The sequence below is a fragment of the Rothia sp. HMSC071B01 genome (assembly GCF_001808945.1).
Taxonomy (GTDB): Bacteria; Actinomycetota; Actinomycetes; order Actinomycetales; family Micrococcaceae; genus Rothia.
Genome location: NZ_KV795073.1, coordinates 563,811 through 620,777 on the forward strand (window position 1 = coordinate 563,811; position 56,967 = coordinate 620,777).

At 57.9% G+C, this 56,967-nt stretch carries 50 protein-coding genes, 3 tRNA genes, 2 rRNA genes and 1 pseudogene (1 of these 56 cut by a window edge); 18 read left to right on the forward strand and 38 right to left on the reverse strand.

Annotation, left to right across the window (positions count from 1 at the left end):
• Together HMPREF2527_RS07280 and HMPREF2527_RS07285 are read left to right on the forward strand one after the other, a co-directional pair.
• On the forward strand, positions 1-566 hold the 3' portion of the coding sequence (locus HMPREF2527_RS07280) for a glycosyltransferase family 2 protein (protein ID WP_070507445.1). 427 nt of this gene lie to the left of the window's left edge; only the last 566 of its 993 coding nucleotides appear in the window; its start codon lies beyond the left edge, outside the window; it ends in the stop codon at positions 564-566.
• 138 nt (positions 567-704) lie between these two features.
• Positions 705-1,847 (forward strand): acyltransferase family protein, encoded by a 1,143-nt coding sequence (locus tag HMPREF2527_RS07285; RefSeq protein ID WP_070507448.1) that lies wholly within the window; start codon positions 705-707, stop codon positions 1,845-1,847.
• 60 nt (positions 1,848-1,907) lie between these two features.
• Here the strand turns inward: HMPREF2527_RS07285 and HMPREF2527_RS07290 are convergent, their stop codons facing one another.
• The 5 genes from HMPREF2527_RS07290 to HMPREF2527_RS07310 all read right to left on the reverse strand — a co-directional run bounded on the left by HMPREF2527_RS07290 (position 1,908) and on the right by HMPREF2527_RS07310 (position 7,627).
• Positions 1,908-3,293, reverse strand: a complete 1,386-nt coding sequence (locus HMPREF2527_RS07290) for a hypothetical protein (protein ID WP_070507450.1) — start codon at positions 3,291-3,293, stop codon at positions 1,908-1,910.
• A gap of 116 nt (positions 3,294-3,409) precedes the next feature.
• Entirely contained in the window at positions 3,410-4,285 is an 876-nt protein-coding gene (locus tag HMPREF2527_RS07295; RefSeq protein WP_070507453.1) for a glycosyltransferase family 2 protein, read from the reverse strand.
• A gap of 51 nt (positions 4,286-4,336) precedes the next feature.
• On the reverse strand, positions 4,337-4,714 hold the full coding sequence (locus tag HMPREF2527_RS07300; RefSeq protein ID WP_005507976.1) for a DUF2304 domain-containing protein: 378 nt from the start codon (positions 4,712-4,714) through the stop codon (positions 4,337-4,339).
• The gene (locus HMPREF2527_RS07305) at positions 4,715-5,452 is read right to left on the reverse strand and encodes a glycosyltransferase family 2 protein (protein WP_012902671.1); all 738 of its coding nucleotides are present in this window, start codon (positions 5,450-5,452) and stop codon (positions 4,715-4,717) included.
• A 171-nt stretch (positions 5,453-5,623) separates the two neighbouring features.
• The gene (locus HMPREF2527_RS07310; protein ID WP_070507455.1) at positions 5,624-7,627 is read right to left on the reverse strand and encodes a DUF6541 family protein; all 2,004 of its coding nucleotides are present in this window, start codon (positions 7,625-7,627) and stop codon (positions 5,624-5,626) included.
• A gap of 396 nt (positions 7,628-8,023) precedes the next feature.
• Between HMPREF2527_RS07310 and HMPREF2527_RS07315 the strand changes: the two genes are divergently transcribed.
• From HMPREF2527_RS07315 to HMPREF2527_RS07325, 3 genes are all read left to right on the forward strand, one after another.
• Entirely contained in the window at positions 8,024-8,566 is a 543-nt protein-coding gene (locus HMPREF2527_RS07315; protein WP_070507457.1) for a flavin reductase family protein, read from the forward strand.
• A gap of 145 nt (positions 8,567-8,711) precedes the next feature.
• On the forward strand, positions 8,712-9,941 hold the full coding sequence (gene argE / locus HMPREF2527_RS07320) for an acetylornithine deacetylase (RefSeq protein WP_070507459.1): 1,230 nt from the start codon (positions 8,712-8,714) through the stop codon (positions 9,939-9,941).
• 495 nt (positions 9,942-10,436) lie between these two features.
• Complete coding sequence (locus tag HMPREF2527_RS07325) at positions 10,437-11,444, forward strand: MIP/aquaporin family protein (protein WP_070507461.1); 1,008 nt, start codon at positions 10,437-10,439, stop codon at positions 11,442-11,444.
• Between the two features lie 162 nt (positions 11,445-11,606).
• On the opposite strand, the gene HMPREF2527_RS07330 is transcribed toward HMPREF2527_RS07325, so the two are convergent.
• The 10 genes and pseudogenes from HMPREF2527_RS07330 to HMPREF2527_RS07370 form a co-directional block, all read right to left on the reverse strand.
• Positions 11,607-12,101: a HEPN domain-containing protein gene (locus HMPREF2527_RS07330; RefSeq protein ID WP_070507532.1), complete on the reverse strand. Its 495-nt coding sequence runs from the start codon at positions 12,099-12,101 to the stop codon at positions 11,607-11,609.
• Positions 12,082-12,477 (reverse strand): nucleotidyltransferase family protein, encoded by a 396-nt coding sequence (locus tag HMPREF2527_RS09910; protein ID WP_049340077.1) that lies wholly within the window; start codon positions 12,475-12,477, stop codon positions 12,082-12,084. The genes HMPREF2527_RS07330 and HMPREF2527_RS09910 overlap by 20 nt, the downstream gene beginning before the upstream one ends.
• Before the next feature lie 24 nt (positions 12,478-12,501).
• Positions 12,502-12,708: pseudogene (locus HMPREF2527_RS09985) on the reverse strand (MarR family transcriptional regulator); the annotation flags it as partial.
• Positions 12,709-12,740: 32 nt separating this feature from the next.
• A complete protein-coding gene (locus tag HMPREF2527_RS07340; RefSeq protein ID WP_070507464.1) occupies positions 12,741-13,379 on the reverse strand; it encodes a VanZ family protein in 639 nt (212 codons plus the stop codon).
• Positions 13,380-13,604: 225 nt separating this feature from the next.
• A complete protein-coding gene (locus HMPREF2527_RS07345; RefSeq protein ID WP_070507466.1) occupies positions 13,605-14,057 on the reverse strand; it encodes a fluoride efflux transporter FluC in 453 nt (150 codons plus the stop codon).
• Positions 14,057-14,461: a fluoride efflux transporter FluC gene (locus HMPREF2527_RS07350; RefSeq protein ID WP_231840273.1), complete on the reverse strand. Its 405-nt coding sequence runs from the start codon at positions 14,459-14,461 to the stop codon at positions 14,057-14,059. The genes HMPREF2527_RS07345 and HMPREF2527_RS07350 overlap by 1 nt, the downstream gene beginning before the upstream one ends.
• A gap of 117 nt (positions 14,462-14,578) precedes the next feature.
• Positions 14,579-17,392 carry an MMPL family transporter gene (locus tag HMPREF2527_RS07355; RefSeq protein ID WP_070507472.1) on the reverse strand — a complete coding sequence of 938 codons (2,814 nt, stop codon included), beginning with the start codon at positions 17,390-17,392 and terminating at the stop codon, positions 14,579-14,581.
• 197 nt (positions 17,393-17,589) lie between these two features.
• Positions 17,590-18,291, reverse strand: coding sequence for a TetR/AcrR family transcriptional regulator (locus HMPREF2527_RS07360; protein ID WP_012902663.1), 702 nt, complete (start codon positions 18,289-18,291; stop codon positions 17,590-17,592).
• A gap of 264 nt (positions 18,292-18,555) precedes the next feature.
• The gene (locus tag HMPREF2527_RS07365) at positions 18,556-20,211 is read right to left on the reverse strand and encodes a sensor histidine kinase (protein WP_246824788.1); all 1,656 of its coding nucleotides are present in this window, start codon (positions 20,209-20,211) and stop codon (positions 18,556-18,558) included.
• A gap of 93 nt (positions 20,212-20,304) precedes the next feature.
• Complete coding sequence (locus tag HMPREF2527_RS07370; protein ID WP_012902660.1) at positions 20,305-21,048, reverse strand: response regulator transcription factor; 744 nt, start codon at positions 21,046-21,048, stop codon at positions 20,305-20,307.
• Positions 21,049-21,297: 249 nt separating this feature from the next.
• On the opposite strand from HMPREF2527_RS07370, the gene HMPREF2527_RS07375 reads away from it, so the two are divergent.
• The 6 genes from HMPREF2527_RS07375 (at position 21,298) to HMPREF2527_RS07400 (ending at position 27,205) form a co-directional block, all read left to right on the forward strand.
• Positions 21,298-22,167, forward strand: a complete 870-nt coding sequence (locus HMPREF2527_RS07375) for a PRD domain-containing protein (RefSeq protein WP_070507474.1) — start codon at positions 21,298-21,300, stop codon at positions 22,165-22,167.
• A gap of 733 nt (positions 22,168-22,900) precedes the next feature.
• On the forward strand, positions 22,901-23,881 hold the full coding sequence (locus tag HMPREF2527_RS07380; RefSeq protein WP_012902658.1) for a mannose/fructose/sorbose PTS transporter subunit IIA: 981 nt from the start codon (positions 22,901-22,903) through the stop codon (positions 23,879-23,881).
• A complete protein-coding gene (locus HMPREF2527_RS07385; RefSeq protein ID WP_012902657.1) occupies positions 23,878-24,744 on the forward strand; it encodes a PTS mannose/fructose/sorbose transporter subunit IIC in 867 nt (288 codons plus the stop codon). Before HMPREF2527_RS07380 ends, HMPREF2527_RS07385 begins: the two co-directional genes overlap by 4 nt.
• Before the next feature lie 11 nt (positions 24,745-24,755).
• On the forward strand, positions 24,756-25,610 hold the full coding sequence (locus HMPREF2527_RS07390; RefSeq protein ID WP_012902656.1) for a PTS system mannose/fructose/sorbose family transporter subunit IID: 855 nt from the start codon (positions 24,756-24,758) through the stop codon (positions 25,608-25,610).
• 172 nt (positions 25,611-25,782) lie between these two features.
• On the forward strand, positions 25,783-26,556 hold the full coding sequence (locus tag HMPREF2527_RS07395; RefSeq protein WP_070507476.1) for an HAD-IIB family hydrolase: 774 nt from the start codon (positions 25,783-25,785) through the stop codon (positions 26,554-26,556).
• A gap of 124 nt (positions 26,557-26,680) precedes the next feature.
• On the forward strand, positions 26,681-27,205 hold the full coding sequence (locus HMPREF2527_RS07400; protein ID WP_210390377.1) for a hypothetical protein: 525 nt from the start codon (positions 26,681-26,683) through the stop codon (positions 27,203-27,205).
• Positions 27,206-27,387: 182 nt separating this feature from the next.
• Here HMPREF2527_RS07400 and HMPREF2527_RS07405 read toward each other — a convergent pair whose 3' ends face one another.
• The 4 genes from HMPREF2527_RS07405 to HMPREF2527_RS07420 all read right to left on the reverse strand — a co-directional run bounded on the left by HMPREF2527_RS07405 (position 27,388) and on the right by HMPREF2527_RS07420 (position 31,403).
• Positions 27,388-27,735 carry a hypothetical protein gene (locus HMPREF2527_RS07405; protein WP_005507997.1) on the reverse strand — a complete coding sequence of 116 codons (348 nt, stop codon included), beginning with the start codon at positions 27,733-27,735 and terminating at the stop codon, positions 27,388-27,390.
• 11 nt (positions 27,736-27,746) lie between these two features.
• On the reverse strand, positions 27,747-28,259 hold the full coding sequence (locus HMPREF2527_RS07410) for a hypothetical protein (protein ID WP_049352259.1): 513 nt from the start codon (positions 28,257-28,259) through the stop codon (positions 27,747-27,749).
• A 198-nt stretch (positions 28,260-28,457) separates the two neighbouring features.
• The gene (locus HMPREF2527_RS07415) at positions 28,458-30,200 is read right to left on the reverse strand and encodes a cation:proton antiporter (RefSeq protein WP_070507478.1); all 1,743 of its coding nucleotides are present in this window, start codon (positions 30,198-30,200) and stop codon (positions 28,458-28,460) included.
• A 249-nt stretch (positions 30,201-30,449) separates the two neighbouring features.
• The gene (locus tag HMPREF2527_RS07420; RefSeq protein ID WP_070507481.1) at positions 30,450-31,403 is read right to left on the reverse strand and encodes a biotin synthase; all 954 of its coding nucleotides are present in this window, start codon (positions 31,401-31,403) and stop codon (positions 30,450-30,452) included.
• Between the two features lie 292 nt (positions 31,404-31,695).
• Here HMPREF2527_RS07420 and HMPREF2527_RS07425 point away from each other — a divergent pair, with 292 nt between their 5' ends.
• The 5 genes from HMPREF2527_RS07425 (at position 31,696) to HMPREF2527_RS07445 (ending at position 36,247) form a co-directional block, all read left to right on the forward strand.
• Positions 31,696-32,298 carry a TetR/AcrR family transcriptional regulator gene (locus tag HMPREF2527_RS07425; RefSeq protein WP_049338650.1) on the forward strand — a complete coding sequence of 201 codons (603 nt, stop codon included), beginning with the start codon at positions 31,696-31,698 and terminating at the stop codon, positions 32,296-32,298.
• Between the two features lie 259 nt (positions 32,299-32,557).
• Positions 32,558-33,955 (forward strand): galactokinase, encoded by a 1,398-nt coding sequence (locus tag HMPREF2527_RS07430; protein ID WP_070507483.1) that lies wholly within the window; start codon positions 32,558-32,560, stop codon positions 33,953-33,955.
• Positions 33,956-34,389: 434 nt separating this feature from the next.
• Positions 34,390-34,554: a hypothetical protein gene (locus tag HMPREF2527_RS07435; protein ID WP_005504128.1), complete on the forward strand. Its 165-nt coding sequence runs from the start codon at positions 34,390-34,392 to the stop codon at positions 34,552-34,554.
• Positions 34,555-35,106: 552 nt separating this feature from the next.
• Positions 35,107-35,427, forward strand: coding sequence for a glutaredoxin domain-containing protein (locus HMPREF2527_RS07440; RefSeq protein WP_005504125.1), 321 nt, complete (start codon positions 35,107-35,109; stop codon positions 35,425-35,427).
• A gap of 1 nt (position 35,428) precedes the next feature.
• Positions 35,429-36,247 (forward strand): shikimate 5-dehydrogenase, encoded by an 819-nt coding sequence (locus HMPREF2527_RS07445; RefSeq protein ID WP_005504124.1) that lies wholly within the window; start codon positions 35,429-35,431, stop codon positions 36,245-36,247.
• Positions 36,248-36,590: 343 nt separating this feature from the next.
• Here HMPREF2527_RS07445 and HMPREF2527_RS07450 read toward each other — a convergent pair whose 3' ends face one another.
• The 3 genes from HMPREF2527_RS07450 to HMPREF2527_RS07460 form a co-directional block, all read right to left on the reverse strand.
• Entirely contained in the window at positions 36,591-37,403 is an 813-nt protein-coding gene (locus HMPREF2527_RS07450; RefSeq protein WP_083294472.1) for a rhomboid family intramembrane serine protease, read from the reverse strand.
• Positions 37,404-37,459: 56 nt separating this feature from the next.
• On the reverse strand, positions 37,460-38,287 hold the full coding sequence (locus HMPREF2527_RS07455) for a rhomboid family intramembrane serine protease (protein WP_070507485.1): 828 nt from the start codon (positions 38,285-38,287) through the stop codon (positions 37,460-37,462).
• A 171-nt stretch (positions 38,288-38,458) separates the two neighbouring features.
• Positions 38,459-38,986 carry a peptidylprolyl isomerase gene (locus HMPREF2527_RS07460; protein WP_005508008.1) on the reverse strand — a complete coding sequence of 176 codons (528 nt, stop codon included), beginning with the start codon at positions 38,984-38,986 and terminating at the stop codon, positions 38,459-38,461.
• Positions 38,987-39,159: 173 nt separating this feature from the next.
• Here HMPREF2527_RS07460 and HMPREF2527_RS07465 point away from each other — a divergent pair, with 173 nt between their 5' ends.
• Positions 39,160-39,495 (forward strand): hypothetical protein, encoded by a 336-nt coding sequence (locus tag HMPREF2527_RS07465; protein ID WP_005504118.1) that lies wholly within the window; start codon positions 39,160-39,162, stop codon positions 39,493-39,495.
• A gap of 287 nt (positions 39,496-39,782) precedes the next feature.
• Here HMPREF2527_RS07465 and rrf (HMPREF2527_RS07470) read toward each other — a convergent pair.
• The 16 genes from rrf (HMPREF2527_RS07470) to dnaA all read right to left on the reverse strand — a co-directional run bounded on the left by rrf (HMPREF2527_RS07470) (position 39,783) and on the right by dnaA (position 56,216).
• Positions 39,783-39,899, reverse strand: a 5S ribosomal RNA gene (rrf, locus tag HMPREF2527_RS07470).
• A gap of 3 nt (positions 39,900-39,902) precedes the next feature.
• Positions 39,903-39,975: transfer RNA gene (locus HMPREF2527_RS07475), tRNA-Ala, on the reverse strand.
• A gap of 91 nt (positions 39,976-40,066) precedes the next feature.
• Positions 40,067-41,260 carry an acetamidase gene (locus tag HMPREF2527_RS07480; protein WP_070507487.1) on the reverse strand — a complete coding sequence of 398 codons (1,194 nt, stop codon included), beginning with the start codon at positions 41,258-41,260 and terminating at the stop codon, positions 40,067-40,069.
• Positions 41,261-41,464: 204 nt separating this feature from the next.
• Positions 41,465-41,917 (reverse strand): DUF3349 domain-containing protein, encoded by a 453-nt coding sequence (locus HMPREF2527_RS07485; RefSeq protein ID WP_012902638.1) that lies wholly within the window; start codon positions 41,915-41,917, stop codon positions 41,465-41,467.
• Positions 41,918-41,967: 50 nt separating this feature from the next.
• Positions 41,968-42,273, reverse strand: a complete 306-nt coding sequence (locus tag HMPREF2527_RS07490) for a hypothetical protein (protein ID WP_005504112.1) — start codon at positions 42,271-42,273, stop codon at positions 41,968-41,970.
• Positions 42,274-42,275: 2 nt separating this feature from the next.
• A complete protein-coding gene (locus HMPREF2527_RS07495) occupies positions 42,276-43,505 on the reverse strand; it encodes an inorganic phosphate transporter (RefSeq protein WP_070507489.1) in 1,230 nt (409 codons plus the stop codon).
• Positions 43,506-44,098: 593 nt separating this feature from the next.
• A 5S ribosomal RNA gene (gene rrf / locus HMPREF2527_RS07500) occupies positions 44,099-44,215 on the reverse strand.
• A gap of 3 nt (positions 44,216-44,218) precedes the next feature.
• Positions 44,219-44,291 (reverse strand) — tRNA-Ala (locus HMPREF2527_RS07505).
• 144 nt (positions 44,292-44,435) lie between these two features.
• Positions 44,436-44,509: transfer RNA gene (locus HMPREF2527_RS07510), tRNA-Ile, on the reverse strand.
• A gap of 184 nt (positions 44,510-44,693) precedes the next feature.
• Positions 44,694-45,290, reverse strand: coding sequence for a DUF3566 domain-containing protein (locus HMPREF2527_RS07515; protein WP_012902635.1), 597 nt, complete (start codon positions 45,288-45,290; stop codon positions 44,694-44,696).
• Positions 45,290-47,920: a DNA gyrase subunit A gene (gene gyrA, locus HMPREF2527_RS07520; RefSeq protein WP_070507491.1), complete on the reverse strand. Its 2,631-nt coding sequence runs from the start codon at positions 47,918-47,920 to the stop codon at positions 45,290-45,292. Before gyrA ends, HMPREF2527_RS07515 begins: the two co-directional genes overlap by 1 nt.
• Positions 47,921-47,999: 79 nt before the next feature.
• Positions 48,000-50,030, reverse strand: a complete 2,031-nt coding sequence (gene gyrB, locus HMPREF2527_RS07525) for a DNA topoisomerase (ATP-hydrolyzing) subunit B (protein ID WP_070507493.1) — start codon at positions 50,028-50,030, stop codon at positions 48,000-48,002.
• Positions 50,031-50,445: 415 nt separating this feature from the next.
• Positions 50,446-51,036, reverse strand: a complete 591-nt coding sequence (locus HMPREF2527_RS07530) for a DciA family protein (protein WP_371440208.1) — start codon at positions 51,034-51,036, stop codon at positions 50,446-50,448.
• A gap of 97 nt (positions 51,037-51,133) precedes the next feature.
• Positions 51,134-52,387 carry a DNA replication/repair protein RecF gene (gene recF, locus HMPREF2527_RS07535; RefSeq protein WP_070507497.1) on the reverse strand — a complete coding sequence of 418 codons (1,254 nt, stop codon included), beginning with the start codon at positions 52,385-52,387 and terminating at the stop codon, positions 51,134-51,136.
• A gap of 207 nt (positions 52,388-52,594) precedes the next feature.
• Positions 52,595-53,719 (reverse strand): DNA polymerase III subunit beta, encoded by a 1,125-nt coding sequence (gene dnaN / locus HMPREF2527_RS07540; RefSeq protein ID WP_070507499.1) that lies wholly within the window; start codon positions 53,717-53,719, stop codon positions 52,595-52,597.
• A 799-nt stretch (positions 53,720-54,518) separates the two neighbouring features.
• Positions 54,519-56,216: a chromosomal replication initiator protein DnaA gene (gene dnaA, locus HMPREF2527_RS07545; RefSeq protein ID WP_070507501.1), complete on the reverse strand. Its 1,698-nt coding sequence runs from the start codon at positions 56,214-56,216 to the stop codon at positions 54,519-54,521.
• 569 nt (positions 56,217-56,785) lie between these two features.
• On the opposite strand from dnaA, the gene rpmH reads away from it, so the two are divergent.
• On the forward strand, positions 56,786-56,923 hold the full coding sequence (rpmH, locus tag HMPREF2527_RS07550; protein WP_005504094.1) for a 50S ribosomal protein L34: 138 nt from the start codon (positions 56,786-56,788) through the stop codon (positions 56,921-56,923).
• The last annotated feature ends 44 nt before the right edge of the window (positions 56,924-56,967 follow it).

Below are 56,967 nucleotides of genomic sequence, written 5' to 3' on the forward strand. Positions count from 1 at the left end.
CGCTGACCGGTCAGGAGGCGGCGTTCGCCCTGCTTAAGGATGAGCTGTCTCCTTACGCTTGGGATAAGATTATTCGCCGTGAACTATTTGAAGGTGTTCGATACCCGCAGATTGAACGCGCTGAAGATGAGTGCGCGCTGTTGGACTGCTACCTGCGAGCGCAGAGCGTGACCGTCATTGACGAGCCGCTGTACGCGTACGCGGTGAGCGCGGGAAGCCTGACCTGGAGCCGTATTACTCCCCTGTCTGAAACTCGTCGTCTGCTTGAGTATTTTGAGAAGTCTCTGCAGCGTACGAGTACGTATCATCTGCCTGCCGGTCAGGAGGCACTGACGATTGCCCGGGTTATTGCGTACCTGAATAACGCGCAGCAGGCGCTGATTGTGGGCGGTGAGAGCGCACCGGCTGTGCTGGCGGGTTGCCGCACCGGTTTTACGGTGAGCGATGCGCTGCTTGCGTTGCGTATCCGCCCGGTGTTTGGTGCCGCCGGTCTGCTGTTGAAGACCAGTACGCCGCTGTACCGTCTACTGTACGGTGCGTACGTTAAGCGGGTCTATAACCTCTAATCCCAGACACTTTGACGTTAGGCGTTAGTCATATATCTGCTGGAACAAAGCACGGGGATTCTACTCTCGGTTTCATCTCTGCGCTAACCCAACGCTACACTCACACTGCATATTCATCCACATATCCCCTAGAAACTTATGGCACATACAGCACCGGAGTATCCGTCTCTCTATTCCGCCGTTTTTGAGCGGCCAAATTCTCTCAACTTCATTCGCCTAGTCCTCGCGACCTTTGTGATTTTCTCCCACACGCCCTACATTGTGGCGGGTGTAAAGGTTGATGAAAACCCCCTGTGGAAAGAGTTCTATGTCTTTGGCGATTTTGCAGTCAATGCTTTCTTCGCCATCTCGGGATTTTTAATTGCGCACAGCGCCTACCGGAGTTCCGCGGGATCATATCTGGTGAAGCGTATCTTGCGTATTTTCCCCGGTTACTGGGTCTCCATCCTTTTTGTAATTTTCATTGGTGGAACGCTCTCCGTCCTCACAGGCCACGCCCCCATGGGTTGGGACATCCCCAACGCCATCTTATATTTCCGCAACAACTGGGATCTCTCCCAATTGCAGTACGGACTCTTTAACGGACCGGCCGACGTGCCGTTTACCTCCCCTTCATGGAACGGTTCAGCATGGACGCTAGAATACGAGTTCTTCTGCTACCTTTTACTTCTCCCCATCTTCTATCTTCCGTTCATTCGCCGGCACCTAAAGGTTTTTATTCCTCTCGCTTACCTTGTGAGCCTCAGCTACTACGTACTCATTCAGGTACTTGGCTACGATTGGATGACCTGGGCGCTGGGCCTCGACCCTAGAAACCTCAAGGCTTCAGCACGCCTCTACCCCTTCTTTTTTGCCGGGTCTCTACTCTACCTCGTGAGCCACCGTATCACGCTCCGTCCGGTAATCACTCCGCTCCTGGCTACAATCTGTACTCTCGCCGGGTTCTACTTCACCTGGCTCGTTCCTCACGCCAACATTATGCAGTGGACTCAGATTGTTCTGGCCTTCGGAATTATTGCCCTGGGCACCTGTCTTAACGTTCCTCTGGGGCAAACCAACGATATCTCTTACGGCGTGTATATCTACGCCTGGCCGGTACAACAGATTCTTGTACTCCTGGGAAGCGTTTCCCTCGGAATCTCGGTTAATATCATCCTCGACGCCATCATCACCTTCGGCCTAGCATGGCTTTCTTGGACCTTTGTTGAGAAGCGGGCCATGGCTCTCGCCCGTAACCCTTTGGTTTCGGGTAAGAAGCCTACAGTCCAGTCTGCAGCCTAGCCGCTACGCAGAGAATGCCCCTCCGCTGAATGTCAGCCGAGGGGCATTCTTAATGCAGGATTATCCTTTGGGGGCGGTGACAGATACACCCACCATATGCACCACAAAGCCGCAGACCGGGCCGACCGCCAGCGCCACGATAGCGCGCGGCACCAGCGGCGCGGGGACCAGGAACGCCAAGCTCAAGGTCACCGCCGCGGCAACCACCCAACCGGCGAGGTAGATGCGGTGCTGGTTCACCGCGAGCGCCATATTGCCCGAGAGGGTCATGAGCGCCAGCAGTGCCGAGGCGAAGACCAGCGCACCCAGGGTGATGCCGGAGGCTGCCGCCTCGTACGCGGACTCTGCACCTGCGGCAGGCGGGTAAATCAGGCGGAACAGCAGCGGACCCACCAGGTACGCCGCCAACGCGCCCGCAGCGCCCACAGCCACCACTGCGGCGGCAGGCTTAATGAACGCCGCTACGGGGCGGTGGCGCTGCTTCAAGAAGGCGGAAACCGCCACACCCTGGAACGCCTGCAGGGGAATCATAATCGGCGAACGGGTAATGGAAATCGCCAGGATCAGGGTACCCAGCACGACCGGTTCGCTCTCCGCGGCGCCGCTCGCTTTCAGCACGTTCGGGAAGCCCATCATCAGCACCGCCGCGGCGGCAGAGGACAGGAACGACCAGAGGATATTTAAGCTCAGGCGGCGCGCGGGCACATCGGCGCGGGCAACCCACAGACGGCGACCCGAAACGGTCACGAACGCCAGGATGAGCCACAGACCCATCGGCACGACGGTTGCCACCTCAAGGCCGGCAAGGAAAGGAATCATGAGCGCAGCCGCAAGCATGAGGATGAGGCGCCCGGCAGATTCCAGACCGCCCACCGCCGCGAAAAGGTACCAGCGGTCCTCACCGGCGGTCACACCGCTCATAGTCGCCTGCAGGGCGTAGAGGAACACGCCCACCGCCATAACGGTCACGCCCACCGCCGCCGAATGCGGAATCTGCTGGCCCGCCCACAGAGGGGAGCTCACCAACACCAACGCACCAGCGATAGCACCCAGAGCCGCGGTCACCGTAACCACGCGAGCGCCCTGCGGCGCGGAACCCTCAGTAGATGCAGCCCCGCCGGATGCAGCCCTGTTAGCTAAAGCCCTGTCAGCTACAGCACGGGTGCGTGCCGTACCCACCGCGCGCGTAATCTCCGGCTGAATACCCGTGATAATACCCGTCACAGTGAAAAGCGCCGCCCAGAACAGCAGGAACTCCGTCAGCTCCGAACCGTTCAGGGCACGCTGAGCAATCATGGTCACCACCAGCGTGGAGACCGCCGCCAACAGGGACGAACCCAAAAGCGCCAGGGACTGGTAGCGGGTGACCGTGCCCGAAGACTGGGCCTCCTGAGAGGGGTGTTCCTCCACCCCGCTCTTATCGGGGTGCTGTACCGACTCGCTCACCGCGTCCTCCTCATTCCTAGCCGCCAATATAGCCGCCAACACAAACCATCATTACATACGCAGATGCGCCGCACATCCACCGCAGGATGTACGACGCACCGCACACAAATATAGGTTTACTTCACCACATGCTCGGCAAGGTTCTTAACACCCTGCCACTTCTTCGCCAGGGCCGCCTTCGGCAGCAGAGTCAGCGCGTGAGCGCGCGAAGAGAAGCGAATACGAGCCACGCGGGCAGCCTTCGTCCAACCCAGGGCAGTCATCTCATCAGCAATGGTGTTCATGTAGCGGCGCTCCTCATCAAAGCGGGTACCCTCCAGGGCACGCCAGGACGAGTCAGAACCACCGTGACGACGGTACATGAACGCAACCTGCGGATCGTAGTACAGGGAGCCGCCACGCATCGTAATGTCCAGAATCAGCGCCATATCCTGCACAACGTTCAGGCCCTCACGGAAGCCGGTGCCCACGATAGCGTCTTTACGCCAACCCAGGGACGGGAAGTAGAACCACGCGCCGCGCAGCAGGGAGGTAGCCAGCTCCTCACCCTGCAGAACAGCCTCACCCTTGGGACGGTAGAACGCCTTAGTCTGCTCCACCAGAGTGTTCGACAGGCCGTTGTTCTCATCAATCACGACCACGCCGGGCTGGAAAATGGATGCCTCAGGGTGCTTCGCCGCCGAATCCACCAGCCACTGCACATAGTTGGGGAGCATGACGTCATCAGCACCCATGACGGTGACCAGGTCATTCTCTACGAAGGTCAAGCACTTGCGGTAATTACCGTTCGCGCCCAAGTTCTTCTCGTTACGCATGTAGGTGATGCGCTCATCCTTCAACGACTCGAACCAGCCGGGAATCGAATCATCCGGGTAGCCGTCATCAACAACAATCATGCGCCAGTCCGGGTTGGTCTGACCGACCACAGACAGCACAGCCTGCTTCATCATGGCAACGTCGCCGTAGTAGGGGAACAGAATATCAACGGTCATGAGGTATTACTCCAAGCTCAAACGTGTAGAAACGTATAAAAATCAGGGGCTTTAGGGCTTCTTCTGCTCTCGCTCCGTAGCGCGGGAAGCGCCCTGCGGCTGACGCTGAAGAGCCTTCATAATCGCAACTTCTTCAGCGAGGGTACGCATATCATCCGTAATCTTCGAGATAGCCAGGGTCAAGTGCAAGCTAATACCCATCAGCATAATAATCGCCAGTAGGAACAGCAGGTTGACCGGGGTCTCAATACCCACCAGACGCGAGAGGGCATCCAAAAGCTTCGGGAAAAGCGCTAGCACAATCATGATGACGCCAACGATAAGCCACAGTGCGGCGTACTTTTCCTTCATCTTCTGGTTGCGTACCTGCGCCAGAACGAGAACCTCCATCACCACCACGATGAGAAGGAAGAAAATATTTGCACTCATTTACTTAGACCCCACATTCGTTTTCTGGCGAGTCATCGACATGCCAAACGAGAAGAAAGAACGAACCAGGTACACCGCAGACTTCCACGGGCTTGAAGAAGGAGTACCGCCCTGACGCTCACGCATCTCAACCGGCACCTGTTTTACAGTCAAGCCAGAACGAATCGCCATCACGCAGGCATCAATACAGTCACCCAGATACTCTGCAGGCAGATGCTCGCAATACTGCTCAATCGCCTTGCGATCTGCTGCACGGAAGCCGGAGGTGGCGTCGGTGAACTTCTCGCCTGAAATCATCGTAAACATACGGGCCAGAACCACCATCGCCCACTTACGCGGACCAGACACCTTATAGTTCGTCGCCTCAGCAAAGCGGGAACCAATCGAAATGTTGACGTCCTCCAGGCCAGCAAGCACAGTGCGGATACCCTTCGGGTCATGCTGGCCATCAGCATCAACCTGAATCGCGCAATCATATCCAGCTTGGCGAGCATACTTGTAACCGGTGCGCAAAGCGCCACCGATACCCATGTTGTAGGGAAGATCAATCACGAAAGCGCCGGTAGCGCGCGCAATCTCAGAGGTGCGGTCGGTGGATCCATCATTGACGACCACCAGATCGACCTCAGGCATCATGCGGAAAAGTTCTTCAATTGTGCCCCCAATAACTTCCTCTTCATTCCACGCGGGCATAATGATGAGGGGTCGAGGGGTCTGCTTAAAAGTCTCTGATTCCATGCGGTGCTATCTCTTGTGTATATGGCATACGGAAGCTAGTATGCACACAAAGGCATACCGGTTTTACATCTTATCAGCACTCTCTTAACGACGCTCGAAGTAGCACCGCAGGGGTGGTCTAGTCTCCACGCCACCCCCGCAATACTTCAGGCAGCCCAAAAGTGCCAGATACTAGTTATTATCGCAAGCGCTAATGCGGTACAGAGTCATCGGACCCGAGGAGTACACCGGGGTCAGCACGTCCGTGTCGATAGCAGCTACGAGGCCGTCGTAGTTTTTCTGTGCGTCTGGGCCGAAGTTCAACTGGTTCTCCAGGTGAACGTACCAGTGGGCCTTGTACTTGTTCACTTCGCGGCACACCTCCGGATTTGTACGAGCGTCCTTGAGGTTGTGCATAATCGCCGAGTACTTGGGTGAAGTCTCAAACTCGAAGTGGTATCCCGTCAGGTGACGATCTGCCAGCGCGTAAATATAGGCGCTACCGTCCCAGGGGTTGTTCACAATCACATCGCCCTTCGGCACAATCTTCGGGATTTCATTAATAACGTTCATCTCATCCTGATTCAGAACCACAGAGGTCGGGGTCACTCGGTATTCCTGCGATACCGCCAGAGTTGTCTCCTGTACCGAGGGTACACGCGAGGATAGGCCCGCAACCGCGAGCACCAGCACCATGGCGGCACCCATCATTGCCGGGGCAACCTTCGCGTGCTTCTCACGCGGAATATAGTGCATGATGCGTACGAAGATGCCCTCCACGGCACCACCCAGGCCGATACCGGCCAGGACTACTGAGGGGAATACCACCAGCGCCGCCAGACGGAAGTGGTCGGTGTACCAGGGAGCAACCATCAACAAGCGGAACTCACCGCGCGGCACCGAGGCGGACACAATCCATAGGTAACCAATCAGCACCCAGCTGGCAATCAGCCACAGGTTGCGGTGCTTGTACAGCAGGTACCCCGCGCCCCACAGGGCCAGGAAACCGGCCAGATACGAGGGATTGAACGTATCTCTCAACTGATTGGCGTTCTCCAGACCCAAGAAGAGGAACTGGTAGAGCGCCTCACCTTCGGTGAGCATAGGCTCCCACGTGTTGCTGGCAGATGCGCCAGGACGCAGGAACCACCAGGCACCCACACACCCAAGAATTACCAGCCCGAGCAGAGCGGATCCCACCCACTTCTGGCGAGAGGCCAGCTCGCGCGAGCGCACTACCCACGTCACCCCGGCCAGCACCAGCGGCAGAGCAAAGACCACAGCAGACACCACCGCGTTCGGATGCACAAGCGCTAGACCCGCGACACCCACCAGGGCGGCAAGACACAGGGAAAGCAGAGCTGCGTACTCGCCGCGCACCATCACCTGCACCAGGCATACCATGAGTGCCACAAATGATGGCACCAGAGCGTAACCCAGCAGATTCGGGAAGAGCACACCCCAGCGCAACAACAGACCGGGGAAGGCGGCAAAACCACAGGTCAGCGCAGGGATTGCCAACGCCTGCAGGCGACGCAGCTTCGGGATGCTCAGGCTTAGCGCCACCAGCGAGCAGGGCCACAAAATGCTGGCAGCCAGTAACACGGTCACGATGGTGGCAGTCGCAATGCTCGTACCCGTAGTGCTATAAATCAGGGACACAAAATCATGCCAACCCGCCGGGTAAAATGCCGGTTGCTGGTCTGCCGCAGATACCGCACCCAGGGTCAGGCTCGACGCGTCGCCGTGCTCCTGAATCCAGCGGATTGCATTCATATGGAATGAGTTATCCAGGCTCTGCGAGAACGCCTCAGGCCCGTAGACCATGTCCTCGGTCATGTGCAGCACCAGGAATCCGCCTAAAACAGCACCCACCACCGGCCACGCCACAGGAACATCATTACCCGGCCACGAGGCAGACGCCAGAGCAGGCCAACGGCGACCCACCAGCCACATGAGACCAGCAGCCGCAGCCACCAACACGACCGCGACCACTACGAAGGAAATCAGGTTCCACGCAATGCCGGTCTTACCCAGCACAATTGCCGAGACGGCAATCAGGGCAAAGGACAGGAGCGGAGAGAGGAAGACGCGCAGACGTGCGGGAACACGCAGCGCCCAGCCCATTGCATAGCCGGGGCCAAAAGCCAACACGACCGCAAAAAGTAGCAGCGGAATAGTTGCCAACCAGCTCATTAACCTTCTTCTCCCCACAGTTCACGCACCGGAAAACCCCTCAAATACGGGGGTCGGTGCGCTTTCGCGTACCAAGCAAGGATACCCTAGAGCCCTCATCACCCCCGCGAAACCCCGCGGAAGAGAGAGGGACAGCACCCAAAACCAAGCGTTCCGAGCCTTTCACGGGGTGCCCCGCAGAACACCTCCGGGACGCTCCCAACCGGCGAAGAATATGACGTAATATTTCACGCTCAATGTCACGAAAGGTTCACCTAAGAAACATAGGGCAATAAATAAGGTGTTCAGCACCCATTAGCTTTACCCTGAAACATATCTCCCCTTAACTAAAGGGTCGCCCCGAGCAAACACCACAGGACGAACCCTCAAACGCAGCCGCAGAAGAAAGGGTCGATCATGACCGAAACCATTGCAGCACAGGCACCCCTCGCCGACACCTCCGAGCAGTTCAAGCTCGCCTTCGGCCACCAGCCCGCAGGCGTCGCCATCATCACCGCAACCGACGAAAACGGCGCACCCGCAGGTTTCACCGCCTCCTCGCTGACCTCCGTCGCCGCAGAACCGCCCATCATCGCCTTCTCCCTCAAGGCCAACAGCGGCTCCGCAGCAAAGATCGCGGCAGCATCCTCCTTCCTCGTGCACATGCTCGACGCTGAGAATGTCACCCTCGCGAAAAACTTCGCAACCCACGACTACCCCCGCTTCGACGACCCCAGCACCTGGGAATTCGTCCACACCGGCGAGCCCCTCGTCCACGGCGTGCGCCGCGTACTGCGCGCAACCCCGCTCAGCCGCGTTGAGGCAGGCCCCGCACTCGTCTTCACCGCACAGGTTGAAGAGTTCATCCGCAACGACTGCGAAGGCACCCCGCTGGTCTACCACTCGCGCAACTTCCACGCGCTGGGCGACCACTCGAACGTGAACAACTACAGCATCTAACCCCGCACAGGGGTCACGGGGCGGTATTCGACGACCATGAGGCGACGAATACCGCCCCGCGGCGTACCCTGAACATAAAAGCGACCGCGGCACACGACAGCGCGCAGCAACACAGCGCACCCAACACAGCACAGAAGGAACAGTCATGACGGCTCAAACCACCCAGCCCGCATCCCTCCCCTGGCTCGAAAAGCTCATCGCGACTCCCACCATCTCCGGCAGCTCCAACCTGGAGCTCATCGAGCTCATCGAAGCCGAATTTGCCCGCTACGGCTACAGCGGCGTGCGCACCTACAACGAGGACGGCACCCGCGCCAACCTGCTGGTCACCATCCCTGCCGCTGACGGCACCACCCGCGGCGGCGTTATCCTCTCCGGTCACACGGACGTCGTACCCGTCGCCGGTCAGGCGTGGGACGCCGACCCGTTCACCCTGCGCGTGGAGGGTACCCGCGCCTACGGCCGCGGTGTCTGCGATATGAAGGGGTTCCTCGCCGTCGCGCTCTGGCTGCTGCCGCGCGTTGCTGAGGCGAAGCTGCGCACTCCCCTGCACTTCGCGTTCTCCTACGATGAGGAAATCGGTTGCGTCGGTGCACCCTCCCTTATCGAGGAGTTCGTGGCGCGCGACCTCGCCCCCGACTACGCGATTGTTGGTGAGCCCTCCAGCATGCGCATTATCGACGCGCACAAGGGCGCACACCGCGGCCGCGTCACCTTCACCGGCGTGCCCAAGCACGGCTCCCTCGCCACCCATGGCGTGAACGCGGTTGCCGCAGCAGGCGAGTTCATCACCTTCTTCACCGACATGGCGGACCAGTGGGAAGAAGAAGGCCCGTTCGACGAGTCGTTCATCATTCCCCACTCCACCGGCAGCGTGAACCTGGCAACCGGCGGCCTGCAGTACAACATCGTCGCTGAGCAGGCGGTCGTAGAGTACGATGTGCGCACCCTGCCGCAGGTGACCACCGAATCCTTCGTGGAGCGTATTGACCGCGAGCTTTCGGAGGTCATCCTGCCCGACCTGCAGGCGCGCGCCGCACGCGCCGAAAAGCTGACCGGCGCGGAGCCCGGTAGCCTCACCTCCCGCGTGGGCGTGAAGCACGAGCTACTCGCCGCCGTGCCGGGCCTGGGCACCGAGGACGACGCACCCATCGTGCACCTCGCCCACGAGTGGCTGGGCACCGACGGCGCACCGCAGAAGGTCACCTACGGCACCGAGGCCGGCCAGTTCCAGCGCGCCGGCGTGCAGAGCATCATTTGCGGTCCCGGCGATATTGCCCAGGCGCACTCCCCGAACGAGTGGATTGAGCTGGAGCAGCTGAGCGAATGCGAGCGCTTCTTCGAGGCGATTCTCGACTGGGCGAGCGCCAAGTAGTAGCCGTGTAGCGGCGTAACAGCCAGTCCACCGCGGTTCGCAAGAGCCGCAGTTAGAGCCGCATAAAAATTACAGAAACTGCCCGGGTACCCCGTGAGGTGCCCGGGCATTTTTATGCTGATGGCAAGTGGTGTGGGCGGGTGCTGATGGCGGGGGTGAGTGTTGGTTTGATCGCGGGTTTATTCGTGAGTTTCTCCATGGGTTCAACCGCGAGTTTATGGAATGAGTCCAAGTTGTGGACTATGACCGATTTTCCCCTCATTCGCCACATTTATTTTTAAACGAAAAACCCGAAAAACCGCTTATGTCTAAGGGTGAAATAACACAAAAGTATTGCCCTTCTAGGGCATTCAGGGTTCCATAGATGCCAAAGGTTTAAACACGCCACTCGGGCGGCATAACCCCACACAAAACCACACCTCCCTCACGCTCGGCACTGCGCACCCGACCGAATCCCGGTTTACCACCCGCAGTTCACTACCTGAAGGACACCCCGTGTACACCATCAGCCCCTACCTCGCCGAATTCCTCGGCACGCTCATCATGTGCACCATCGGCTGCGGCGTCATCGCCAATGTCGAACTTCGCCGATCCAAAGGCCACGGCGACAACTTCTTCACCATCGCCTTCGGTTGGGGCTTCGCCGTCACCTTCGGCGTCTACGCCTCCCACGCCTATTCCGGCGGCCACCTCAACCCCGCTGTGTCTATCGGCCTGGCAGCGTTCGGCGAGTTCTCCTGGGAGAAGGTCCCCGGCTACATCATCGCCCAGGTACTCGGCGCAATGGTCGGCGCCGGACTGGTCTACCTCAACTACCTGCCGCACTGGAAAGCAACCGCCGACAAGAAGATTAAGCTCGGCGTTTTCGGCACCGTCCCCGCTATTCACAACTACTTCACCAACGCCCTCTCCGAAATGATCGGCACGTTCATGCTGGTCTTCTCGGCACTGTACACCGGCGTAAACTTCAAGCCGTCCATCAGCGGCGGTGTGGAACTCTCTCTCAACCTCAACGACGTGCTCAAGCCCCTCGCCTTCGGCTTCATGGTCACCGTACTCGTCATCGGCCTGGGCGGTCAGACCGGCTACGCCCTGAACCCCGCCCGTGACTTCGGTCCGCGCCTCATGCACGCCCTGCTGCCCATCCACGATAAGGGCTCCTCGCGCTGGTTCTACGCGTGGGTTCCGATCTGCGGCCCGATTGCCGGCGGTTTCATGGGTGGCGCATTCTTCAAGCTCTACTACGAGGGTCAGGTCAGCCCGTGGCTGTTCGTCTCCAGCGCCCTGGCGATTGCGGTTCTGCTCTTCGCGTGGTGGGCTAATAGCCACCTGTACCGTGCACCCAGCTCCGAGGTTATCCCCGAGTTTGAGGATACCCACGCTACCGCGGCGGCACGCGCGGCAACCTACACGCCGACCGGCTCCATGCCGATTCTGCTCCCCGAAGAGGTGAAGGGCAACCGTAGCACCCGCGTCGTGAACCGGCTGACCGAGGACGAGTAGTCTTCCCACCCGAGAACTTCCCTGTCTAGGGTTTCATCTAAAAACGGCGAACCCCTCATTTTCATGACCTGCACAATATCGGTCAGGTTATGAAAATGAGGGGTTCGTTGCGTCTACCTCACGGAAGGAGGTTCATTCAGGGGTGCCGAAAAGAAATACAGTCTAGAAAGGTCCTAGCTTAGGAATAAAAAGAGTCATCTCCTGAACGATATACTCTGCATCTTCCAAAGCCTCTTCAGCTTCCTCCACAGCTATAGGCTCATAATCTAGACCAGGATACTCAACCTCATGGCGAGTTCGACGCAGGCGAGAATACAGCTTACCCACCGCATCATGAGGGCCTCGCTGAGCACGCAAGGCATCACCCACCACGATATGACCTCCCCGAGTAGTCGGACGCAGACCCTGCACCGCCAAGGCGGCAGTCATGGCTAGTCTCGAAGCATCATAGAGGAGCGTATAGGCGCCTTCCGGATCATCAACTACCAGACGATGCGCCGTCTTGAGATGCCGGCGAGCACGCAACAACAGGCCTTGAGCATACTCACGATTTACAACGACCCGCTCCAGCTCGCCAGATTCAATCAGCTCAAGAATGCGTTCCCGGCCTACAGTCCAGGGACCCGGGGTTGGGGCATTAGGCTTCAGCGTGGACATCATTCACCTCCAGCTGCCCAAAGAGAACCTCCATAGGACGCGACCGCACAGTCTGCACGAAGCCATCCTGCGAATTCCAAGCCTCAGGAGATAGCCGCTTCACGTTTACCTCATAGCCAAGCTTCTGCTCAGCATCATCGATAGCCTCATACAGCTTCTGCCGTGAAGGGGAGCCCACAACCAGCACATCAATATCGTTCGGCACGTGCCCAGCCACCCCAGAACGACGGCTAGCCCACGAGCCATAAATAGCGGCACCCTCAATATTGGAAACACCCTGCAAAGTATCCCGGAGCACCGGAACAGGACCATAAGTTACCAGAATCAACTGACGCATCGCCTGGCCCACCGGATTATCAACCTTGGCTTGCACCATACGGGTCCTACCAACATTCTGGACAGTCACCAAACCGGACTGTTCCAGACGATTCACCTCTCGGGAAACAGTCGGCAATGATGCACGTGTCGCATCAGCAATCTGTGACACCGTGTATTGCTGCTCAGGGTGAGAGAACAACAATGCCATCACTTCACCCTGCAGGTCGCTACGCAAGATAGGAAGGAGGCTAGGAGCAGATGTTTTCATAACATGAATTATATCAATCATGTTATGAAAACGTCTGGCGATCCGAGAATCTACTAGGCGGCGGTAGCCATTGCCAGCGCCCGGTCATGCTTAGCCGCGCGACGCTTCTGAATCGCGCGCACCACCCAGATGCAGACCGCACCGAGAACCGCGCCAGCAGTGTTATTCACAATGTCATCCACATCGAAAGTGCGGTAGGTGAAGCCCGCCAGGCCCCAGTTACCGGTCAACTGGCTCAACTCAATGAAGCTCGACAGCGCGAAGCCACTCAGCGCCGTGGCGCGCAGACCCCAGCGCAGGCAGCCCGCAGTAAAGAAGCCCAAGGGGATAAACATGGCGATATTGAAGAAGAGCTGCGCATACACGGTCGTTGCGAAGCGGCGCAGACCCATGCCGGCAGTCAGATCCCACGCCTGCTGCCAGCTCCAGCCCACATAGAAACGCGGGTAGTACAGCTCGGGGTTCGTGACGCTATTGGAAGAGCCAATCGGGGTCAGCGTCAGAGAAAGAATAGAAGCAAGGAACAGCGCAAAGGACGCGGTCAACAGGTACTGGCGGATGCTGTGCGCTCGACCGGTCTTCTTGGTGCGCAGGCGCATACCAATAAATCCGATGATGGAGAGCGCGACAGTAAGCGCCGCAATCTCGATGGCGAAGGTGCCAATCATGTGTTTATTCAGTAGTTCCTGCATGCCGTGTGTTCCTTGGGTCGTGAGAGTGAGTTATATGAACCCCACCTGCATATATGCCTGTTCTAACATATATTCTTGGTGGTATATAGCGGGTTACAGTTCATGCCCGCCGCATATCGTTCACCACCAGTGTAAAAGACCGCTCTATGGCTCACCCTAGGCGAAACTGTGAAAAAGCTGTACACGCACCCAAACACGCCATGAGAACCACCACAGCCGGTGCCGTCAGTACAGAACATCCGGCGGGAACACCGGCGCAATATACCGACCAAATAGCAACACAAACAGCAACGCACCCGCCAGAGCTGCCACCATCGCACCCACAACCTGCACCAGGAACAGCATCAGAAACTTCACCATCTTGCCCTCAGAACGGGCGGTCAGCGCCTCCACCATGGCGGTCGAAAACGTCGTAAACCCACCCAGCAGACCGGTCGTAATCACTGTGCACCAGAACGCCACCTGATCCGTGGCGTTATAGTGCACCCCCAGCGCGCGAGGATTAGACACCGGCATAATCAGCAGGCCGTACAGGAACGAGCCCACCAGGTTAATCACGAACACCGGGCTAATAATCGACGACTCCGTACGCAGGCGAGGCGACATCGCCTTATCCAAGAAGAAACGGGTCATCGCACCCAAACCGCCGCACAGGAAAACCATCAGAGCAAAAAACATTAGCGGCCCTCCTCAACATCACGGGCGGGCACCAAGCGAGACGCCACAAAACGACCCGTCAGCATGCCCGCCGCGGCGGCAACCAAACCACCCACCAGCAGCACCGCCACAGCCAGCATCATGTACGTGTAGTTGATGGTGTACGGCAGAAAAATCGTCTGCGCCAAAACCGCCGCAATCGACGAATATGTCGTATAGCCACCCATCATGCCGGCACCAAAGAGCAGACGGAACGAATGAATCCGCTCCTCACCGTCACGGCGCGCGTAGGCGTTCCACACCATCGTTAGCAGGCCCAGCGTAAACGAACCCAGCAGGTTCGCCACCAGCACGCCACCGGGAGTGTACACGCGGCACAGCGCCCCCGTGCCGCCGCCCAAAAAGACAAGAAAAGGGGCAGGCACACGGTTCAGAACGGCTCCTATCCGCTGTCGGATACTCGCGCGGTTCCTCATCGCCGTGTACCTGCCCTTTCGCATCGCATAAGTCTTTAGAGTGCGCTGTAGCGCACACTAAATACTTTACCCTTCCCCGAGCTTGTTACCCGAGTCAGTAGCGGCAGACTCGCGCTCATGCTGAATCTTCTCGCTCATCTTCTCACTCAGGGCGGCGCCCTCAACATCCATATTCGGAGTGAGGCGATCCAGCCACTTCGGCATCCACCACGCCCTATCCCCCAGCAGAGCCATAATCGCCGGGGTCAGCGTCATGCGCACAATGAACGCATCCACGAGCACACCGAACGCCAAACCAAAGCCCATCGGACGGATCATCGTCGAATCAGCAAAGATGAAGCCGCCAAACACCGAAATCATGATGATCGCAGCAGCCACCACCACACGCACCGCATGGTTGTAACCGCTCACAATGGCGGTCGCTGCATCCTTGCCGTGCACGTACGCTTCACGCATGCCAGTCACCAGGAACATCTGGTAATCCATGGCAAGACCAAAAAGAATACCGATGAGCAGGGTCGGCAAGAACGACAACACCGGACCCGGGTGATCAACGCCAAAGAGGGAACTCATGAAGCCCAACTGGTAAATCGACACCACGGCACCGAAGCTCGCCAGCACCGAGAAGAGGAAGCCCACTGAGGCAACCAGCGGAACCATAATCGAACGGAACACCAGGATCAGCACCAGGAAGGACAGACCCATCACCACGCCCAGGTACAGGGGCAGCTTCTGCGCGAGCACCTCGGAGACGTCAATATTGCCGCTGGTCTGACCCGCAATACCGAGAGACACCTCAGAGCCCTGAACCGGAACGGTCACGGCTCGCAGCTCGTGGACAAGCTCTTCAGTCTCCACGGAGCTTGCACTGTGGGCAGGAATCACCTGGAAAATCATGAGGGTACGATCATCAGTCATACCGCCGGGAACCACAGCCTGCACGTTCGCGCCGCCGCGTTCCTTGACTGCAGAGGCGATATCAATCTGCGCCTGCTGAGCCTGCTCCTCACTCATGTTCGCGGGGGTGTGCGCGACCGCGACCAGCGGGGCGCTCATACCCTCACCGAACTTGTCCTTGACCAGCGCGTACGACTTGTACGCGGCGCTATCGGAGGGGTAGTTCGAGGCGTCCGGCAGGCCCAGGCGCATCTGAGACATGGGGGCGGCAACCGCCAGCAGCGCCAGCGTACCCACCACCAGGGTCAACAGCGGACGCGCCAGCACGAGGCGCAACCAACCGTTCGGCTTCTCGGTGCGTTCGGCATCCTGCACGCGGCGTTCCGCAATCTTCTGCGGGGTATCGATGGAAGCCCACAGCTTCTTAGACATAATCTTGGTACCCGCCAGGGACAGCACCGCCGGGGTAAGAGTCACCGCGATCAGGGCGGCAACAACCACGCAGAACGCGGCGGCATTACCCATCACACCCAGGAAGGGAATACCGGTCACGTTCAGCGCAACAAGCGCAATAATCACGGTGCTCGCCGCAAAAATCACGGCGTTACCGCTCGTGCCATTCGCCAGGGCAATCGCCTGGACCTTCGGCATGCCGTCCAGCAGGTTCGTGCGGTAGCGGTTCAGAATGAACAGCGAATAGTCGATACCGACCGCCAGGCCGAGCATCAGGCCCAAGGTGTAGGCGGTGGAGCTCATCTCCACGACGGACGAGAGGGAGAGCGTGCCGAGCACACCCACCACCACGCCTACCAAAGACATGAGAATCGGCAGGCCGGCAGCCACGAGGGTGCCGAGCATAACCATCAGCACGATGAAGGCGATGGCCATACCCGCAACCTCACCGGTGTGCGAGCCGCCGCCAAGCGCAGATTCACTCAGGTTCGCGTCGAACTGGACGGTCGCCCCGTGCAGGTTCGCCGACTCAATGTCGGACATGACCTTCTGCAATTCGGCGGACGGCACCTCGTAAATCTTCTTCTTAAACGAGACAGTCGCAATCGCCGTGGACTGATCCTCAGAGACCATACGGTAGCCGGAGGTGAAGTCGTAGAGCTTCTGCTGACGCTCCAGCTGCTCACGCTGTGCCGGCAGCTCACTCTCGGTCTTCTGAAGCTGGTTGCGCTGCTCGTCCAGCTTCTTCTTGCCCTCAGCCAGCTCCTCATTCTTGGAGGCGATTTCTGCGCGACCCGCGTCAACCTGCTTCTGACTCTCGGTCAGGGTATCGCGCTGCTGATTGAGCGCGTTCTGCTGCTCGGTCAGCTGCGCCTGCTGAGTGTTGAGCTGCTCGATCATGGCGGCGGGTGAGCCGGCCGTCTCCGCCTGGGCGTAGCCGTCCTTCAGCTGTGCCTGTGCGTCGTCCAGCTGCTTCTGCGCGGAGGCGAGCTGCTTTCGACCTGCACTAATCTGCTCCTGCGAGTCGTCGAGCTTCTTCTCGTTCTCGGCAATCTGCTTCATGCCGTCCTCAAGCTGCGAGGTAGCGGCATTCAGCTGCTTTTTGCCGTCCTCGATCTGGGAGGGGGCGGCGTCAATCTTGGCGTGCGCCTCGTCGAGCTGGGTTTTTGCTTCTGCAAGCTTGGAGGTGGTGGTGAACGGGTCGGTGACCGCATCCACGGAGGGTACCTCGCTGGGCAGTGCGCTCAGTGCGGCGGAGAATGCCTGCTTCTGCTCTTCGGTGAGGGCGGTGCCGTCACCGGTGGTGAGAATGATCTGGCCGGAGCCGCGGTTGGCGCTGGGGAAGCGCTGTGCGAGCTCGTCGGAGAGCTGCTGGGTCTGCGTTCCGGGCATGGTGAAGGTGTTGCTGAGCTTGCCGTGGAACGCGGTGTAGGCACCCGCTACACCGGCAATGATGAGTGCCCAGATGAGGATGACAGCCCATGCGCGACGGGCGGCGGCTTCACCGATGCGGTAGAGCCATGTAGCCATGATTCAGTCCTTTGAAGTTGAGTGAGTGAAGAGTTTGGGTGTTGGGTGCGCGTGGTGTTTGCCCTGCCGTTTTACCCAATAGTTTTGCCCTACACTACGAACGCTACTGCCTGTTTTTGGGCAAAAAACACCCCGCCCCGGGCACCTGCAGATGAGGTGCCCGAAGCGAGAGTGTTTGAGCGTTAACGCTATGGGGCTTAGCTTGCGAATTCGCCCTGGACCAGACGATCCAGGTAGTCGAGTGCTTCGAGTACGCACTGGCGCATTGCTTCAATGGCGAGTGCTTCGGGGTGGGTGCCTTCGGGGGCTTCCGCTGCGACCTTGACCGTCATTTCTTCGGCGCGGGTGAGGTAGTAGTAGACGCCTTCACCGATGGTTTCGGCGAGGTTGGAGGCGAAGACTGCCACGCGCAGGTAGGGCAGGTCGGGGTACGCCTCGAGGTACTGCTCAAGGAAGATGTCGTAGGTGCGCTCGAGGATGACGTGCGAATATTCTTCGAACTTCGCGGGGCTGTCCATTTCGAGGGCGTAGAGCAGGTGTGCGAAGGGTGCGATGTACTCTTCGAGGGTGTTGCTCATGAAGACCTTGCGGGCAATGGAGAGCATTTCGGCTTCCATGCTTGCGTTTTCACCGGAGATGGTGAAGTCGCATTCTTCGAAGATGCGGTTGAAGTACTGGTTCATGCGGGTGACCAGCACGTCGTCTACGGAGGCGAAGTGGTTGAAGATGGTGCGGCGGGAGACGCCTGCGCGTTCCGCGAGTGCTTCTGCGTTGAGGGCGCCGTAGCCGCCCTCGAGGATGAGGGATTCTGCTGCCTCAACGATTGCGATGCGGTTCTCTGCCTTGCGGGCGGAACGCTTGTCCGTGATGTTTGCGGGGGATTCAACAAGATTAGCCATGCTTTTTACAATACGCGCAATGTTTCACCGGGAGTAACTATTTGGGGGTTAGATTCACCACATATTTGCACTCAAGGCAATAAACTTGAAGTGCAGATTTAATCTTTACTCAACAAGCAATTTAGTGTTTTAGCACGTCAGGGCGCTATAACACCCCAAAAACGCGCACCAAGGGGCGGGGTATGCACAACACACCCCACCCCCTCGAGCACTCACCCGGCTACCCGCTCAGCGAGCCGCTCAGCAAGCCACCGAGCAGGCGCATTAGGCGCGCGCCGCCTCCAAAGGCAGACGCACCGTAAAGACCGTATGCCCAGGCTGACTCTGCACCTGAATCGAACCGCCGTGCGCCTGCACAATCGCCTGCACAATCGCCAACCCCAGACCGGTGGTTCCAACCGAACCGGAGCGTGCCTTATCGGCACGGGTGAAGCGGTCAAAAATCTTCGGCAAAAAGTCAGGGGCAATGCCCGGACCGTTATCGGTCACGGTCACCACGGCTTCACGGCGTGCAGTATCCACGGCCAGGCCAGCGGTCACTCGAGTACCCTCGTCCGTGTGCTTGCGGGCATTCGAGAGCAGGTTCAAGATCACGCGCTGAATCTGGGAGCGGTCGGCAACAACCTCAACCGGCTCGTCAGGCAGGTTCAGGTGCCATTCGTGGGTGCGCGCTGCCGCCTGCATGTCGGAGGTGCATTCAAGCACCAGCTCGGTCAGGTCAACCTGCTCAAACTTGGGTTCGCGACCCTCGTCCAGGCGAGCGAGGGTCAGCAGATCCTCAACTAGGCGGGACATACGTTCGGTCTGCGAGTCGATACGCGCCAGGGAGGACTGGCCGGATTCGCTGAGCGGCTCGGTCCAGCGGAGCATATCGGAGTACCCCTTAATGGCGGCAAGGGGCGTGCGTAGCTCGTGGGAGGCGTCCGCAATAAAGGCGCGAATCTGATGTTCGGTGCGTTCGCGCACCTCCAGAGCAGAGTTCACGTTATCGAGCAGCTGATTGAGGGCGTAGCCCACGGCACCCACTTCGGTGCGCGGGTCGGAATCACGCGGCTCCACTCGCACCGCCGAGGAGATGGTGTGCTCTTCCAGGTCCAGGTGCGCCACATCGGTTGCCACCGCGGAGACTCGCTCCAGGGGCTTCATGGTGCCGCGAATAATGTAAGAGCCCGCCACGCCGGCACCGACCATCACTGCGATGGAACCGAGGGCTACCACAATCACGAAGATGGTGAGGGTCTGCTGTACGTTGGCGAGCGGAATACCAACCACCTGAGCGTCGGCGCTGCTATTAGCCTTCGGGGTGATTTTGATGAGGTACAGGCCGGATTCCAGTTTGACCTCTCGGACTTCTTCTTTGGTGGCGTTCAGTGCCATGGTTCCGAGGGTTACCTGGTCATTGGCGGAGAGGGTTTGTACAGTGCCGTCCTTGGCGAGCTTGCTGGCGATTTCCACGGCACCTTCGGACTCAACACAGGTAATGATGGTTCCGGACGCCTGACCGGGCGCAAAGAGAGAGCTACTCTTCTGCAGGTCGCTGCAGTCCACTTCTTCTCGCTTGCCGTCTCGGGAGGTCGGCTGCACTACGCGGTGACTGGTTTCTTTGAGGTCGCTTTGTGCCTGCTGGTAGAGGGAGTTCTGCAGGGTCACGTAGGTGGACAGGCCAATGATGAGGCATGCAATGCCGAGGGCTGTCACGAGGATGGCGATAAGGCGCGAACGCAGGTGGGGTACGTACCCGAGCTCTTCGGGGGATGCCTCGGGGTTCCTCATGCTCTTCCAGGCTGCGCGTAGGCGCACGAAGAAGTTCCCCGGGGAGGGGGCGGCACCGTCTCGTGCGGGGGCACCCGCGCGCAGGGGGCGGGTTGCTTCGTTATCCGGGGAGGCGGTTTCACCGGGTGAGTAGGAGCCCACGAACATCCTTTCTTTCTATATTCGAAATACAGAATATAACTGATATGGCGCGGTATAACCGGGTGTTATACCGCGCCATATGAAGAGCAGAGAATAAACTTAGACGGCGGGACGCAGCACGTAACCGGCACCGCGCACGGTGTGAATCATCGGTTCGCGACCCACATCAATCTTCTTACGCAGGTACGAGATGTACAGCTCCACAATATTTGCCTGACCACCAAAATCGTAGTTCCAGACGTTATCAAGAATCTGGCTCTTGGAGACCACGCGCTTCGCGTTCTCCATGAGGTAGCGCAGCAGGTCGAACTGGGTTGCAGTGAGGTTAATCTGCTCGCCACCGCGGGTCACCTCGCGGGTGTCCTGGTTCAGCACCAGGTCGCCAACGACCAGCTCAGCATCATCAATGGAGGCAACACCGGAGCGCTGCACCAGGCGGTGCAAACGGATCATGACCTCTTCCATGGAGAAGGGCTTAGTCACGTAGTCGTCCGCACCGGCGGCAAGGCCTTCAATACGGTTATCAACCGAATCCTTAGCGGTCAGAAAGAGGCAGGGAACCTCGGGGTAGAACTTGCGGATACGGGAGAGCAACTCCAGGCCGTCGAAGCCGGGCATCATAATATCCAGCACAAGCACGTCGGGGCGCCAATCGCGCGCAATCGCGAGCGCGGAGGGGCCGTCGCCTGCGGACTGCACCTCCCAGCCGATCATTTTCAGACCCATGCTGACGAGTTCTTTGAGCATCTCCTCATCATCAACAACGAGGGCGCGGATGGGGCTACCGTCCGGATGCTCTAGTGTGGGAAGGTTCTTTGCGATTTCGGTTGCTTTGCTGCTCATGTGATTAAGGGTATCGCGATTTAGGGTTCGCGGTGAGGCGGGAGCCGGTTTTCAGCCGCAAACTTATGGAATGCTTGCCCGCGTCACAGCTGGGGCACAGCTTTACCCCGCATTTGCGCGTCAACCCTTCATGACAGCTTCAAACTTTCGGTAGAATTTGTACTAGCTTAGGTAACGCTCAATCACCTTTGCGTATCTTTTGAATTTGCCGTTTCTGTTCCGGCGACCAACACCCGCAAAGGAGGACACATGCGCATTAGCCGTATCTATAACAATAATGTTGTCCTCACTGTGGATCATTTGGGCAAGGAGTCCGTGATGATTGGTCGCGGCATTGCCTTTGGTAAGCGTAAGGGTCAGCTGATTGACCCGTCTGCGGTGGAGCAGACGTTTGTGCCGGAGCAGGGCATGTCGGGTGAGCGTTTGAGTATGACTCTGTCTGAGATTCCGGCGGAGATTCTGTCGATTGCCACGCTTTTGGAGTCGAAGGTGCGCGCCGAGGGTGCGCTGGAGCTGTCGAACTCGTTTATTCTTCCGCTGGCTGATCACCTGCACTATGCGGTGGTTCGTGCGCGTGACGGGGTGCGGGTGCAGTATCCGCTCGCCCCGGAGGTGACTGTTCTCTACCCACGCGAGGTGGAGTACGGCCGCGCAGTATTGGCGATGGTTCGCGAGCGCCTGAATGTTGAGCTGGACCCGAACGAGGCTATTCCCCTAGCGCTGCACCTGGTCAACGCGCAATTTGCGACGGCGGATATGTCTCAGGCATTCCGCATGACTGAGGTTTTCGCGCAGGTTTTTGAAATTATTGAGGCAAGCTACGAGCGCAAGCTCGACCCGGATTCAATGAGTGCGGCACGTTTTGTGACGCATCTGCGGTACCTGTTTGTACGGGCGAGCCGCACCTCCGCGAATCGCGCGGAGGATGTTGATGAGGTGTCGCAGCCGAGTTTGTTGGCGGCTCTTCGTGAGGATGCACCGCGCGCCTACGCGTGTGCACAGAAGGTTTTGCTGGTACTGCAGATGCAGCTGAAGCAGAGCCTGACTCGTGATGAGTTGACGTATTTGACGATTCATATTGCGCGTCTGGCGCGGGATATGTGGGGCATTAACGCGTAGCGCATGTTCGATAGAAAGCGACCGGGGGTTCCTGGTCGCTTTTTCTATGCCTCAGATTTTTCTACGCCTCGAAATCTATGCCCCAGAATCCCGGCGAGGGGTTCGGGTGGGGAATCTGGGAGTGAGGATTCTAGAGGGGGGCTGCCGGGCGGAATGTGGCCGTTAAAGGTGAGTTGCTATTTATATATACAACCTGTCACTAAATTGTCGTTTTCCTGGGTTTTTCTTCGCGCGTTAGCGCGTCGATTAAATTTTGAAATGACGGTTTTTAGCGGCGTCTTCCAGAAATACCATTCTGTGGACAGATTGCAGGAAAATGTGGGTTTTATATAAATCCCACATCTTTTGATCCATGCATCCATTTTTTTGTTCGGTATTTTCTTTGTAAATCATTTTCTTACACTATCACAGTCCAAAATATCCCATAACAAGCACCTCGTCAGTCCGCTTACAATATGCCGTCATTCCTGAAATTTCACGAAAATAACGCTTTATCCACCACTTCGGCAACCTTTTTTCAGTGTTCTGTTTAAATTTTTTACACCCTGGCAATAAATACGTGTTTTGACACCAAAAACCCATATTCCAACACGTGAAAAAATGTCACAAGAACCTAAAGTGTGCATGCTCAGAAAAAACCCACAAAACACAAAAACAACGTGTTACTATCTGAGAATTATGAGGCCCCTCACGGGGCCCCTACACACCATGTCACGAAAACGAGAGGACCACTATGGTCACTATCATTGTGGCGGCACACGGCGAGTCGGCTCCGGCTCTGCTGAAGACCGCCGGCATGATCCTCGGTAACTTCGAAAACGTCCACCCGGTCACCTTCCTGCCGGGTCAGGGCCCCGAAGATCTCGTCGAAGAGTACACCCGCATCGTTGAGGCGTCTGAAGCAGAAGAAACCCTGCTGCTGGTCGACCTCTTCGGCGGTAGCCCCTACAACGCCGGTGCGCAGTTCGCAGCCACCCGCGAGGGCGTCGACGTCGTCTCCGGTGTCAACGTACCGATGCTTATTGAGGTCATCTCCGGCGCAGGCCGTAAGAACGCAACCCTCAAGTCCCTGGTCGCTAAGGCGCACAAGGCTGGCACTAAGGGTATTCGCTCCTTCCAGGAGGCGAACCAGCCCGCAGCCGCCAAGCCCGCCGAGGCGAAGCCCACAGAGACCAAGGCGGTCGAGGTTCCGGCTGCTCAGCAGGTTCCCGGCGGCACCATGGACGCTATCTTCACCCGCATCGACTCCCGTCTGATTCACGGTCAGGTGGCAGGCACCTGGGTTCCGCATATCGCACCGCAGACCTTCATCGCGGCATCCGATAATGCGGCACACGATCAGCTGCGCAAGTCCCTGCTGCTGCAGGTCGCGCCGACCAGCGTGAAGACCAACGTCCTGGACATCGCTAAGGCTGGCCGCGTGTACAACAACCCCAAGTACACCGGCATGAAGACCATGTTCGTCGTGGAATCCCCCGTTGACGTGGTGCGACTGCTCGACGAAGGCGTCAAGATCAACGAAGTGAACGTTGGTGGCGTCACCTTCAAGACCGGCATGGTTCAGCTTTCGGACGCAGTGTACGCCTCCGAGGAACACCTGGAAGCCTACCGCGAACTCATTAAGCGCGGTGTGAAGCTGACGGTGCAGCAGCTGCCCAACCACTCCCCGGTTGATTTGGAAAAGATCCTCAAGCAGAAAGGCCTGGACGCATGAGCGCCCTGACGTTTATTCTCGTTGTTCTCGTGGCGTTCATTGCGGGCGTCGCATCCGTGGTGGACGAGCGTCAGTTCCACCGCCCCCTGGTCGCTTGCACCCTGATGGGTTTTGCGCTGGGTGACCCGACTACCGGCATTATGCTCGGTGGCGCACTGGAGCTCATCGCCCTGGGCTGGATGAACGTCGGTGCGGCGATGGCTCCCGACTCAGCTCTGGCGTCCACCATCTCCGCTGTTGTTGTGATTCAGGGTCACCAGGACATCACCACCGGTATTGCTATTGCTGTGCCGCTGGCGGCAGCAGGTCAGGTTCTGACCATTTTCGTTCGTACCATTACGGTGTTCTTCCAGCATCAGGCGGATAATTTCGCAAAGACGGCTAACTTCCGCGGTATTGAGTTGATGCACATTAGCGGTATGGCTCTGCAGGGTCTGCGCGTGGCTATCCCGACCGCTATTGTGGCGCTGATTAGCTCCGACGAGCTGACCCGCCTGCTGGGCATGATTCCGGAACAGGTGACCATCGGTCTGCGTATTGCCGGTGGCATGATTACCGTGGTCGGTTTCGCAATGGTCATCAACATGATGCGTTCGAAGGCCCTCATGCCCTTCTTCTTCCTCGGCTTCATCGCCGCCGCCGCTATCCCGGCAACCCAGTCGATTGTGCCGCTACCCGGCGGAAGCTCAAAGGACGTCCTCGTGGCACTGTCCACCCCGGCACAGTTCAACCTGGTTGCTATCGGCCTGGTCGGCGCCTGCCTGGGCCTGCTGTACACGCAGCTGAACCCGCTCTTCCATAAGAGTGAGGCACCCGCCGTAGCACCGGCCGCCGCCAATGACCTCGACAACGAGCTCGAATAAGGAGCATCACCATGACTGAAAACAAGAACGTCGAGCTCGTTGAAGTTCCCGAGCTCACCCAGCGCGATAAGGTCGACACCTACATCCGCTCCACCTTCCTGCTCGGTTCGTTCAACTTCGAACGCATGCAGTCCATCGGTTTCGCGGTTTCCATGATTCCGGCCATTAAGCGCTTCTACACCAAGAAAGAAGACCAGGCGGAGGCGCTGACCCGCCACCTGGAGTTCTTCAACACCCAGCCGTGGGTTGCATCCTCGATTATGGGCGTGACCGCTGCGATGGAGCGTGAGAAGGCAGCCGGTAAGGACATTGACGAAGCCGCCATCACCAACGTTAAGGTGGGCCTGATGGGCCCACTGGCCGGCGTGGGCGACCCGATTTTCTGGGGTACCGCACGTATCGTGCTGGCGGCTCTGGGCGCATCCCTGGCGGTGACCGGCAATATTCTGGGCCCGCTGCTGTTCTTCTTCGGCATGACCGCAATTCGTTGGGCAACCCGCTGGTACGGCTTCAAGTACGGCTACGAGAAGGGCACCCAGATTGTGACCGAGGCGGGCGGCAACACCCTGCAGAAGATTACTCAGGGCGCCTCCGTGATGGGCCTGTTCGTGATGGGTGCTCTGGTGTACCGCTGGACGAGCGTGAACATTCCGTTGCCACTGACTAGCTACACAAACCAGGCGGGCGAGACGGTAAATGTGACCGTCCAGTCCGTGCTGAACGATCTGCTGCCGGGCCTGGCCTCGCTGGGTCTGTGCTTCCTGTGCATGTGGCTTCTGAAGAAGAAGATTAACGCCATCTGGTTGATTTTCGCCCTCTTTGGCGTGGGCATCCTCGGTTCCTACCTGGGATTCCTGGCTCTCTAAAAATATGAGGAATGAGCCCTTTCACCCTTCAGTGAAGGCGTGAGATTCAGGGGCTATATCTCAAGTGGTGGGGGTGCGGTCGGTACACTTAAAAGTACCGGCGGCACCCCCGTTTTTTATGGGTTGCGGCGCACAATTCGCGGCAATGCAGCCCTCCCGCGAAGGAGTTTCTATGACCAAATTGATGGCTTTCGATCTTGACGGCACGATCCTGTTTAACCGTGCCGTGGAGCCTGCCACTGAGCAGGCGATTGCCCGCTGGCAGGCGGAGGGTAACCTGGCGGTCTCGTGCACGGGCAAGAGCATTTTTGCCACGCAACTGGCGTTGAACCCGACCGCCATCCGTTTTGATTACCACGTGCTGTACACGGGTGCGGTGATTACTGACCGGCAGTACCGGGTGATTTACCATCAGCCTCTTCCGGTGAGTGTTGTGCAAGCGTGCTACGAGCATTTCAGCACCGTGGACGGCGTGGCTCTGTTCGCGACGACTCTGGATAACGATTACAGCCTCTGCGACCGGGTGGGCTCCTCGACGAATATCCTGCCGGAGTTCACTCCCCTGCCGGCTGACGACCTGCAGAACCACGAGTACGTGGGTGTGCCCCTGTGGATTCCGGATGCTCAGATTCGCGAGGCGGCGTACACCTGGATTCTGGAGCGTTTTGGTGATTCGGTGGACTGCCACAAGAACCAGGATTTCCTGGATATTGTGCCGCCCGCCTGCACAAAGGGCACCGGTCTGCAGCATCTGGTGGAGTACCTGCAGTCGGAGCATCCGGGTAGCTCCTATGAGGTGCATACGATTGGTGATTCGTGGAACGATATCGACATGCACCGCTACGCTGACCGTTCGGCGTCGTTCTGCTACTCCCCCGATGAGGTTAAGGCTGTCACCACCGATTGTGTGGATAAGGCGTACGAGTTTATTGAGGCTTCCCTGTAGAAGCTGCCGAGGTGGCGTTTAGGTGCGGCGAGCGCTAATCCTGCCACCCGCTTCCGCGTACTCGCCGCCTACTCCCCCGTTTCACGTGAAACGTCCGCTTTCCCATTACCCCCGTAAGGTTTCTATGTGCCCTTCCGCTTCTCAGCCCCGTAAGAACCAGCCCGGCAAGGATCAGTTTCCCAAGAGCCAGTCCCAGAAGAGCCAGCAACCGGAGCCTGCCCAGTCTTACGACCCGTCCAGCTTCTCTGACACCTTCCGCGCTATGGCGCGTGAATCACTCGTGAAGAACCAGAAGAACCGTCCCGAGTCCCCCATCGTCTCCATTTCCCCGGTGCTGATTGTTTTGGGTGCCATTGCGGCGGCACTGTACGGGCTGTGGCAGAGCTGGGCGTGTCTCATTCCGCTGGTGCTGATTCTGGTGCTCATGTGGGTCCGCTACACGATGCAGCGTCAGGCGCTCAACGATTTTGCGGAGCTGGAGGCGGCACGCACCGCATGGAAGAAGACCCGCGACCGCCAGTACCTGAAGCTGATGGCGGCGCAGTCGGCGCGTATCCTGGATGAGAATAAGGCGCTGACCAAGCAGGCTCGCGCGCACGTGCAAGAGTACGCGGATTTCGCGGCACAGAAGCTGGGTACTCAGCGCTAAAGACCCCACTGCGCTCGCTCACCCCTCCTCCAAAAACAAAAGTATTCGACGAGCGTTAGTCGAGGTGAGCATTCAGGCGCAACAAAAGACCGTAACCACTCCCCTGTACGGGGGCGGTTACGGTCTTTTATTCACGTCAGATACCCTCTGCGGGGGTCTTTTACGTCTTAGGGGGTTACACCCTAGTTGGTCTTCTGCGCGGGTGCTTCAACGGGCTCTTCTGCGGCTTCCTCGACGGACTCCGCAGATCCTTCGTCTGCGCTGTCAGTAGCCGGAGCCTCGTCCAATCGCTGCACCACAGCGGGGCGGTCATCAAAGCCGCGGCGGGTGCCTCGGGCAGCCTTCGCCTCCATGGTGTACAGCTGCTCGCGATTCGTCAGCACCACCAGGGTCATGGCGTTCAGGCAGACACCCACAATGCACAGAATCCAGCCGATCAGCATGAACCGACCACCGGAAAGCACCGCGCCGGAAAGCATCAGGGCAACAGAAACCAGGTACGCCGGGGAAAGCAAAAACTTCGTATTCACTACCGACCTACCTAGCGTGCGTTGGAGCGGGGCTTGGGGGTACGACCCGAACGGGGACGCGAGGGCAGAACGCTCATACGGCCGGGGGCACGATCAACAATCGGCTGAGATTCGGTGGGCTCTTCCTCGCGGACCTCTGCAGTTTCAGCGGGCGCGGTCGCCTCAACGGTCTCAGCTGCCTCAGCGGGAGCTACTTCCTGATCAACCTGCGCCGCAGCATCGTGCTCAACTGCCTCATGCTCAGCGGCTTCTCGTTCTTCGCGGCGGTGCTCTGCGCGCTCGCGGATACGGTTCTCCACGGAGGATTCGAAACCGTCCAGGTTGGTCACCAGTGCGGGGGTCGGGTCACCCTTCGCCTTACCCACGGACAGCACAAAGGCGAGGACGTTCAGGCCCAACGCAAGGATGAGAAGGATCCAGCCGAGCCACAGGAGCCAGGGGTTGGAGGTTCCAATCAAGAGCGCGCCGCAAAAAATTACGCCGAGGGAGGTCAGGTACGCAGGCGAGAGAGTCTTGAAGTCCATGTCTACTTTCAATGTGTTCGTGAGTTTGAGAGAGCTAACGTACGTTCACTACGTTTCCTGTCTCATTTTAGGTGATAGTTGAGGCTTAATCTGCTTCTGCCCCTGTCTATCGCCTGTGAGCTAAAGACCAGATGGCTTATCTCGGTGGCGTAGGCAGGGGCAGAAACGTCACGTTCATGCGCGCAGTGCAGGTACCGGCTAGGACGTGGGGGTTACCTCGTTGGTGACCAGGGGCGAGGCGGGCGCGTTTTCCACCACGGGGATTGCGCGGGTGCTCAGGGTGCCCTGGTGCTTCTTCCAGAGGTTGTAGCGTTCCATGGCGACCGCGCCGGCGGTCATGGCAGGAAGAATGAACATGCCGGAGGAGCGGATGCTTTCTGCCTGCGCCAGGATGTCCAGCTTACGCACCACGCGGGTCACGTCGTGGGAGTCGTAGCGGTCCTGAGCAGAAATAACCTCGTTCTGCGCGGCGACGAGGGCGGCATCGCGCAGGCGCACGAAGTCGTTCCTCTTGTCCTTAAGCTTCTCCATGTGCTGCTTGTATTCTTCGGGCAGTGCCTCGCTGATTTCGTCTCGGCGGGTAATGGCGGAGCACATTTCCTTCACGCGAGCGTAGGTTTCCGGGTCGGTGGTTGCCTTCGCTTCAGCCTGCAGCGCCTCGAGGGCTGCGACCTGCGCAATCTTGAGCAGCTCGGGTACGGCGGTTTCTTCTTCATGGTTAGCCTGCACGCCAAGGACCTTCACGAGCAGGGGCAGGGTCAGGCCGGGCAGCACGAGGGTGAAGAAGAGTACGGAGAGCATCATGACGATGGCGTCCTGGCGTACCTGTTCGGTGCCGTTGACCACGGGGATGGACAGGGCAAGAATCAGGGTCACGAGGCCTCGCATGCCGGACCAGGTCATAACGATAACTTCAGCAAAGCTTTCGGGTGCACCCTCGTGGATGGGGTTCTTGCGTCCTGCCAGCCAGACGATGGTGAACCAGATGAGGCGCACCAGGATGGCGACCAGTGCGACCAGGGCACCGTCAGCGAAGAGGCTTGCGATACGGGAGGGGTCGGCGGTGGCGATGATACTACTTGCCTGCAGGCCGATGAGGCCGAAAGCGACACCGGTCATGAGCAGCTCAATAATCTGCCAGAAGGAGGTGGAGGAGAGGCGTTCTTCCGCTTCGAGTGCCGCCATGTATTTGGTGCTGGTGAACTGGATAGCGCCGATGACCACGGCAATAACGCCGGAGGCGTGCACGCTTTCAGCAGCGAGGTAGGCGCCGAAGGGGATCACGAGGGTCACGGCGTTGCTGGTGACCACGTCGTGGGCGCGCTGGCGAACGTAGCCGCCGAGCCATCCGAAGATGTAACCAATAATGACCGCGAGGATCGAGCCGAGCACGAAGTCCTTGGCGACCGAGAGCGGCTCGATGTGGTGGCCGCTGGTCATGGAGTGGATTGCGGCGTGGAAGAGAATGATTGCGATAGCGTCGTTGAAGCTACCTTCGGTCTGCAGGGTGCCGATGAGGCGGCGGGGAATGCCGACGGGCTCAGCGACTGCTTCCACGGCGACGGGGTCGGGCGGGGAGACGGCGGCACCGACGGCAAGGGCGACGGCGATGGTCATGCCGGGGACCCACCACATGGCTGCGCTGGCAATTGCCAGGGCGGAGACGGTGGTGAGAAGGACCGAGTAGAGCAGTACGGATCTCCAGCGGCGGCGCAGGGTGCCCCAGGAGAATTTAACGCCGATGGCCCACAGTAGCGGCGGAAGGAAGATTGGCAGGATGATGTCGCTGTCGATAGTAAGATCCGGTCGGTTGGGGATGAAGAGCGCGGCGGTGCCGAGCAGTGTCATCATGACCGGCCAGGGGAGGTTGAGTCGATCACCGACGCTGACCATGAACACGGTCGCAATCAGGATGATGACAATAACGGAGAGGTAAAACATTGGTCCGGTGTTGTTCCTTTCGCGCGGCTAGGGTTAGTCGGCTACGTCTTTCTACTCTACCGGAGGGGCTCATTCCGCTTTTCGGATATGGGGGTTCTGCAGCGTTTATTGTGGCGTTGTTTACCTCTAAGCCTAATGCTTTATGTGGAATATAGAGTTTTCCCCTGAATATCCTCACTTTTCAGTAGGTTATTCAGGGGAAAATTCTATATTTGGAATATATTGCTTGGGGTAGTTACCTCTAGCGGATTACTTAGAGCCGCATCCACCAGCACCGCAGCCGCAACCGCCAGCGGGAGCTTCCTCCTCCACGACCGGTTCGGGCTCGTCGTGGCCGCCGCAGCAGCCTCCCTTTTCTTCGATCGGTTCGTCGTGGCCGCCGCAGCAACCGCCGCCACCGTGGGAGTGGCCGTGAGACTCAGCCGGAGCTTCAGCGGAGGAACCGCATCCACCCGAGCCACAGCCACAACCACCGGCGGAAGGTGCCGACTCATCGTGGCTACCGCAGCCACCCGAGCCACAGCCACAGCCGCCACCGTCGACCGAGCCGCAGGCAGAGCCGCGTGCATCGCGGTGACCCATGAGGTCCACGCCCAGGTCGGAGAGGTAACGCAGGTAGCCTGCGAGGGCATCGCGTCCACCGGTGCCGGAGATGACGATACCGCCGTGGCGCAGTGCCTTGAGCACCTCGTTAACCATCGGCCACTGCTCAATGTCGTCGGTAATGGTGATGGCGCTGACCACGTGCATTGCGAGGGAGGTCAGCGAGCGCAGGGACTGTTCGTAGCCTTCGGGCAGGTGGATGACCTTGGCGGGCGCCGCCAGGCGCAGGATGGACAGCACGCGCATCAGCATCATGGGTACTGCGTTTTCGGGCAGTAGTACGGTCACGCCGATGGCGGAGGATTCAGCAATACGTTCGATGGTTGCCGCGAGTTCTTCGGAGTCGATATCGCGGGAGATATCCAGTACTTCGTAGGAGTCCACGGCGATGGAGCGGGTGCCCAGGGCGTCGGCGAGTGCTTCGTCTTCGTTGTGGATCGCAATCATGTTGCGGAATTCGTTGCGGCGCACGACGGAGGCTGCCTCGATGAGGGCGAAGTCCTGTCCGTCACCGTCCACGAGGAGGGTGTGGATTTCTTCGCGGTTGAGGCCTTCGCCTGCAGTGGCGCGCTCGATTAGTTCAGAAAATGCATTGCTCATACCGAATATTAAACACCTGATTTTGGGGTGTGCGCCCGCGAGGTTTACCTGTCTTGGCGGTTTTGGACGGTTTAAGACGTGATTTTATGCCGAGAGCGTGGGCGGCTACCTATTCTGTGTGTGCTGGAGCGGTTTTTGGTGGCAAAAGTGCTCGTGAAACGCGAAACGTTCGCTCTGAGTGAGTGAGAATCGACATTCATTTTTGAGGTTGTGCCGCGTATTTGCGCGATTTTTGTTTGCGGTGGGGTGCACCTTGCTCAATATGTAGAGTTGAACACCCTAAAATGAAAGGGTGGTACTTTCCCGTGAAAAGATTCTAGATACCGCCTACGAGGTCTTGGCGACCTACGGTTTGGCGGACCTTTCCATGCGCCGACTCGCTCAGGAGCTTCACGTGGCTCCCGGCGCCCTGTACTACCACGTGAAGAATAAGCAGCAGCTTCTCATTCTGTTGGCGGATTACATTCTGGCTCGTGCCCCGAAGTCGATGTCTGAGGAGGCTGAGCCGAATCCGGAGGCTATTCGTGCTTCGATGATTCGCCGCGGTGATCTTCTGTTCTCTCTGCTGTACCCGATTCGTGAGTGCCCTGAGGTGGTGCGTTTAAGCTTGGCTCTGCATCCTCGTGAGTTGAAGCCTGTGGTGGCTATGGCTCATGAGTTCCAGGCTCTTGGTTTGGGTCATGCGGAGGCGCTGCGTCGTGCTCGTTTGTTGACCCATATTGCGTTGAGCCTGGTGGAGGAGTATCAGACTCTGCCGCTGATTTCTCCGCAGGAGGCTGTGGCGAGTGGCGATGTTCCTCTGATTGAGAATGCGTTTAACCGTTACCGCCAGGATTTGCTTTCTGCCATTGACACGATGATGGTGGTGCAGGAGCCCTATACGCAGGATGCGTAATCGCTTAGCCCTGGTTTATTAGTTGTGTATGGTGCCCCGTGCCCCCTTGTAGGGTGCGGGGCTTTTGCGTGCGTTGGCTTTTGGCTGCCCTGCCGCACGCTGATACCGGTGCGGTTTGGCGGCTGAGTCGATGTTCGCTGGTTTTCTGCTTTAGTCTAGAGGTGACACGTGCTTGCGCTGATGCCCGTTGGGTGTCGGGTGCAGGTGGGGTGTCGTTTACGTCCTAGCGCCCCTTTCGGGGCTTGATCAGAGGTGTTCCATGTCGATGACCGCTACCGCCCAGTGGGCGGCTCTTCCGGACCATAGCGCGGAGATTGCGCGTGTGCGTGAGGAGTTTATTACTGCGTATGGTTATGAGCCGGATGGTGTGTGGTCTGCGCCTGGGCGTCTGAATCTTTTGGGCGAGTACATTGATTTTTTGGGTGGCTCGTGCCTGCCGATGCCGCTGCCGTACCGCACCTATGTGGCGGGTGCGTTGCGTCGTGATGGTGTGTTGCGCGCGTCTTCTTTGCAGATGCCCGGTGATGAGCGCACGGTTGTGATTCGCGATATTCAGCCGGGTCATTTGAAGGGCTGGTTCACCTATGTGGCGGGTGTTGCGTGGGCGATGAATCAGGAGGGTGGCAGGGATATTATGCTGCCCGATGAGTTTGGTGCTGATCTGCTGATTAATTCTCGTGTTCCGGTGGGTGGCGGTTTGTCGTCTTCGGCGGCTTTGGAGTGTTCTACGGCGTTGGCGTTGTTGGAGCTTTCGTGTCCGGTGCGTGATGAGTGCCCGGAGGCGGATGCTACCCCGGCTGATAGTGATGCGTTGCGTGCGCGTCTGGCTCAGGTGTGTATTACGGCTGAGAATAAGATGGCTGGCGCGCATACGGGTGGCCTGGATCAGACGGCGTCGTTGCGTTCGCATCCGGAGCAGGCTCTGGTGGTTGATTTCCGTGATTTTTCGATTGAGCCGGTTGCGGTGGATATTGCTCAGCATGGCTTGAGTTTTTTGGTGATTGATACGAACACTCCGCATGAGCTGACGGATGGCGGTTTTGCGGCTCGTCGTGCGGCGTCTGAGGCGTGCGCTGATGCTTTGGGTCTGCGTTTTTTGCGTGATGCCCTACCGGAGGATTTGTCGTGTGCGGGTATGGATGCGCGTGCTGCGAAGGCGTGGCGTGCGGATTTGGTGGATTCTTCGGTGAATCGTGCCCTGGATGCGCTGGAGGACGCGGGTCGTCCGTGTTCGTTCCCGCGTGGTTGGGTGCGTCATGCGTTCCACGATATGACTCTGGTGGGTCGTGCGAGCTATTTGCTGCAGCACGCTGATGAGCTTGGTTTCGCGGCATTTGAGGAGGCTGGCCGCATTTTCACGGAGTCGTTTGTGTCGATGCGTGATGAGTTACGTGTTTCTCGCCCGGAGATTGATGATGCGGTGCAGGTGTGCCTGGATCGGGGCGCGTTGGGTGCCCGTATTGTGGGTGGTGGTTTTGGTGGCGCGGTGATGGCGCTGATTCCGACCTCTCAGCTGGAGGCTGCCGCGGATGCGGTGGCGACTGCGTATGCTGTGCGCGGCTATGCGGCGCCTCGTTTTTTGCCGATGGTTGCTGGTTTTGCGGCGTCTCATGATTGGGCTGCGGGCGCTGATCCTACGGATATTCCGGTGTTGTAGGGTTGGGCGCTGAGGTCTGTCATAAATCGGCGGGGTGTCACAGGGGCGTTTTTTCGGGGTTTTGAACAATATTCATAGCTGGAAGTTTCCTGCGAGTTTCTGCAATTTTCCTCCGGTTATCCCCCGTAATAACGCGCTGATAAGCCATAATTTTTTGGTCATTGGTCAAAAGTGGCGCCACGTTTTCTGAGGGTGGTTTTTCTTGCCTTCGCGGGTATGTACACTTATCGACGGACGCAATCCGTGAGCTGTAAAGTTTCGATGCGCATAGTCCGGCATATGGATAGCATCTACACTGGGTTCTACCGTCACATACAAACCCAGCTTGCAGGTTTCGTCCACCAAAGCATCACACTCCAGTTTTCTGCCCGTCCGGGCAGACCCCTCACTTGAAGTGAGGCTTTAGAGCGCGAAAGCGCAGAAAGGAGGCCCCCATGGGCTTCGATATCAAGGGCACCGTTGAGCAGGGCCTCGACAAGGCTCAGGAAGTCATCAACGAGAAGGCTGGCAAGGAGGTCGTCACCGACGAGCACGTTGCCAAGGTTGAAGAGGTCGTGACCGAGAACGTCTCCAAGCTGACCGAGAAGTTCGGCAAGTAAGGCGACAGCCTCCTTTGGATTGGCGCCCTGCCTCGCTTCCTCATGGGGTAGGGCGCCATTTCCCTGGGTTTGCATCACAGGCTTTCACTCAACGGCTTTCACTCAACATCTCTCTCGAATAATGGGGCGTTCTGCCCCGCCTGGGTTCTTTCATTCACCGACTCACTCGGCATATTGCTCAGCTTCGGTTACCGCCTGGTAGCCTGTTTTCACTCTTCTTTTACTCTTACTCAGCACAAGTGCTCGCGCTTTCTCGCGAACTGTATACGCCCCGCATCATTGGTCCGGCAACCTTGGTGTGGGGCGTATGCCGTTAATGCGCGGGGGAAGGCATCTGGGGCGGGGCACAGGCTTCTGGAGAGCAGGGTGAAGGCTTCTGCGGGAGTGCTGCACGGGCTGCCGGGGTGCGGCGCGGGCGTTCGCCCTATGAGGACCTCTCCCCTGCCCCTGTAACCTCAGGCTATGCTTGATACATCAACTTATTGAGCTGCGCCCTCAGGCAGGTTTTAGCGCCTCCTGGAGACCGCGGAGCACCCTGTTTATGGAGGAACTATGTTTGAACGTCAGCAGTCCGATCAGCAGAAGGCACGCGAGGTCATGAAGGATGGCGGCGTCGTCATTTATTGGCGCCCCGGCTGCCCCTACTGCGAGGCTCTGGATTCTAAGCTGGGCGAGCTGGGCGACCACGCTACCTGGGTGAACATTTGGGAGGATCCGCAGGCTGAGGCGCATGTGAAGTCCCTCAACGACGGCAACGCGGTTGTTCCCACCGTGGATACCGGCGACACCCACTTTGTGGTCGCTGACTTGGTGAGCCGCAACAAGGTGAAGAAGCTGATCCAGAACACTCTCGACGCTGGCGGCGAGGCTTAAGATGGCTCGCCCGGCACTGAACCGCGATACGACGGTCTGCATTTCTCTGTCTGGTCGCCCGTCAAATCACGGTATTAAGTTCCACAATTACCTGTATGAGAAGCACGGTCTGGATTACCTGTACAAGGCGATGACCACCACCGACATTGAGGGTGCTATCGCCGGCGTGCGTGCTCTGGGTATTCGTGGCTGCTCGGTGTCTATGCCGTTCAAGCAAGCTGTTATCCCGCTGATGGACGATATGGACCACTCGGCTGCGGTTATTGGTGCGGTGAACACGATTGTGAACACTGACGGCTTCTTGAAGGCGTACAACACGGATGTGATTGCGGTGGCTTCCCTGTTGCGTTCGCATAATGTGGATCCGTCTCTGCCGTTCCTGCTGCGCGGTTCGGGCGGTATGGCGGCTGCTGTGGCTGGCGCGTTCTTTGATGCGGGCTTCTCGCAAGGCATGATTATTGCCCGTAATGAGGAGACCGGCCGCGCGCTGGCTGAGCGTTACGAGTACGCCTGGGCACCGGAGGTGGGCAACCTGCGAGCGCCGATTCTGGTGAACGTGACCCCGATTGGCATGGCTGGCGGTGAGGAGAGCGAGGAGCTGTCCTACCCGCAGGAGGCTATTGCTGAGGCGCAGGTGGTCTTTGACGTGGTGGCGATGCCTGTTGAGACTCCGCTGGTCCGTGCGGCTCGCGCGGCGGGTAAGGAAGTTATTCACGGCGGCGAGGTGATTGCTCTGCAGGCCGCTGAGCAGTTCCGCCTGTACACCGGTGTGGAGCTCACCCCCGAGGAGGTTGAGGAGGCGGAGGCTCAGGCGAACTAGGTTCGCGCCCGCTGCTTCTTCGCCCCGTGAGGGGCTCGATACGCAAAAGTGCCCGGAAGATTGATTCTTCCGGGCACTTTTTGTTCTATCCGGCGCTTTGCGCCGAAATTTTTTGTAATTACACACAGCCTGGTACTTAAGGTTTTCCACATCTGTGGAGAAATCTGGGGAAAACTCTTACACCCGTGTAATTCACCCCGTGTAATTCGAGTGTTTTAGCCTGTATCCACAGGTTTTAAACATGTACTCACACTCGTGGAATTACACGAATGTAGTTATACACAGTGTGGAAAACCTCTGTGGATAACCCTCGTCTGCGGCGGTTTTCCGCGGATTTTCAGGCTCAATACCTGCCGTTGAACCACCGTCGCGGGCTCTGCTGCTGCGGCTCCGAAGACTCGGGCTTCTTCACGAACGGGATAATCAGCAGGGTTGCTAGTGCGCCACTGACAAGACCGCCAAAGTGTCCCGCGTGAGAAATATTCGGGTGGAAGAGGCTCTGCACAATGTCAATACCCATGAGCAGAATAAAGAGGCGCGCTGTGTCCTTCTGCTTCCGAAGAAGCAGAAGGACGAAGAACGCACCGTAGAGGCCGTACACACCGCCTGATGCGCCCACGACGCCATGGTAGTAGGTGAAGATGTACACGCTGAAGCCAGCACCCAGGGTAGCAGCCATATATACGAAGAGGAACTTCCAGCGCCCCATCATTCGTTCGAGAGATACACCAAAGATGAAGAGGTAAATCATGTTCCACACCAGGTGCATCGGGTCATTCTGCGAGTGCAAAAAACCGTGCGTAATCAAGCGGTAGTACTCACCGTGGTGAACACGGGGACCCGACATCCTGCCGAGGTTGTACACCCAGTGGAATGGAATGATCTGTTGCAGACCGTACACCACAACGTTAATCAGAATGAGTGTGTACGTAATATGCCAGTGACGGGCGATGAAGGAACGCTTCGGTCTCGAGGCGCCTCCATTGAGGTCACGGTAGCATTCGGGGCAGACTACACCCGCTTCCTGTGCCGTCTGGCATTCACCGCAGATGGTGCGGTTGCAGCGCCCGCACTGGGCGTAGCTGACACGGTCGGGGTGGTTGACGCAGACCGTGGGGCTCTGCCCGTAGTTCATATAGTTGGGGAAGTTCTCCACTGCCTCTCCAAGGATTTTGTGCCGGATTTTCCGAAGATTTTCTGCGGATTTTCAGGCTAGTACCTGCCGTTTTGCCATTGCTGCGGGCTCTGCTGCGGCGGATCCGAGGACTCGGGCTTCTTCACAAACGGGACGAACAGCAGGGTCAGCAGTACACCGCCGATAAAGCCACCCGCGTGGCATGCGTGGGAAATATTCGGGTTGAAGAAGCTCTGAACCACACCAATGCCGATAAGCAGCATAAAGAGGCGCGCCGTGTCCTTCTGCCTCCTAAGGAGCAGGATGACGAAGAAGGCACCGTAGAGGCCGTACACGCCGCCTGATGCGCCCGCCACGCTCGTTGAAGGAGTCAGCACGTGCACGCCGAAGGCACCAAAGACGATTGAGCCCAGGTACACCACAAGGAACTTCCAGCGCCCTATCATACGTTCGAGAGATACACCGAAGATGAAGAGGTAAATCATGTTCCACACCAGGTGCATCGGGTCGTTTTGTGAGTGCAGAAAACCGTAGCTGATGAGGCGGTAATATTCACCGTGCTGAACATAGGGCCACCACATCATGCCGTGGTTGACCATCCACCTATTCGGGATAATCTGCTGCAGACCGTACATCGCGACGTTAATCAGAATGAGCGTGTACGTAATGTGCCAGTGGCGCGCCAGGAACGAGCCTTTTGCCTTCGAACCCTGTGCTTTCGAGCTACCACCGGTGAGGTCGCGGTAGCAGTCGGGGCAGACCATGCCCACATCCAGAGCTACCTGGCATTCGCCGCAGACGGTGCGGTTGCAGCGCTTGCACTGGGCGTAGCTAACGCGGTTGGGGTGGTTGACGCAGACCGTGGGGGTCTGCCCGTAGCCTGCGTAGTTGGGAAAGTTCTCCACTGAACCTCCAGGGGTTGTGTACCGGATCAACCGGGGTGATGTGCGGGGGATGGCGCGCGTGGGCATATAAGCGCAGGGGCCCACCGGAAAAATCCTGGCGGGCCCCTGAACTATACGTGTTTTCTCAACACCTTCAGCAGAATGCTCGTATGAGCCTTCTGATGGGGTTTATTAGAGCTTTTCGATGTCGATCGAGGAGATGACAACGTCCTTGACCGGGCGGTCCTGGAAGCCGGTCTCAACGCCCTCAATAGCGTCAACAACCTTCTTGGATGCCTCGTCGGTAACCTCACCGAAAATGGTGTGGCGGCCGTTCAGCCAGGGGGTCTCAACGGTGGTGATGAAGAACTGAGAACCGTTGGTGCCGGGGCCTGCGTTAGCCATTGCCAGCAGGTAGGGCTTGGAGAAGGAGAGCTCGGGGTGAATCTCGTCCTTGAACTGGTAGCCGGGGCCACCAACGCCCATACCCAGGGGGTCGCCACCCTGAATCATGAAGTCCTTGATGATGCGGTGGAACACGACGTCCTTGTACAGGGGGGTGTTCATGATTTCACCGGTGCGGGGGTGCTTCCACTGACGGGAGCCGTCAGCCAGGCCGATGAAGTTCTCAACAGTCAGCGGTGCGTGGTTGCCGAAGAGCTCGACGACGATGTCACCGTAGTTAGTGTGGATAGTTGCCTTAGCAGTTGCATTAGTCATGGCTCTATTGTGGCACGGGGCGGCGCTCATTCGCCATCTAACATGTTTTTTCGCCCCGGGCGCACCGTTGGGCGGGCTTTTTGGGCGGGAATTGAATATCCTGAGAGATGAACACTACGCGCGCGGCGGCGTTTTCTGGCTGCTGGCGCATTTCAACCGATGGAGGTCACCCCATGTTCTGCTGCAAGAAGCGTAAGGCACGCAAGGCTGCTAAGGCTCAGGCTATTGTCTCTTCTCTGGCTGCTGTTGAGTCCGCGCTGGAAGGCAAGACCGCTGAGATGTTCGCTGAGAAGCTGACCGGCAACAAGAAGGCTCTAAAGAAGGCTCGTAAGGCTACCGCAAAGACTGTTCGTGCCGCTGAGAAGGAACTGGCTCGTATTGAGCGTAACGGCGGCAAGCGCCCCCGTAAGGGCCTGGCATTCCTGGGTCTGCTGGTTGCTCTGGGTGTTGCAGGCGCCGCAGCCTACAACGCAGCTCGTCCCGTGGAGGACCCCTGGAAGAACGCATAAGCGTTCCCCCGTATCTCCTTCTCTCAGGGGATCTAAGATAGCTTTCTGAGGCGCCGCTAGCGGCGTAAGAGAGCGCTTTATGAAAAATAGCCGCCCGCTAGAGTTTTACTCTAGCGGGCGGCTATTGTTTGTTCTTTTTTGGGGGAGAAAAGGGAGAGAGGAGGCGCTACAGATGCTACAGATAGAGCGCTGAATCTCCCCGGGTGCCCCCTGCGGTATTTTTCTGACATACCCGGATATACAAAGAACCCCATGTCTTTCGACATGGGGTTCTCGGTTCAAAAATAAACCGGCGATGACCTACTCTCCCACACCCACAAAAGTGCAGTACCATCGGCGCGAAGAGTCTTAGCTTCTGGGTTCGGAATGGAACCAGGCGTTTCCCTCTTGCTATAATCACCGGAAAGTGGAGGCGAGGGGACTCGAACCCCTAACCCTCTGCTTGCAAAGCAGATGCGCTACCAATTGCGCCACGCCCCCGTGGTGCTCTACTAGTCTATAACACCTTTTGCGGCTTCGCCAAATCCTCAGGCGTATTTTTTTAGTTAGACCCATCACACCCCTGAAGGGCTTAGGTAATCACCTCACCCGGCACTGTCGCCTCCCGCTTCGTTAGAGCCTGCAGGGGGCCACTCACTTCCTGCAGATATTTACGAACCGCGGTACGTTGCGCCTCCTTCGCGGACTCCTCCTTCGACTCCGGTCCCTTGAAGCCCAGCTTGAAAGCATCCCACTGGCTCGCTGAGGGGTACTTTTCACGGGCATTCCACACCAGCGAGAACGATGCCAGGGTATTCAGCTCCTTCCTCGTGGCGGCCTTCGATAGCACATCAGCCACCGTTGCCACACGCGAAGACTCCGCAACACTCACCGAAACCTTCGACTGCGCACCCGAGGGCAGGGTTACTGCCTTCTCCGGAGCCAACTGAATATTCAGGTGAATCTGCTGCACCCGCTCGTTCTTCAGATCCAGCTCAGCCAGGGAGCGGAAACGCTTCAGCAGGGATTCATAGTTCTCATCAATCACAACGGCATTCAGGCGCAACTCATCCGCCAGCAGACCCACCTGCGCATAGCTCACATTAGTTCCCAACGCCGCGTTAGCAGCCAGCACCTTCAGCCACTGCTCTTCCTTCAGGGGTGCTGAATCATTGACACGCAGCGGGCTCGCCGGAGCATCCGTAGCGGTGTTAGCAACGTTCTGCGGGTCATTCGCCGAGTCCACGCCACCGTAGGTGACGCTCAGCCGGTGCAAAGAACCGTAGACAGACAGGTTCGTCAGAGCCGTAGCCGCCGCTGCCAAATCGGCTTGTGCATCCTCCGTGAGAGAGAAAGAACCCACCAGGCGCAGGTCCTGTTCACTACGGCCCTTACCCACATAGATACGCCCCAGCGACTCAATCTTCAGGTAGCGGGTATCAATATTCTCGCGAACCAGACGCTCACGGCGTGCCAGCAGCTTCTCGTTTGAAACCACCGCCGCCGCGTCCTCACCCAGAACACCGGTCGCTGCAATCTGAGGCATCGCGGCAAGCACCCCGGCGGCAGCAATCACGCCACCGGTCAGAAGCAGGGAACGGCGAGGAACCACGAGGCGGCGCGCCTGCTCGACAATAGCCTCTTTAGCGGCATCAACACGGGTTGAGGAGCTCTTAGCGGAGGATTCCTCAGCGGCGACGGGTGCCGTCTCAGAAACGCTCTGAGAGGGTTCTTGAGTGGACGTAAGGTGAGAGTTTTCGGGTTCAGGAGTAGGTGAAGAAGACACAGATTCTCCAGTTTTAGGGCGAGCACAAAGCCCGCCATTAGTTTGAGGGAGTGAGTCTCTCTAGGATACCGCCCGCACCTATGGGTGAGCTGACAACCCGCGGCGCAGCATTCGAAGGGCATAAAGAAAACCTATGGGGTGGACTTCAGTCCACCCCATAGGTCACAAGCTTCATGAGAGTTCTCAACTCTCACCGCAGGCTATTTAGTCGTCCTGCGCAGCAGTAGCGTTCGGAGCCGGAATGTTAGCCGATTCAGCAGCCAACTCAGCGATACGAATCTCACCGGTCGTCGGATCATCGTAGGTCACGTACTCGGTACCGCCAGCCGTAGGCTCCGCGTCCTCATTCACGTGGTTCTCCGCAATCAGGAAGCCGTGCGCACCAAGAATCTTAGCGACGCGGTCAATATCCTGCGGGGTCGGGGTATGATCCACCACTCGACGAATGTACTCATTAATGCGCTGGTCGCTCACATACGCCTCGCCACGAGCAGCACGAGACTGCATGAGCTGGCGAACAACTTCCTGCAGCTGCTCATCGGTCAGACGCATCTTCAAAATAGCCATCACTGCCGCGCGGTCCTGCACCGGAACATCCTTGGGATACCCGACGCTCAGCCAGTCGATTACTCGAGAGATCATGCTCTTATCAGGCATCGAGCCCCTCCTTCGAAGCAGTCATTATATGCAATTTAGTGTTCACGGGATTAGTGGCCTCCACCGGTTACGCCGAAGATATTCCAGCCGAAAGTGTGGTCGATAAAGTCCTTAGCGACCCAGAGAATACCGATGATTACGATTGCTACGATAATAGCAAAAATGCAGAACGCAGCAATCTTCGCCGCCGTTCCCGGAGGCTCAATTTCAACCAGCTTGCCGTCCGCGGTGTACTCGGTACGACCAGCCAGCATACGCAGACCCAGCGCATAGAGCGCCGGAAGGCCCGCACCAAAGAACAAACCGGCAATCAGCACCGGAATAACCTTGTTCACAATGTCAATCAGATATTCCACGACTACGAACCTGCCTTCCCAGTAGCAAGGGTCTGGGCTTCTGCGGATGCCTCAGCGCTGGTGACTGCAGCGCCTTCCTTTTCATCCCAGTCGCCAGTCACGTTCGAAGCGTCAATGTTGTCCTTCTGGGAATGACGCCACATCAGGAAGCAGAAGACTACCAGCAAAGCGAACACGGTCATTTCGCCAATGAACTGGGTACCGGTCAGAGCATTCAGGCCATGACCAATCAGCCAGGTCAGAGCACCCACAATCGCGGCAGCCGGCAGAGTAATCAGCCAAGCAACCACCATGCGGCCAGCAACAGACCAGCGCACCTCAGCACCCTTACGGCCCAGGCCACTACCCAGAATCGAGCCGGACGCCACGTGAGTGGTGGACAGTGCCATACCGAAGTGGGAGGAAGTCAGAATAATCGCAGCAGATGCACCGTCAGCGGCAACGCCCTGCGGGGTGTCAACCTCAACGATGCCCTTACCGAGGGTGCGGATAATGCGCCAACCGCCCAGGTAAGTACCCAGAGCAATAGCGATAGCGCAGGAAGCCTTCACCCACAGGGGGATCGCGTCATCGTTGCGCAGAGTACCCGAAGCAACCAGAGCCAGGAAGATCACGCCCATGGTCTTCTGTGCATCGTTGGTACCGTGCGCCAGAGACATCAGGGATGCGGTCGCAACCTGTCCCTTGCGGAAACCGCCGTGCTTACGGTCGTCAGCCACCGGGGCAGCAATACGGTAAACCAGCCAAGTGCCGGTTGCCGCCACAATAGCCGCAATGACGGGGGAGAGGACCGCGGGAACAATAATCTTGGACAGAACGCCCATCCACTGCACGCCGTCAAAGCCGATCGCGACAATAGCCGAACCAATCAGGCCACCGAACAGAGCGTGCGAGGAGGAGGAGGGAAGACCCAGAAGCCAGGTCAAAACATTCCAGAGGATACCGCCCACCAGACCGGTAAAGACGATGAGCATCAATGCCGGACCGTCCGTTGTTACATCGATACGGTCCAGGTTCACGATGCCGCTACCGACCGAACGCGCCACCTCAACAGAGAGGAACGCGCCAACGAGGTTCAGGGACGCAGACAGCGCCACGGCGGTCTTAGGCTTCAGCGCACCGGTGGCGATGGAGGTTGCCATCGCGTTGCCGGTGTCGTGGAAGCCATTCGTAAAGTCGAAGGCGAGCGCGGTCAGCACCACGATCACGAGAATAATGAGTTCTGTAGTCACAAGAAAATTATCTGTCGGTTTTCGCGAAATCTAAAGTATTCCGAATTAACACGAAATAACAGATAAACCCACAGTATTGAGCGGGTTTCCGTGAGGGTTTTACTATAGAGCCCATATTTCAGGGGAAACTCTCCCGATATTCCGCGGAAAAAAGGGTGCACCTATCGGAATGCTTAAGTTGGTTTATGTGGCTTATGCGAGAGTGCGGGGGAGAAGGGTGATTATATCCATCAAGAGCCTAAAGTGTGTTCACCAAGTGTTCACTTTCAGGAACCTCCCAGCTTTCTTTTTGTGACACACCTTTATTATTCAGACCTCATTTGGATCACCAAGCTACCCGTACAGGATGCCCCTGTGGGTTTTTGCGGCACTGGGGTTACAGTACTGGGGTTTCGGCGGCACAAGTTCTCTGCGGTAGCTGGTTTTCTATAGCGGCGCACGCTTGAGCGTCGAGAAGGAACAGCCCCAGCTGCCAATTCGTAGCGCGCACAATACGCCAGCTTCACGAGGCGCCCATGCCGAATCTGCCACTCGCATCAGCGAATATAACAAAAGACCCCGCATCTTTCGATACGGGGTCTTTTTCAAAAATAAACCGGCGATGACCTACTCTCCCACACCCACAAAAGTGCAGTACCATCGGCGCGAAGAGTCTTAGCTTCTGGGTTCGGAATGGAACCAGGCGTTTCCCTCTTGCTATAATCACCGGAAAGTGGAGGCGAGGGGACTCGAACCCCTAACCCTCTGCTTGCAAAGCAGATGCGCTACCAATTGCGCCACGCCCCCGTCTCAGCGGAAACCACTGTTTAGTTATTTTCCCAAGCCTTTACGACTTCATTGCTCTGGTACTTCTTCAAGACCACCACAGTGACACACGAAAGAACAGCAAGAATCAATAATTTCTTCATTATTGCCTTTCATAGTGTGGAGTGGGCGTACCAAGAATCGAACTTGGGACCTCTTCGTTATCAGCGAAGCGCTCTAACCGTCTGAGCTATACGCCCTCCTTCTGCGGAATTTCTTCCGTAGAACGAGATATAACTATACAGGTGTTTGAGGGTAACACCAAATCGAAAAAGCATGTTCTGCATCACATTTACTGTTGCGAGGTTCCTAAGCATGCAGAACGGGCGGCACCACCTCAATCCAGAGGAGAACCGCCCGCACACAAAGCTCAAAAGCTACAAACTAGGACTCATCACTCAGAGTCAAGGTCACGCCACCAACCAGCTTCGCAGCCAGGTTGTACAGAATCGCGCCAATCATACCCAGCAGAGTAAAGACCACAGTGTTGACCACAGCAAAAATAGTAGTCACCAAAGCAACCTGACCCAGCGAAATCATCTGCGAAATATCCACAGTGGTCGAACCGGTACCCAGCGAGCTAATCAGCTGGTTCACACCGGTAAACGCACCAGAAGCCTGCAGGAACAGCCAGAGAATCACCGAAGCCACGACGGTCACGATACCCAGGGCAATAGACAGCAGGAAGATCAGCTTAGCAACCGACCACGTATCAACCTTCTGAACCACCAGACGCGCACGACGAATCTTCGAACGCGGCGCCGGACGCACCAGCTGACGGCGCGAACCGGTCGGACGCTTAGCGTTTACAGGGCGCTTGCCGACAGGACGCTTAGCGGTACCGCCAGGACGAGCCTGGCCCGAACGCGCCTGAGCCGGGCGACGCGCGCCAGCCTTAGCCGCACCCGAAGACTTAGATGCACCAGCCGACGCCGAACGCTGTGCCGACGCAGGAGAGGAGCTCGCGGGAGTGCTGCTCATTAGTTACCTCCAGTAGCGGTGAGATCGGCAGCCGCCGCTTCACCCTCGTTGTCCGTACCGGGCGCCTCAGAAGACTCCGAAGCCTCGGTGTTCTCAGTGGTTTCATCGTCGCTATCATCCAGCTGACGATCCTGGTTGCGTGCAACACCAATAATAGAATCGCCCTTACCGGGCTTTGCAAAGATAACACCCATAGTATCGCGTCCCTTCGCAGGAACCTCATTCACGTTAGAACGAACGACCTTGCCGCTGGCCATAACCACCAGCACCTCGTCCTCTTCGTCCACAATGAGGCCACCCACCAGGGCGCCACGATCCTCAACTAGCTTAGCAACCTTAATGCCGAAGCCGTTACGGCCCTGCACGCGGTACTCATCCACGCTCGTACGCTTCGCGTAACCACCCTCAGTGACCACGAAGACGAAGGAACCCTCAGTAACCACATTCGCAGAAATCAGCTCGTCGCCCTCACGGAACTTCATACCGGTCACACCGGAGGTCGAACGACCCATCGGGCGCAACGACGCATCATCAGCGTGGAAGCGTAGCGACATACCGTTACGCGACACCAGCAGAATATCGTCCTTATCCGAAACGGTGAACGCCGAAACAACCTCATCGCCCTCACGCAGGTTAATCGCAATCAGGCCGGCAGTACGGTTCGTATCGTAATCGCTCAGGCGGCTCTTCTTCACCATGCCGCCGCGAGTAGCAAGCACCAGGTACTCAGCATCCTCATAGCTCTTCAGCTCCATCACCTGAGCAATATGCTCACCGCCCTGGAACTCCAGCAGGTTCGCAATGTGCTGACCCTTCGCGTCACGACCGGCTTCCTGCAGCTCGTAACCCTTCGCACGGTACACGCGACCCAGATTCGTGAAGAAAAGAATCCAGCTGTGCGTGGTCGTCACAAAGAAGTGCTCCACCACATCGTCACCGCGCAGGGAGGCACCCTTAATGCCCTTACCGCCGCGGTGCTGGCTACGGTACTGATCACTGCGGGTGCGCTTAATGTAGCCGCCGCGAGTAATCGTGACCACGACCTCTTCCTCGGGGATGAGGTCTTCCATGGACATGTCGCCGTTGTAGCCGTACATAATCTGGGTGCGACGCTCATCGCCGTAGCGGTTCACAATCTCGCCCAGCTCCTCAGAGATAATCTCGCGCTGGCGAGTCTCCGAAGCAATAATCGCGTTGTACTCAGCGATCATGCGCATCAGCTCATCGTGACGATCCTGAATCTTCTGACGCTCCAAAGCAGCCAAACGACGCAGCTGCATGTTCAGAATTGCCTGAGCCTGAGCCTCATCAATCTGCAAGAACTCCATCAGGCCGCTACGCGCCTCATCAGCGGTGGGGGAGCGGCGAATCAGGGCAATAACCTCATCCAGAGCATCCAGAGCCTTCAGCAGGCCACGCAGGATGTGCGCCTCTTCCTCCGCCTGACGCAGACGGTAACGGGTACGACGAACGATAACGTCCATCTGGTGATCCACCCAGTGACGCACAAACGCGTCCAGGGACAGGGTACGCGGCACACCATCAACAATGGCGAGCATATTCGCGGAGAAGTTCTCCTGCAGCTGGGTGTGCTTGTACAGGTTGTTCAGCACAACCTTCGGGGAAGCATCACGCTTGAGCACAATCACCAGGCGCTGACCGGTACGGCCCGAAGTCTCATCGCGAAGATCCGCGATGCCGGTGACCTTACCGTCCTTGATGAGCTCAGCAATCTTAATCGCCAGGTTATCCGGGTTCGCCTGGTACGGCAGCTCGGTCACCACAAGGCAGGTGCGACCGTGGATTTCCTCCACGTTGACCACCGCGCGCATGGTGATAGAGCCGCGGCCAGTACGGTACGCATCCTCAATGCCCTTGGTGCCCAGAATCTGCGCACCGGTCGGGAAATCGGGGCCCTTAATGCGCGCCATCAGAGCGTTTAGCAGCTCCTCGTTGGTGGCGTGCGGGTTCTTCAGGAACCACTCCACACCCTCGGCAACCTCACGCAGGTTATGCGGCGGAATATTGGTCGCCATACCCACAGCAATACCCGAAGAACCGTTGACCAGCAGGTTCGGGATGCGCGCGGGTAGAACGGTAGGCTCCAGGGACTTGCCGTCATAGTTGGGCTGGAAATCAACGGTGTCTTCGTTGATGTCACGCACCATCTCAAGAGCAATGGGAGCCATCTTGGTCTCGGTGTATCGAGGCGCTGCAGCACCGTCGTTACCGGGGGAGCCGAAGTTACCCTGACCCAGAGCCAGCGGGTAACGCATAATCCAGCTCTGAATCAGACGCACCAGAGTGTCGTAGATAGCGACATCGCCGTGGGGGTGGAACTGACCCATCACGTCGCCGACCACGCGGGCGCACTTATTGAAGGATCGGTCCGGGCGGTAGCCGCCGTCGTACATCGCGTAGATCACGCGGCGGTGCACGGGCTTGAGGCCGTCACGCACATCCGGCAGGGCGCGGCCAATAATAACCGCCATTGCGTAGTCCAGGTAGGAACGCTGCATTTCGGTCTGCAGGTCCACCTGTTCAATGTGACCGTGGTGGTCTACATTTTCAGCGCCACCGTTGCTAACTACATCAACCTCAGTGGATTTATTCTGCTGTTCTTCGCTCATTACTTTCTCATTCCTCAATGACTCGCTCGGCTATATAGCTCATTTGGCATATTCCATACGGGGCATATGCCGTTTCGGGCTAGATATCGAGGAATCGAATGTCCTTTGCGTTCTGCTGGATAAACTCACGGCGAGCTTCAACGTCCTCGCCCATCAGAACAGAGAAGATCTGGTCAGCCGCCGCTGCGTCTTCCATCTTCACCTGTAGCAGGGTGCGGCGAGCCGGATCCATGGTGGTATCCCACAGCTCGGTGTAGTCCATCTCGCCCAGACCCTTGTAACGCTGAATACCGTTATCCTTGGGCAGGCGCAGGTTCTTCGCCGCGCCACGAGCCAGAGCCTCATCACGCTCAGCGTCCGAGTACACGTAGTCGTGCGGAGCGTTCGACCACTTGATGCGATACAGCGGCGGCTGAGCCAGGTACACGTAACCCGCCTCAATCAGCGGACGCATAAAGCGGAAGAGCAGAGTCAGCAGCAGAGTCGTAATATGCTGGCCATCGACGTCCGCATCCGCCATCAGAACGATCTTGTGGTAGCGTGCCTTCTCAATATCGAAGTCGTCACCGATGCCGGTACCGAAAGCGGTAATCATCGCCTGAATTTCAGCATTGGACAGGGCACGGTCCAGGCGAGCGCGCTCAACGTTCAGGATCTTACCGCGCAGCGGCAGAATAGCCTGAGTGTTCGGGTTGCGACCCTGAACAGCCGAACCACCCGCAGAGTCACCCTCCACCAGGTAAATCTCAGAAATCGACGGGTCCTTCGAGGAGCAGTCCTTGAGCTTACCGGGCATGGAGCTGGTCTCCAGCAGACCCTTGCGGCGGGTGGTCTCACGAGCCTTACGGGCTGCAATACGCGCCTGAGCGGCGGTGATTGCACGGCGAACGATATCCTTCGCCACCGCGGGGTTACGACCGAACCAGTCGCTGAGGTGATCGTTCACCTCGCGCTGGGTGAAGGACTTCGCTTCAGAGTTACCCAGCTTGGTCTTGGTCTGACCCTCGAACTGCGGCTCAGAAATCTTAATCGAAATGACCGCGGTCAGACCCTCACGTACGTCTTCACCGGTGAGGTTATCGTCCTTATCGCGCAGCAGCTTGTTCTCGCGTGCGTAACGGTTCACCAGGGAGGTCAGAGCGGCACGGAAACCCTCTTCGTGGGTACCACCCTCGTGGGTGTTAATCGTGTTCGCGTACGAGTAGACGGATTCCTTGTACGCACCGGTCCACTGCATTGCCACTTCCAGGCTCATGTTGCGGTCGGTGTCTTCGGACTCGAAGGAGACAATCTCCTCGTTCACGATGGTCTTCGCGCCGGCGTTGAGGAAGTGCACGTAGTCGAACAGGCCGTTGTCGTAACGGTAAGTGACGGTCGTGAAACCGTCAGCGTTCGCACGCACGCGGTTGAGGGTGTTTTCCTTCTCCTCTTCGGCAACCTCGTCACCGACGAACTTCTCACGCTCATCGGTCAGGGTGATGGTCAGGCCCTTGTTCAGGAACGCCATCTGCTGGAAGCGAGCGCGCAGAGTCTCAAAGTCGAACTCGACGGTCTCAAAAATTTCCGGATCCGGGTAGAACGTCTGAATAGTACCGGTCTTATCGGAAGGCTCACCGCGGCGCAGGGGACCATCCGGCACACCGCCGTTGGAGAAGGAAATATGCCATGCGTAGCCCTGGCGGTGCACCTCAGTAATCACACGGGTAGACAGCGCGTTCACCACGGAGATACCCACGCCATGCAGACCACCGGAAACGGAGTAGCCGCCGCCGCCAAACTTACCGCCAGCGTGCAGCACGGTCATGACGACCTCAACGGTGGACTTGTGCTCGGTGGGGTGCTCATCCACGGGAATACCGCGGCCGTCATCCTGTACGCGAACAGCACCATCAGCCTGGATGGTCACGTCAATTTTGGAGGCGTAGCCGGCGAGCGCTTCGTCGACCGAGTTATCTACGACCTCGTAGACCAGGTGGTGCAGACCGCGCTCAGTGGTCGAGCCAATGTACATGCCGGGGCGCTTACGAACCGCTTCCAGACCTTCCAGCACGGTAATATCGGATGCACCGTATTCATGCTGCTGTTCAGATGCATTCTGTTCAGATGCCACGAGGCAGAACTCCTTGAGTAGATGATGCAACCGGCGAAGAAAAGTTACGGGTAGCCAAGAGCGGAGCCTAGAACGCCTCACAGAGGGCACAGGAAAGTGCCTGCACAACCCGCGCTGCCGGTGGTGCCCATAGGTGGACACACTTTACGCATTGTCTCTTTTATTTTACCGAGCAAGAGAGCATAAAACCATCTGCAGGCGTCATTTATTGAGCTTTTTGAGGGCTATCACCCGCTCAAAAGCCCGCAAAGGCGGTTTAGAGTGGGTCAACCCCCTCTTGAGGTAGGGGGTACAGTTCACAGCCTTGTGGGGATTGCCGGCGCTTCTATAGCTTTCATTGCGTGCAGAAAAAGGCCTATTTTGACCTAATACCGTTCAATCAGAAGGTGCTGGAGGGTCAGAGGGGATCAGGAGATTACCCATAGGTGTCGCGCACACCGCGCATGCCGGTGGCGCGCCGATAGCCTCGCTGATTCCAGCGTCCGTTGTTCGGACCCAGTACTCGAACCTGAGCTACGACACCTTCACCCAGTTCGCGGCGGAACAGTTCAATGAGGTGCCCGTGCATCAGGCGCAGCTGAGTCGTCCAGGCGGTAGAGTCGCACTGGACTTCAACAATGGAGTTTTCGAAGCTGACTGGGCGGGTGTGCGCCGCGATTTCAGGACCCACTAGCTCAGCCCAGCGAGCCAGCACGCTAGAGACTGCCACGGGTTCTTTCCAGCCGCGAGAACGAATCAGGGCACTGACGATGCCGCCAAGGGGTTTGGGGTCGCGAGAGCTCTCTCCGGGGCCGCTATAACCACCCATAACGCGGGGGTCCCAGCCCTGCGCTCGCCGTGATTTCTTCTTCGAGGCGGTACCAGACATGACCGCACCAAAATCGCGCATGATTTTATTCGCCGAGAAGGCGTTCAGGGGCGCCTCGCCGCGTTCTTGGGCCGCCACTCGCATGCGGGTCAGCAGGGCGGAGGGGGCATCCACCTCGTCACGGTAGAACTCACCCACGCCGTCAACCTCGCGTGGGTTTTGAGGCTCCGCAAACTGCGGTTCCGTGAACTCATCGAATGTTTCACGTGAAACATGGTTTTGAGGGTGGACGGGGTTACTCATCGCCGCCGCCCTCCGCGAGCGCAGAAGCGGTCGAGCTCGACTGCCCCACAGAGCCAGTGACAGAGTCGGTGGCAGGACCAGCGGCAGGCTGCACATACTCGGCGTGCCCCGCCGTCACCGACACCAGGCGGTAGTCGCCCAGCTCCTCCGGAATATCGCTGAGCACCGCACAGGTAATCAGTACCTGCTCCGCGTCGGCAACCATCGCACCCAGGCGGTGGCGGCGCGCAGAATCAAGCTCCGCAAACACATCATCAAGAATCAGAATCGGCGAAGAACCCGCCGAGGAATCATCCTCAACATGCACAAACCAGGACGCCAGTTTCAGCGCCAGCGCAAAAGACCAGCTCTCGCCGTGCGAGGCAAAATGCTTCACCGGCATACCACCGAGCAGCAGGGTAATATCCTCACGATGCGGACCCACCAGGGTCACGCCGCGCTCAATCTCATCGCGCCGACGCTCCGCAAAACCGCGCATCAAAGCCTCCTTGAGGTCCTCAATGCGCATCAGTGCCGCATGCTCGATTGAGCGCTCGCCCATGCTCGAAAAAACAGTCGACTCATAGTTGAAACCGACCTCTTTAGAGCCGTCCGTCAGCCCCGCGTAGGCGCGGCGAAGCTGCGGCAAAAAACGCTGCAGCAGACGAAAACGCGCAGAAAGCAACTGGGCGCCCAGAGTCGACAGCTGCTCATCCCACACCGAGAGCGTACTCAAAGCGTTCTCGTCCCGCGCCTTACGCTGCATGGATTTCAGCAGCGAATTACGCTGCCGCAAAATCCGCTCATACTCGCTACGGTAGCCAGCGACCACCGGACGCAAAGAGATAGCCAGTTCATCCACAAAACGACGACGACCCGCAGGGTCCCCCTTCACCAGTTGAAGGTCCTCCGGGGAGAACAGCACCGTGCGGGCAATACCCAGCGCCTCCTTGGCACGCACCGGCGCGGCACGATTAATGCGCACTCGGTTACTCTGCCCCGGAGCAATCTCAAACTCGGTCACCGTCTGCTGCGAACCGCGCACCGTACGGGTGCGAATATAGGCGCGCGAAGCACCCATCCGCACCAGCGGCCCGTCATGGCTCACGCGGTGCGAAGATAGCGACGCCGCATAGTCGATCGCCTCAACAATATTGGTTTTCCCCACACCATTCGAGCCCAGAAACACCGTAACTCCCGCCGAAAGAGGCAGGCTCAGCAGAGCGTAGGTGCGGTAATCCAACAACGAAATATGATCGATATACACCGGAAGCTCCTTTCACGGGGGTTCATACGCGGGTTCTTAGCTGGAGGTTCTTAGTTAGGGGGCTTCACAGCACCCGGCTGGAGGGCACCGCGAGAGGTCACAATACTAGGTTTTTCCGCGCGGACGAGCACAGAAAAACAGCGCAACCCCGCACATACTCGCGGCACACAGGGCACCGAAAGACGTACGGGGCGGCAAAGGCTGAAACTAGTTCGACGGTAGGCGGACCGGCATCAGCAGGTAACGGTAGTTGCGGTCATCCTCAGCTAGAGGCTCGTTCTGACCGGAAATCACGGCGGGCTTCGGCGCATCGGTGAAGGAGAAACGAACGAACTCAGTACCGAAAACCTTCAAACCATCCAAGAGGTAGGCGGGGTTGTACGCAACGGTGATGTCATCGCCGGACAGGTGAGCCTGCAGAGTCTCGGACGCCTGAGCCTCATCACCGCGGCCGGCATCAATAGCAACCGAACCCTGAGTGAACTTCAGACGCAGGGGAGTGTTACGCTCCGCCACTAGGGAGATACGGCGAGCAGCCTCAGCCAGGTCGGAGGTGCGAACCACCGCGTGAATCGGGGTCTGCTCGGGGAACAGCGCACGGATGTTGGGGTAGTCGCCGTCCATCAGGACGCTGGTGGTGCGGCGGGTACCCGCTGCGAAGCCGATCAGCTCACCCGCTGCGGGCAGGGCGATAGACAGCTCACCGGAACCGGAGAGGGTGCTACCGACCTCAGAGACGGTCTTAGCCTTCAGCAGCACAGCCGCCTGAACATCGGGGTTACGCGGGTTCCATTTAATCTCGCGCATTGCCAGGCGGTAGCGGTCGGTGGCGAGCAGGGTCATGGTGTCGCCATTGATTTCAACGCGGATACCGGTCAGCAGCGGCAGGGTCTCATCCTTGGACACAGCAATCTGAACCTGCTTGACGGCTTCAGCGAATTCGGCGCCGTCCACGGTACCTGAAATTTCAGGAAGCTCGGGAAGCTCGGGGTAGTCCACGACCGGCATGCCAGCCAGCTGGAAGTTAGCGGAACGGCAGTGAATACGAATCACGGACTCATCTGCAGTGAACTCGACGGGTGCGTTCGGCAGGGAGCGGCAAATTTCTGCCAGGATCTTGCCGGGAACCAGGCACACGCCTTCTGCTTCAACATCGGCTGCAATGACCTGACGGGCGCTGGTCTCGTGATCGAAGCTTGCGATGCTGACCTCACCTGCGGAGGCGGTAATCAGCAGACCGTTGAGTACGGGGGAGGTGGGACGCAGCGGAAGTGAGCGTGCCGTCCAGCCGACTGCTTCGGCAAGGACATCGCGTTCAACGGTGAATTTCATCGAGAAGGCGCCTTTCACGGAATTGGAGAGTCATTTTGGGGCGCACGTAAAGCTTATGGGCGAAAGAGCCGGAAATATCGCGTGCTCTGATGCGCAGTGAATCTTCCGCGCGCGCGTCTATCCATCCTACCGGATTTTGTAATTACACAGAGACTCGAAAGTCGATCCTGCAGCGAAAAATCGGGTGAGATGAGGCATGTAGGGTCACTGTATTTTTGTAATTACAAAGATAGGCGGAAGGCGTATCAAACCTAGTCGAAAACAGGTTCGAATTAGGTGATGGTTCGGTGTTGGTTTCTTCTTCAAACCCAACCTTCAAATCCAAACCCAGAGATAGAGTGCAGCTATCGATCCAAATCCGCGAAAATCTACGTTTTCAGTAAGGGTGCACAGAAAAACCTGAAACAGCCCGGTTGGTCGAGCAGAACTACTTGTTATGGGGAGGACTTTTTCTTTAAGTACAGTAGTATTGTTAACGCTTGTGGAAACGGTGGAAAACCCCTTCCTTGCCTGCAATGACGCGGAAGTAGCCTGTGGACATTAAGTGGAAGAAACCACTCAACGCTGAGGATGCATTGTGTATGGATATTTATACATTTCCTCGATTCCACACCTTTTGAATATTCATGCACTTAACGTCCACACGAACGCATGAGTTAAAGCACAGCTTATCCACATCCCAAAAATCTAGCTTTCAGAGTCGCTAAAATCTTGGATCCAGCGTGAAACCCTGCCCCGAAGCCTATAAAACACCTAGTCGAGGCACAAAATAAGCTACGGGACAGGGACAAAAACACATCTAGCCGGCGGCGCGCTGCTCCTGGCGAATCAAATTCGTCAGCTCAGTCACCTGATTGAAAATCGTTTGACGCTCCGCCATCTGCGCGCTCACCTTACGCACCGCGTGCATCACCGTCGTATGGTCGCGGCCGCCCAAATCGTTACCAATACGCGGCAGGGACATCTCGGTCAGCTCACGCAGAAGATACATCGCCACCTGGCGCGCATTCGTGAGCGTACGGGTGCGAGACTTCGACTGCATATCCTCAATGGACACATCAAAATACTTCGCCACCGTCGCCAAAACCAGCGCCGACGTAATCTCCGCACCACCGGTATCAGAGAGCAAATCCTTCAGATAGGTCTCAGCCTCAGCCAGGGTAATGGGCTCCGGCGGCTTCTTCATCGAGGCGGCAGCGCTCGCACGAATCAGAGCGCCCTCCAACTCGCGAATGTTAGCCGTGACATGGGAAGCAATGTACTCCATGACGTCATCGCGCACCGGCAAAATCTCGTTCTGAGCCTTCTTCCGCAGAATCGCGATACGAGTCTCCAGCTCCGGAGGTTGCACATCCACGTTCAGGCCCGAGCCGAAACGCGAACGCATACGCTCAGCGAAACCGGTCAGCTGCTTCGGCGGCAAATCAGAGGTAATCACGATCTGCTTCTGGTGGTTGTATAGGGCGTTGAACGTATGGAAGAACTCCTCCATCGTTGCTTCTTTACCCGCCAAAAACTGGATATCGTCAATCAGAAGAACGTCAACATTGCGGTAAATCTGCTTGAACGACGAACCCTCATCGTCACGAATCGAGTTAATGAAGTCATTCGTGAACTCTTCAGAATTCACGTAGCGCACCCGCAAATTCGGGTACAGATACTTGGTGTAGTGGCCGATTGCGTGCAGCAGGTGGGTCTTACCCAGACCCGAACCGCCGTAGATGAACAGCGGGTTGTAGACAATGCCGGGCTGCTCCGCCACCGCGAAAGCGCTCGCGTGCGCAAAGCGGTTGGACTGACCGATCACGAAGGTGTCGAAGGTGTAGTTCGGGTTCAGACGGGCAGAGCTATCCCAAGTCGGCGCGTTTTCCGGGTCTTCATGCGGATGCACCTGCTGGGCCTCCGGTACCGCCGGGGCGTCCGGAACGAAAGTGGGTGCCGGGTACTCGCGAGGCGCCGGCGCACCCGCAACAGGAGCCGCCGACTGCTGCGCGGAGGGGAATCCGGCACGTTCCGCCTCCAAAGCCTGCAGGGAGGGACGAGTGACCTGCTCATCGGCGGGCACTTCGTAATGGTCAGGGCCCGGATGCGGCTCGGTGTAGTACTCAAAAGCGCGCGAACCGGCGGGCGCCTCAGGATGCGCAGAAGCCGCCGCTACCGAAGGGGCGGGCTGGTGCTCGACAGGAACCTCACGCTCACCATGGAAAACGTCCTGACTTGCAGGTTCAACCGGAATCATCGACTCATTCACATCGAAAAGCGCGGTGGTCGACGGGCCAAACGCCTCGTGCAGAGCCGCACGGAACGAAGCGCTAATCTGCTCCTCAAAGACCGCACGGGTGAGCTTATTCGGAACCTCAATGATGAGGCGAGAAGAACCCATCAATCCCTGAGGCTGCGCAAGATTCACGAAACCGCGCTGACGTGCCGTCACCGCCGGATCGGCGGCAAGAATGGAGAGCAGATGCGCCCAGCGCGCCTGAAGGGAGTCGGTCATGGAATTCTTTACTTTCACTCGATGTGAAGCGGTGGTGCAGTAAAGAAATCATGCCGGAAACCACCGCGAGGTCATTAAGATTCTACCCGCTTAATACACAGGGGGAGAAAGTTATCCACAAGAGTTTTCCACACGGTGGAAAACTTGTAATTACAGAAGTGGATAAGCGGTGGATTTAAGTGCATAACAGGTCTTCTTCCCTGATATTTAGCGGAAAACTCCAAAAGCTCAAGGGTGTGGATAACTTAGTGGTAGTAGGGGGTTTGGGTGGGATATGCACCGTAGTGGATACCGTACTGCCGTAAATATCCCCGGGTTTACGTCCCAAGAGCACGTAGCGTCTCCACAGCCTGTACACCCGCCGCGATCACCGCCTCCACGCCACAAACGAGCCCGGAATCACGCGGAAAAAAGCGTCAAGAACTTGATTTACGCCCTCCACTCTTCTAAAGTTGTGCTGTTGTGTGTGCACCGCCTACTGCGAATAGTCGCGGTACCTCCGTGCACCAAGAAGCGTACGGTTCCGATACCCGTGAGGGCACGAACCGCAAAAATCAAGGAGACAAAGTATGAGCAAGCGTACTTTCCAGCCGAACAACCGCCGTCGCGCTAAGAAGCACGGCTTCCGTCTGCGTATGCGTACCCGTGCAGGCCGCGCGATTCTGTCGAGCCGCCGCGGTAAGGGCCGCGCAAAGCTCTCGGCCTAATCACGGCATATAGTTCGCCCGCCGATGCACACGCATCGGCGGGG

Excerpts from the sequence above, each read along its gene's own strand:
- HMPREF2527_RS07285 (WP_070507448.1), top strand. The coding sequence starts at position 705 with ATGGCACATACAGCACCGGAGTATCCGTCTCTCTATTCCGCCGTTTTT.
- HMPREF2527_RS07295 (WP_070507453.1), bottom strand. The coding sequence starts at position 4,285 with ATGACCGTTGATATTCTGTTCCCCTACTACGGCGACGTTGCCATGATG.
- HMPREF2527_RS07300 (WP_005507976.1), bottom strand. The coding sequence starts at position 4,714 with ATGAGTGCAAATATTTTCTTCCTTCTCATCGTGGTGGTGATGGAGGTT.
- HMPREF2527_RS07305 (WP_012902671.1), bottom strand. The coding sequence starts at position 5,452 with ATGGAATCAGAGACTTTTAAGCAGACCCCTCGACCCCTCATCATTATG.
- HMPREF2527_RS07310 (WP_070507455.1), bottom strand. The coding sequence starts at position 7,627 with ATGAGCTGGTTGGCAACTATTCCGCTGCTACTTTTTGCGGTCGTGTTG.
- HMPREF2527_RS07315 (WP_070507457.1), top strand. The coding sequence starts at position 8,024 with ATGACCGAAACCATTGCAGCACAGGCACCCCTCGCCGACACCTCCGAG.
- argE (WP_070507459.1), top strand. The coding sequence starts at position 8,712 with ATGACGGCTCAAACCACCCAGCCCGCATCCCTCCCCTGGCTCGAAAAG.
- HMPREF2527_RS07330 (WP_070507532.1), bottom strand. The coding sequence starts at position 12,101 with ATGTCCACGCTGAAGCCTAATGCCCCAACCCCGGGTCCCTGGACTGTA.
- HMPREF2527_RS09910 (WP_049340077.1), bottom strand. The coding sequence starts at position 12,477 with ATGGTGCAAGCCAAGGTTGATAATCCGGTGGGCCAGGCGATGCGTCAG.
- HMPREF2527_RS07340 (WP_070507464.1), bottom strand. The coding sequence starts at position 13,379 with ATGCAGGAACTACTGAATAAACACATGATTGGCACCTTCGCCATCGAG.
- HMPREF2527_RS07345 (WP_070507466.1), bottom strand. The coding sequence starts at position 14,057 with ATGTTTTTTGCTCTGATGGTTTTCCTGTGCGGCGGTTTGGGTGCGATG.
- HMPREF2527_RS07355 (WP_070507472.1), bottom strand. The coding sequence starts at position 17,392 with ATGGCTACATGGCTCTACCGCATCGGTGAAGCCGCCGCCCGTCGCGCA.
- HMPREF2527_RS07360 (WP_012902663.1), bottom strand. The coding sequence starts at position 18,291 with ATGGCTAATCTTGTTGAATCCCCCGCAAACATCACGGACAAGCGTTCC.
- HMPREF2527_RS07365 (WP_246824788.1), bottom strand. The coding sequence starts at position 20,211 with ATGTTCGTGGGCTCCTACTCACCCGGTGAAACCGCCTCCCCGGATAAC.
- HMPREF2527_RS07370 (WP_012902660.1), bottom strand. The coding sequence starts at position 21,048 with ATGAGCAGCAAAGCAACCGAAATCGCAAAGAACCTTCCCACACTAGAG.
- HMPREF2527_RS07375 (WP_070507474.1), top strand. The coding sequence starts at position 21,298 with ATGCGCATTAGCCGTATCTATAACAATAATGTTGTCCTCACTGTGGAT.
- HMPREF2527_RS07380 (WP_012902658.1), top strand. The coding sequence starts at position 22,901 with ATGGTCACTATCATTGTGGCGGCACACGGCGAGTCGGCTCCGGCTCTG.
- HMPREF2527_RS07385 (WP_012902657.1), top strand. The coding sequence starts at position 23,878 with ATGAGCGCCCTGACGTTTATTCTCGTTGTTCTCGTGGCGTTCATTGCG.
- HMPREF2527_RS07390 (WP_012902656.1), top strand. The coding sequence starts at position 24,756 with ATGACTGAAAACAAGAACGTCGAGCTCGTTGAAGTTCCCGAGCTCACC.
- HMPREF2527_RS07395 (WP_070507476.1), top strand. The coding sequence starts at position 25,783 with ATGACCAAATTGATGGCTTTCGATCTTGACGGCACGATCCTGTTTAAC.
- HMPREF2527_RS07400 (WP_210390377.1), top strand. The coding sequence starts at position 26,681 with ATGTGCCCTTCCGCTTCTCAGCCCCGTAAGAACCAGCCCGGCAAGGAT.
- HMPREF2527_RS07410 (WP_049352259.1), bottom strand. The coding sequence starts at position 28,259 with ATGGACTTCAAGACTCTCTCGCCTGCGTACCTGACCTCCCTCGGCGTA.
- HMPREF2527_RS07415 (WP_070507478.1), bottom strand. The coding sequence starts at position 30,200 with ATGTTTTACCTCTCCGTTATTGTCATCATCCTGATTGCGACCGTGTTC.
- HMPREF2527_RS07420 (WP_070507481.1), bottom strand. The coding sequence starts at position 31,403 with ATGAGCAATGCATTTTCTGAACTAATCGAGCGCGCCACTGCAGGCGAA.
- HMPREF2527_RS07430 (WP_070507483.1), top strand. The coding sequence starts at position 32,558 with ATGTCGATGACCGCTACCGCCCAGTGGGCGGCTCTTCCGGACCATAGC.
- HMPREF2527_RS07435 (WP_005504128.1), top strand. The coding sequence starts at position 34,390 with ATGGGCTTCGATATCAAGGGCACCGTTGAGCAGGGCCTCGACAAGGCT.
- HMPREF2527_RS07440 (WP_005504125.1), top strand. The coding sequence starts at position 35,107 with ATGTTTGAACGTCAGCAGTCCGATCAGCAGAAGGCACGCGAGGTCATG.
- HMPREF2527_RS07445 (WP_005504124.1), top strand. The coding sequence starts at position 35,429 with ATGGCTCGCCCGGCACTGAACCGCGATACGACGGTCTGCATTTCTCTG.
- HMPREF2527_RS07460 (WP_005508008.1), bottom strand. The coding sequence starts at position 38,986 with ATGACTAATGCAACTGCTAAGGCAACTATCCACACTAACTACGGTGAC.
- HMPREF2527_RS07465 (WP_005504118.1), top strand. The coding sequence starts at position 39,160 with ATGTTCTGCTGCAAGAAGCGTAAGGCACGCAAGGCTGCTAAGGCTCAG.
- HMPREF2527_RS07485 (WP_012902638.1), bottom strand. The coding sequence starts at position 41,917 with ATGCCTGATAAGAGCATGATCTCTCGAGTAATCGACTGGCTGAGCGTC.
- HMPREF2527_RS07515 (WP_012902635.1), bottom strand. The coding sequence starts at position 45,290 with ATGAGCAGCACTCCCGCGAGCTCCTCTCCTGCGTCGGCACAGCGTTCG.
- gyrA (WP_070507491.1), bottom strand. The coding sequence starts at position 47,920 with ATGAGCGAAGAACAGCAGAATAAATCCACTGAGGTTGATGTAGTTAGC.
- dnaN (WP_070507499.1), bottom strand. The coding sequence starts at position 53,719 with ATGAAATTCACCGTTGAACGCGATGTCCTTGCCGAAGCAGTCGGCTGG.
- dnaA (WP_070507501.1), bottom strand. The coding sequence starts at position 56,216 with ATGACCGACTCCCTTCAGGCGCGCTGGGCGCATCTGCTCTCCATTCTT.
- rpmH (WP_005504094.1), top strand. The coding sequence starts at position 56,786 with ATGAGCAAGCGTACTTTCCAGCCGAACAACCGCCGTCGCGCTAAGAAG.